The sequence below is a fragment of the Methanomassiliicoccales archaeon genome, from assembly GCA_029907465.1.
GTDB lineage: Archaea > Thermoplasmatota > Thermoplasmata > Methanomassiliicoccales > JACIVX01 > JACIVX01.
Map to the genome: position 1 here is coordinate 1 of JARYLV010000013.1, position 47,230 is coordinate 47,230.

Annotated in this window: 51 protein-coding genes; 31 read left to right on the forward strand and 20 right to left on the reverse strand. The window is 46.7% G+C overall.

Annotated elements, in window-relative coordinates:
* Positions 1-8 precede the first annotated feature (8 nt).
* The 4 genes from QHH00_05785 to QHH00_05800 are packed head-to-tail and all read left to right on the forward strand — an operon-like array spanning position 9 to position 5,025.
* Positions 9-110, forward strand: coding sequence for a hypothetical protein (locus tag QHH00_05785; protein ID MDH7508892.1), 102 nt, complete (start codon positions 9-11; stop codon positions 108-110).
* Positions 111-112: 2 nt separating this feature from the next.
* Complete coding sequence (gene nuoL / locus QHH00_05790) at positions 113-2,077, forward strand: NADH-quinone oxidoreductase subunit L (protein MDH7508893.1); 1,965 nt, start codon at positions 113-115, stop codon at positions 2,075-2,077.
* Positions 2,074-3,570 carry an NADH-quinone oxidoreductase subunit M gene (locus tag QHH00_05795; protein MDH7508894.1) on the forward strand — a complete coding sequence of 499 codons (1,497 nt, stop codon included), beginning with the start codon at positions 2,074-2,076 and terminating at the stop codon, positions 3,568-3,570. The genes nuoL and QHH00_05795 overlap by 4 nt, the downstream gene beginning before the upstream one ends.
* Positions 3,571-5,025: an NADH-quinone oxidoreductase subunit N gene (locus tag QHH00_05800; GenBank protein ID MDH7508895.1), complete on the forward strand. Its 1,455-nt coding sequence runs from the start codon at positions 3,571-3,573 to the stop codon at positions 5,023-5,025.
* 11 nt (positions 5,026-5,036) lie between these two features.
* Here the strand turns inward: QHH00_05800 and QHH00_05805 are convergent, their stop codons facing one another.
* Positions 5,037-5,462 (reverse strand): CBS domain-containing protein, encoded by a 426-nt coding sequence (locus tag QHH00_05805; protein MDH7508896.1) that lies wholly within the window; start codon positions 5,460-5,462, stop codon positions 5,037-5,039.
* Between the two features lie 270 nt (positions 5,463-5,732).
* Between QHH00_05805 and QHH00_05810 the strand changes: the two genes are divergently transcribed.
* Positions 5,733-6,692, forward strand: a complete 960-nt coding sequence (locus tag QHH00_05810) for a polyprenyl synthetase family protein (protein MDH7508897.1) — start codon at positions 5,733-5,735, stop codon at positions 6,690-6,692.
* 92 nt (positions 6,693-6,784) lie between these two features.
* Positions 6,785-7,873 carry a geranylgeranyl reductase family protein gene (locus tag QHH00_05815; protein ID MDH7508898.1) on the forward strand — a complete coding sequence of 363 codons (1,089 nt, stop codon included), beginning with the start codon at positions 6,785-6,787 and terminating at the stop codon, positions 7,871-7,873.
* Between the two features lie 170 nt (positions 7,874-8,043).
* Here QHH00_05815 and QHH00_05820 read toward each other — a convergent pair whose 3' ends face one another.
* The gene (locus QHH00_05820) at positions 8,044-8,517 is read right to left on the reverse strand and encodes a nucleic acid-binding protein (GenBank protein MDH7508899.1); all 474 of its coding nucleotides are present in this window, start codon (positions 8,515-8,517) and stop codon (positions 8,044-8,046) included.
* Positions 8,518-8,652: 135 nt separating this feature from the next.
* On the opposite strand from QHH00_05820, the gene QHH00_05825 reads away from it, so the two are divergent.
* Entirely contained in the window at positions 8,653-8,913 is a 261-nt protein-coding gene (locus QHH00_05825; protein MDH7508900.1) for a hypothetical protein, read from the forward strand.
* A 47-nt stretch (positions 8,914-8,960) separates the two neighbouring features.
* Here QHH00_05825 and QHH00_05830 read toward each other — a convergent pair whose 3' ends face one another.
* From QHH00_05830 to QHH00_05850, 5 genes are all read right to left on the reverse strand, one after another.
* Positions 8,961-9,605 (reverse strand): tRNA 4-thiouridine(8) synthase ThiI, encoded by a 645-nt coding sequence (locus tag QHH00_05830; GenBank protein MDH7508901.1) that lies wholly within the window; start codon positions 9,603-9,605, stop codon positions 8,961-8,963.
* 113 nt (positions 9,606-9,718) lie between these two features.
* Positions 9,719-9,901 (reverse strand): hypothetical protein, encoded by a 183-nt coding sequence (locus QHH00_05835; GenBank protein MDH7508902.1) that lies wholly within the window; start codon positions 9,899-9,901, stop codon positions 9,719-9,721.
* 123 nt (positions 9,902-10,024) lie between these two features.
* A complete protein-coding gene (locus QHH00_05840) occupies positions 10,025-10,585 on the reverse strand; it encodes an exosome complex RNA-binding protein Csl4 (protein ID MDH7508903.1) in 561 nt (186 codons plus the stop codon).
* On the reverse strand, positions 10,582-11,193 hold the full coding sequence (locus QHH00_05845; GenBank protein ID MDH7508904.1) for an METTL5 family protein: 612 nt from the start codon (positions 11,191-11,193) through the stop codon (positions 10,582-10,584). Before QHH00_05845 ends, QHH00_05840 begins: the two co-directional genes overlap by 4 nt.
* Positions 11,194-11,263: 70 nt before the next feature.
* Positions 11,264-11,911: a CBS domain-containing protein gene (locus QHH00_05850; GenBank protein MDH7508905.1), complete on the reverse strand. Its 648-nt coding sequence runs from the start codon at positions 11,909-11,911 to the stop codon at positions 11,264-11,266.
* 443 nt (positions 11,912-12,354) lie between these two features.
* Between QHH00_05850 and QHH00_05855 the strand changes: the two genes are divergently transcribed.
* Genes QHH00_05855 through QHH00_05865 form a run of 3 tightly spaced genes read left to right on the forward strand, consistent with a single transcriptional unit; the run spans position 12,355 to position 15,990 of the window.
* Positions 12,355-13,605 (forward strand): glutamine amidotransferase family protein, encoded by a 1,251-nt coding sequence (locus QHH00_05855; protein ID MDH7508906.1) that lies wholly within the window; start codon positions 12,355-12,357, stop codon positions 13,603-13,605.
* Positions 13,598-15,139, forward strand: a complete 1,542-nt coding sequence (locus tag QHH00_05860; GenBank protein MDH7508907.1) for a glutamate synthase-related protein — start codon at positions 13,598-13,600, stop codon at positions 15,137-15,139. The genes QHH00_05855 and QHH00_05860 overlap by 8 nt, the downstream gene beginning before the upstream one ends.
* Positions 15,140-15,141: 2 nt before the next feature.
* The gene (locus tag QHH00_05865) at positions 15,142-15,990 is read left to right on the forward strand and encodes a hypothetical protein (protein MDH7508908.1); all 849 of its coding nucleotides are present in this window, start codon (positions 15,142-15,144) and stop codon (positions 15,988-15,990) included.
* 11 nt (positions 15,991-16,001) lie between these two features.
* On the opposite strand, the gene QHH00_05870 is transcribed toward QHH00_05865, so the two are convergent.
* Positions 16,002-16,445 carry an Lrp/AsnC family transcriptional regulator gene (locus QHH00_05870; GenBank protein ID MDH7508909.1) on the reverse strand — a complete coding sequence of 148 codons (444 nt, stop codon included), beginning with the start codon at positions 16,443-16,445 and terminating at the stop codon, positions 16,002-16,004.
* A 365-nt stretch (positions 16,446-16,810) separates the two neighbouring features.
* On the reverse strand, positions 16,811-17,899 hold the full coding sequence (gene arsB, locus QHH00_05875; protein ID MDH7508910.1) for an ACR3 family arsenite efflux transporter: 1,089 nt from the start codon (positions 17,897-17,899) through the stop codon (positions 16,811-16,813).
* A 428-nt stretch (positions 17,900-18,327) separates the two neighbouring features.
* On the opposite strand from arsB, the gene QHH00_05880 reads away from it, so the two are divergent.
* The 5 genes from QHH00_05880 to QHH00_05900 all read left to right on the forward strand — a co-directional run bounded on the left by QHH00_05880 (position 18,328) and on the right by QHH00_05900 (position 22,528).
* On the forward strand, positions 18,328-19,395 hold the full coding sequence (locus tag QHH00_05880; protein ID MDH7508911.1) for a permease: 1,068 nt from the start codon (positions 18,328-18,330) through the stop codon (positions 19,393-19,395).
* A 1-nt stretch (position 19,396) separates the two neighbouring features.
* Positions 19,397-19,648 (forward strand): hypothetical protein, encoded by a 252-nt coding sequence (locus QHH00_05885; protein ID MDH7508912.1) that lies wholly within the window; start codon positions 19,397-19,399, stop codon positions 19,646-19,648.
* Positions 19,645-19,893, forward strand: coding sequence for a thioredoxin family protein (locus tag QHH00_05890; protein ID MDH7508913.1), 249 nt, complete (start codon positions 19,645-19,647; stop codon positions 19,891-19,893). The genes QHH00_05885 and QHH00_05890 overlap by 4 nt, the downstream gene beginning before the upstream one ends.
* Positions 19,893-20,300: a putative zinc-binding protein gene (locus QHH00_05895; protein ID MDH7508914.1), complete on the forward strand. Its 408-nt coding sequence runs from the start codon at positions 19,893-19,895 to the stop codon at positions 20,298-20,300. Before QHH00_05890 ends, QHH00_05895 begins: the two co-directional genes overlap by 1 nt.
* A gap of 581 nt (positions 20,301-20,881) precedes the next feature.
* Positions 20,882-22,528 (forward strand): thiamine-phosphate synthase family protein, encoded by a 1,647-nt coding sequence (locus tag QHH00_05900; GenBank protein ID MDH7508915.1) that lies wholly within the window; start codon positions 20,882-20,884, stop codon positions 22,526-22,528.
* A 94-nt stretch (positions 22,529-22,622) separates the two neighbouring features.
* Here the strand turns inward: QHH00_05900 and nifS are convergent, their stop codons facing one another.
* On the reverse strand, positions 22,623-23,783 hold the full coding sequence (nifS, locus tag QHH00_05905) for a cysteine desulfurase NifS (GenBank protein MDH7508916.1): 1,161 nt from the start codon (positions 23,781-23,783) through the stop codon (positions 22,623-22,625).
* Positions 23,784-24,360: 577 nt separating this feature from the next.
* Between nifS and QHH00_05910 the strand changes: the two genes are divergently transcribed.
* Both QHH00_05910 and QHH00_05915 read left to right on the forward strand, forming a co-directional pair.
* Entirely contained in the window at positions 24,361-24,762 is a 402-nt protein-coding gene (locus QHH00_05910; GenBank protein MDH7508917.1) for a putative zinc-binding protein, read from the forward strand.
* A 5-nt stretch (positions 24,763-24,767) separates the two neighbouring features.
* A complete protein-coding gene (locus QHH00_05915) occupies positions 24,768-25,700 on the forward strand; it encodes a DUF169 domain-containing protein (GenBank protein MDH7508918.1) in 933 nt (310 codons plus the stop codon).
* A 120-nt stretch (positions 25,701-25,820) separates the two neighbouring features.
* Here QHH00_05915 and QHH00_05920 read toward each other — a convergent pair whose 3' ends face one another.
* The gene (locus QHH00_05920) at positions 25,821-26,138 is read right to left on the reverse strand and encodes a hypothetical protein (protein MDH7508919.1); all 318 of its coding nucleotides are present in this window, start codon (positions 26,136-26,138) and stop codon (positions 25,821-25,823) included.
* A complete protein-coding gene (locus QHH00_05925; GenBank protein MDH7508920.1) occupies positions 26,135-26,683 on the reverse strand; it encodes a (Fe-S)-binding protein in 549 nt (182 codons plus the stop codon). The genes QHH00_05920 and QHH00_05925 overlap by 4 nt, the downstream gene beginning before the upstream one ends.
* 161 nt (positions 26,684-26,844) lie before the next feature.
* Between QHH00_05925 and QHH00_05930 the strand changes: the two genes are divergently transcribed.
* The 6 genes from QHH00_05930 (at position 26,845) to QHH00_05955 (ending at position 30,709) form a co-directional block, all read left to right on the forward strand.
* Entirely contained in the window at positions 26,845-27,174 is a 330-nt protein-coding gene (locus QHH00_05930) for a hypothetical protein (GenBank protein MDH7508921.1), read from the forward strand.
* Between the two features lie 155 nt (positions 27,175-27,329).
* Positions 27,330-28,115, forward strand: a complete 786-nt coding sequence (locus QHH00_05935; protein MDH7508922.1) for a hypothetical protein — start codon at positions 27,330-27,332, stop codon at positions 28,113-28,115.
* A gap of 187 nt (positions 28,116-28,302) precedes the next feature.
* Positions 28,303-28,965, forward strand: a complete 663-nt coding sequence (locus QHH00_05940) for a diphthine--ammonia ligase (GenBank protein ID MDH7508923.1) — start codon at positions 28,303-28,305, stop codon at positions 28,963-28,965.
* Between the two features lie 193 nt (positions 28,966-29,158).
* The gene (speD, locus tag QHH00_05945) at positions 29,159-29,563 is read left to right on the forward strand and encodes an adenosylmethionine decarboxylase (GenBank protein MDH7508924.1); all 405 of its coding nucleotides are present in this window, start codon (positions 29,159-29,161) and stop codon (positions 29,561-29,563) included.
* Entirely contained in the window at positions 29,493-30,551 is a 1,059-nt protein-coding gene (locus QHH00_05950) for a bis-aminopropyl spermidine synthase family protein (GenBank protein ID MDH7508925.1), read from the forward strand. Before speD ends, QHH00_05950 begins: the two co-directional genes overlap by 71 nt.
* Positions 30,548-30,709, forward strand: coding sequence for a hypothetical protein (locus tag QHH00_05955; protein ID MDH7508926.1), 162 nt, complete (start codon positions 30,548-30,550; stop codon positions 30,707-30,709). Before QHH00_05950 ends, QHH00_05955 begins: the two co-directional genes overlap by 4 nt.
* A 1-nt stretch (position 30,710) precedes the next feature.
* Here QHH00_05955 and QHH00_05960 read toward each other — a convergent pair whose 3' ends face one another.
* Positions 30,711-31,319 (reverse strand): DUF996 domain-containing protein, encoded by a 609-nt coding sequence (locus QHH00_05960; protein MDH7508927.1) that lies wholly within the window; start codon positions 31,317-31,319, stop codon positions 30,711-30,713.
* A 615-nt stretch (positions 31,320-31,934) separates the two neighbouring features.
* Between QHH00_05960 and QHH00_05965 the strand changes: the two genes are divergently transcribed.
* Both QHH00_05965 and QHH00_05970 read left to right on the forward strand, forming a co-directional pair.
* Positions 31,935-32,282: a hypothetical protein gene (locus QHH00_05965; protein ID MDH7508928.1), complete on the forward strand. Its 348-nt coding sequence runs from the start codon at positions 31,935-31,937 to the stop codon at positions 32,280-32,282.
* 131 nt (positions 32,283-32,413) lie between these two features.
* A complete protein-coding gene (locus QHH00_05970; GenBank protein MDH7508929.1) occupies positions 32,414-33,052 on the forward strand; it encodes a hypothetical protein in 639 nt (212 codons plus the stop codon).
* A gap of 262 nt (positions 33,053-33,314) precedes the next feature.
* Here the strand turns inward: QHH00_05970 and QHH00_05975 are convergent, their stop codons facing one another.
* The 3 genes from QHH00_05975 to QHH00_05985 form a co-directional block, all read right to left on the reverse strand.
* On the reverse strand, positions 33,315-34,454 hold the full coding sequence (locus QHH00_05975; GenBank protein MDH7508930.1) for a hypothetical protein: 1,140 nt from the start codon (positions 34,452-34,454) through the stop codon (positions 33,315-33,317).
* A gap of 271 nt (positions 34,455-34,725) precedes the next feature.
* Positions 34,726-35,571 (reverse strand): hypothetical protein, encoded by an 846-nt coding sequence (locus QHH00_05980; protein MDH7508931.1) that lies wholly within the window; start codon positions 35,569-35,571, stop codon positions 34,726-34,728.
* A 75-nt stretch (positions 35,572-35,646) separates the two neighbouring features.
* Entirely contained in the window at positions 35,647-37,029 is a 1,383-nt protein-coding gene (locus QHH00_05985) for a hypothetical protein (GenBank protein ID MDH7508932.1), read from the reverse strand.
* 947 nt (positions 37,030-37,976) lie between these two features.
* Between QHH00_05985 and QHH00_05990 the strand changes: the two genes are divergently transcribed.
* From QHH00_05990 to QHH00_06000, 3 genes are all read left to right on the forward strand, one after another.
* Entirely contained in the window at positions 37,977-38,165 is a 189-nt protein-coding gene (locus QHH00_05990; protein ID MDH7508933.1) for a hypothetical protein, read from the forward strand.
* 221 nt (positions 38,166-38,386) lie between these two features.
* Positions 38,387-39,511: an XRE family transcriptional regulator gene (locus QHH00_05995; protein MDH7508934.1), complete on the forward strand. Its 1,125-nt coding sequence runs from the start codon at positions 38,387-38,389 to the stop codon at positions 39,509-39,511.
* Between the two features lie 5 nt (positions 39,512-39,516).
* Positions 39,517-40,044: a DUF4411 family protein gene (locus QHH00_06000; GenBank protein ID MDH7508935.1), complete on the forward strand. Its 528-nt coding sequence runs from the start codon at positions 39,517-39,519 to the stop codon at positions 40,042-40,044.
* Positions 40,045-40,132: 88 nt separating this feature from the next.
* Here the strand turns inward: QHH00_06000 and QHH00_06005 are convergent, their stop codons facing one another.
* A complete protein-coding gene (locus tag QHH00_06005; GenBank protein MDH7508936.1) occupies positions 40,133-40,273 on the reverse strand; it encodes a hypothetical protein in 141 nt (46 codons plus the stop codon).
* A 322-nt stretch (positions 40,274-40,595) separates the two neighbouring features.
* On the opposite strand from QHH00_06005, the gene QHH00_06010 reads away from it, so the two are divergent.
* Both QHH00_06010 and QHH00_06015 read left to right on the forward strand, forming a co-directional pair.
* Positions 40,596-41,168 carry a UPF0175 family protein gene (locus QHH00_06010; protein MDH7508937.1) on the forward strand — a complete coding sequence of 191 codons (573 nt, stop codon included), beginning with the start codon at positions 40,596-40,598 and terminating at the stop codon, positions 41,166-41,168.
* Positions 41,149-41,700: a hypothetical protein gene (locus QHH00_06015; GenBank protein MDH7508938.1), complete on the forward strand. Its 552-nt coding sequence runs from the start codon at positions 41,149-41,151 to the stop codon at positions 41,698-41,700. Before QHH00_06010 ends, QHH00_06015 begins: the two co-directional genes overlap by 20 nt.
* 5 nt (positions 41,701-41,705) lie before the next feature.
* Here the strand turns inward: QHH00_06015 and QHH00_06020 are convergent, their stop codons facing one another.
* The 3 genes from QHH00_06020 to QHH00_06030 form a co-directional block, all read right to left on the reverse strand.
* Entirely contained in the window at positions 41,706-42,806 is a 1,101-nt protein-coding gene (locus tag QHH00_06020; protein ID MDH7508939.1) for a hypothetical protein, read from the reverse strand.
* Between the two features lie 24 nt (positions 42,807-42,830).
* Positions 42,831-43,325: a hypothetical protein gene (locus QHH00_06025; protein MDH7508940.1), complete on the reverse strand. Its 495-nt coding sequence runs from the start codon at positions 43,323-43,325 to the stop codon at positions 42,831-42,833.
* A 92-nt stretch (positions 43,326-43,417) separates the two neighbouring features.
* On the reverse strand, positions 43,418-43,900 hold the full coding sequence (locus QHH00_06030) for a zinc-ribbon domain-containing protein (GenBank protein MDH7508941.1): 483 nt from the start codon (positions 43,898-43,900) through the stop codon (positions 43,418-43,420).
* A gap of 933 nt (positions 43,901-44,833) precedes the next feature.
* Between QHH00_06030 and QHH00_06035 the strand changes: the two genes are divergently transcribed.
* Positions 44,834-47,230, forward strand: a 2,397-nt coding sequence (locus tag QHH00_06035; GenBank protein MDH7508942.1) for an SNF2-related protein, incomplete at its 3' end; no start/stop codon positions are given.

Genomic DNA, 47,230 nt, shown 5'->3' on the forward strand with positions numbered 1-47,230 from the left:
CGATCGCGATCGCGGCAGCTGAAGTTGCCGTCGGGCTTGCAATACTGTTGGCGCTTTCAAAGGCGAGGGACACAATCAATCTCGACGAAATCAATCTGCTGAGGTGGTGAGATTGCAGGCGGTCGAATTTGCATGGCTCATCCCGATCTTTCCCTTGATCGCTGGGCTGATAGTCGGTTTGATCGGTCATCGATTGAGAGAGGGCGGTGGTTACGTTGCGATCACTGGTTCTGCGATATCTCTCATCATCACAGCATTTGTTGTCGCCCAGGTTCTTGATGGGTCTTTCGACGCGGCCGACGGGGTCATCGACGGAGTCTTCGAACAATCGCGCAGTTGGCTTACTTTATCTGAGACCTATTCCTTCGAAATAGGTATCTATATCGATCAGCTGACGGCGCTTATGCTCGTCGTCGTTTCCCTCGTCTCGACACTCGTCATCATCTATTCGATTGCATACATGGGTGAAGAGGGCGGGAGGAAGAGGCGTTATTACACTGAGATATCGCTTTTCGTCGGGGTCATGCTCGGCCTCGTCCTCGCGAACAATTACCTCGAACTCTTCATCTTCTGGGAGCTCGTCGGGCTTTGTTCGTATCTTTTGATAGGGTTCTGGTATCACAAGCCATCAGCAGCTTCTGCGGCAAAGAAAGCGTTCATTGTGACGAGAGTAGGCGACATCATGTTCATGGTGGGGCTGATCATCCTCTTCACGACATTCAAGACCTTGAACTTCCGCGAGCTCTTTGAGATGGAGGTCTCAGGTAGCGACCTTGGCCTCCTAACGATAGGCACTTTTATGATTTTCGGCGGTGCGATCGGGAAGAGTGCGCAGTTCCCGCTACATGACTGGTTGCCGGACGCAATGGAAGGCCCTACGACAGTCTCAGCGCTCATTCATGCGGCAACGATGGTCAAGGCGGGTGTGTATCTCGTTGCGCGATCGTTCCCGCTGTTCGTCCAGACCCCAGATACGTTGATGGTCGTGGCGATCATCGGGGGAGTAACCGCGTTCATGGCGGCCACGATGGCACTCAATAATCCCAATATCAAACGTGTGCTTGCCTATTCGACAATCAGCCAGCTCGGCTACATGATGCTCGCGCTCGGTGCTGGTGGATATATCTTCTACTATCTGCACGGCGCGGAGGGCTATACCGCTTCCATGTTCCACTTGATGAACCATGCCTTCTTCAAGGCGCTCCTCTTCCTGTGCGCCGGTAGCGTTATTCACGCTGTCAATACAGAGGACATGCGGCTGATGGGAGGTCTTGGCAAGAAAATGAAAATCACATCATTCACGATGCTCATTGGAGCTCTCTCCATCTCGGGCATACCTCCGTTCAGCGGCTTTTGGAGCAAGGACGAGGTGCTTGCAACGGTTTTCGAAGCATGTGAGCTAAATTGGGTCTTCGCTTTACTTTACATCCTCGGTATCGCGACAGCCTTCATGACCGCCTTTTATATGTTCCGCCTCTGGTTCATGACGTTCGCAGGGGAAGAAGGCGAAGCGAGTAGTCATGCACATGAATCGCCGAAGATTATGACCATCCCATTAATCATCCTGGCGCTTCTCGCTGCCGGCTCATTCCTTGTTCTGTTCGTTGGCGGAGGATTTGGGTCCCAAATCTTCTTTGAAGAACCTCATGCCCTTACAGCCAGTGAAATTCTAGCGGTGACATTCACCGATCCTCTCACCTACCTATCGATTGCAGTCGCACTTTGCGGGGTCGGAATGGCTTACGCAACTTACTACAAAAGGACAATCTCTCCAGAGATTTTTGTTTCCACAAAAGCTCGAAGAACTTTATACAACATCCTCCTCAATCGTTACGGATTTGCTGTCGGCTATAACGCATTCGCTGAGAAAGTCGTGTATGGGTTTGCGATTGTTGTCGACGCGTTTGACAGATACGTCATCGATGGCATTGTTAACGGCGTTGCCTTCCTTCTAACGAGGGCAGGCCACTATATCAGGAAGATCCAGACAGGATACGTGCAACTCTACGCGACGATCATTATCGCGGCGATTTCGGTCATTATTGTTCTTCTTTATCTCATTGGAGGTCTGAGATGATGCTAGAGAATGTGCCGATACTTTCGCTCCTCATCCTTATTCCTCTGATTGGTTCGATTCTGGTATTTGCACTTGGCAATACGAGGAAGGCTGCTGCGAGTATCGCTTTAGTCTTTTCCGCGATCCCACTCGCCCTATCGATATTCCTCCTGCTTGATTTTCATATAGGGGCTATTGGCTATCAATTCATTGAAAAGTACACCTGGATTGAAAGCTACGGAATCGCTTATCACTTGGGTGTCGATGGCATCAGTGTTCCAATGGTTTTCCTGACAGCGCTCCTCTGTTTCCTCGCGATCCTGTTTTCCTGGGATGTCGAACACCGAACAAAGGAGTACATGGGGTTGATGCTCGTCCTCGAGGTCGGTGTCCTCGGGGTATTTACGGCCCTTGACTATTTCCTCTTTTATGTCTTCTGGGAAGTCGTCCTGATCCCGATGTATTTCCTTATAGCGATTTGGGGAGGACCTCGGCGCGCTTACGCTTCGATCAAATTCTTCATCTACACGCACGTTGCGAGCCTTGCGATGTTGATCACCATCATGGCCCTGTACTTCGAAGCGAAACCGATCCTCGGGTATGCGACGTTCAGCATCGTAGATATCGCAAGCGTCAGTGGGAATTTCAATTACCTCTTCCAGGTTGGTGCGTTCGCAGCGCTCTTCTTTGCATTCGGCGTCAAGATGCCAGTTGTACCATTTCATACGTGGCTTCCAGACGCCCACGTCGAAGCGCCGACAGCGGGAAGCGTTCTGCTTGCCGGACTCCTGCTCAAAATGGGGTCCTACGGTATTATCAGGATCGCATTGCCGACGCTTCCAGATGGCGCGAATGCGCTCATGCCCTTGATGCTTGCGATCGCGATCCTCTCGATCCTCTATGGGTCCCTGGTCTGTTTGGCTCAGAGGGACCTCAAGAAAATGGTGGCCTTTTCGTCGATCAGTCACATGGGCATTGTTCTCCTTGGCATTTCGACTGGATCTCAACTCGGTATCGCGGCAGCGGTGCTGCAGATGTTCGCACACGGACTCATCACAGCTGTTCTCTTCATGATGTGTGGCGTCGTCCAGCACAAGGTCGGAACAAGGGAAATACCGCTCCTCGGTGGCCTGGCGCCAAAAATGCCTCTTGCTGCAACATTCATGACGATAGGCTTCCTCGCGTCGCTCGGCTTGCCTGGGATGATCGGGTTTGTGGCGGAGTTCTCAGTGTTCATTGCCACATTTGACGCATACGCGTGGATACTGATGCTTCCGATTGCAAGTGTCGCGATCACGGCTGGTTATTACCTATGGGCATTGCAACGCACAATGTTCGGCCCGCTGACCGAGAAAATCGATACATCGCATGCCCACGATGTCAACTGGTACGAGGCGGTGCCACTGGCTATTCTGGCGATCTTAATCGTCTTCTTTGGCATGTTTCCGGGTGTTGTCATGGATTACATCACGCCATCGGCGAACATCATTTCTGCGATTCTGGGGGTGGGCTGATTGGTCGATCTCTCACCTGTTTATTCGGAAATCATCATACTTCTATTTGCGGTTGGGTTACCAGCAGTCTATTATCTCACGAAGTCTGAGAAAGCACTTAGTATCGTATCGCTGGTTGGCATCATTGCGGCGATGATCCCTCTATTGATTTTCTATATTGACGGTTCCCAACCAGTTGTTTTTGCGGGGGGATTGCTGAGGCTCGATGCGTTCGCTGTTGCGTTCAAACTGGTCTTCCTTGCTGTCGCGCTGTACGTGACCATTGCCTCGATCCGATACGTTAAGGGAGAAAGGCATCTGGCCGAGTATTATTCATTGATTTTGCTCGCCACCCTCGGTATGATGGTCGTCGCCTCATCTCTCGACCTTATCACCCTATTTGTAGGGCTGGAGCTTGCAAGCCTCTCCTCATATGCACTCGTTGGATTTAGAAAAGCTGATAAGAGGGGAATTGAAGCGGCGACAAAGTATCTTATCATCGGCGCACTTTCTTCGGCGATCTCCCTCTACGGTATCTCCCTCATCTACGGGATTACTGGTAGCACTGTGTTTGCGGACATCGGCACTGCAATCGCCACGGCTAGTGGTATGGATCCGATAATCCTGTTGGCCATTGGTCTCCTCATAGCGGGATTTGGATTCAAAGTTGCCATCGTTCCATTTCACATGTGGGCACCTGATGTTTACGAAGGCGCACCCACGACGATCACCTCGCTCCTCGCCTCGAGTTCAAAGAAAATGGGTTTCGTCGCACTCTTCAAAATATTCCTCATAGGTCTCATCGCGATCAAGGCTGATTGGGATGTTGTCGTCGCGGTCATCGCCGTCCTCACGATGACAATCGGCAATCTCGTTGCCATTTCGCAGACGAACATCAAGCGGATGCTCGCATACTCTAGCATTGCTCAAGCTGGTTACATCCTGATCGTCCTTCCGATCGGCACTGAGTACGCGCTGGCAGGTGGCATCTTCCACATCATTACACACGCTTTCATGAAGGGAGGCGCCTTTATCATTGTCGCTGCATTATCAACTGTCGCACTCGGAGAAAGCCTGGCAGACTATAAGGGGCTCGGTAAACGCTCACCGTTCCTCGCATTCTCAATGGGCGTCCTTCTCCTTTCGCTCGCAGGCATTCCACCGCTTTCCGGGTTCGCGAGTAAATTCTGGCTATTCTCAAGTGCAGTCGATGCGGCGATCGCCCCAGAGCAGAGCTGGGTCCTATGGCTTGCGGTCTTCGGTGTGATCAACAGCGCGATCTCGCTTTACTATTACGTTCGAGTAATCAAGTACATGTACGTCGAATCGGGTCCAGAAGAACCGATCAGAGTTCCAAACTCGATGATCCTCGCGATTGCGATAACGGTCGTCGCGACGATCGTCATCGGCCTGTTCCCGTCGCCAATCCTCGAACTTTGCAGAGAGGCGGCGCGCGCGTTCTTCTCAGGGATGTGAAACATCGACCCCTACTTCTTTCTTTTTGACATCTCATCTTCGTATGCTCTGAGTGCATCGAGGAACGAAATCGTGCCGACAAACTCGCCAGCTGAATCGACCACGAGAACCCTACTCACCCCACCTATTAACATGAGTCGCAACGCGTCGATGACATATCCATCCTCATGAATCTGGATGCAGGGATTTTGTCCGACGAGGGTGCAGGCGGTCATAAATTCCTTCACCTTGACGGTCGAGGGGTCACGACCTTGTACGATGACCCTCGTTACATCCGTCGAGGTAATGACGCCGAGGACGATATCTTCCTCTTTCACAACGACGCCCGTCTGGTGCCGCTGCACCATCAATTTCACGACATCTTCTAGCGTTGCCCCGTAGTCGACAACGGGAGGATCGCGGTCGACATAATCCTTTACTTTTGCCTTGACTTGCATGTGGTCGGAATGATTGGAAGTCGTCTCACTTAAACTTTTTCTTGTAGCAGATCTCTTGTCCCGACTCTGAATCTTCTATAAGATCTGAGACAGGCACCGTTTTCTTGCGACCTGTCGTCGCTTGATCGGTTCAACCCTAAACACTCAATAAAATCCTCAACTTCTTCACATGCAATCACTGCGAGAAATCGTCCAGCCTGGTGAGTGAGGGAATTTGAAGAATCGAGACAATTAATAAGTACATTATCATCATTAGGCATCTCGATATTGATGAGCTGGGACCTTCCAATCAGAAAGGAACTAAACATGGTGGAAGAGGAGATCAGGAGAAGTGTACACTCCCAGCAGCAGCTATTGACGGAGATCTCGATGCACGTGATCGGTGCAGGGGGGAAAAGAATTCGCCCTGGTGTTTCGATCCTTTGCTACAAGGCAGTGGGGGGCACAGAAGTCTCCAATGTCATTGGAATCGCCGCCGCGTTTGAACTCATCCACAGTGCGACCCTCATCCACGACGACATTAACGATGGAGGGACGATGAGGCGGGGCAAAGTCTCAGCATTCAAGAAATACGGTGTCCAGCTCGCGCTGGTGGCTGGTGACTTCCTCTTTGTCAAAGGTTTTCGTGCAGGCGGTTCTTTCAGCAAAGAAGTGGTCGAAATCATCGCGGACTCCTGCGCGTGCATGGCTGAAGGAGAGATCCTCCAGGTCGGACACATCAATGACGCGTCGACATCGATCGATACCTATCTCAAAATCATCGAGGGGAAGACGGCGAAACCGATCGAGGCGAGTGCAAAGGTCGGCGCGTTCCTCGGGGGCGGGTCGCCGGTGATGATCGAAACCCTCGGAAGCTATGGCCTCAACCTCGGTATGGCCTTCCAGATCATGGACGATATTCTTGATATTGTTGGAAAGGAAGACGTCCTCGGCAAACCGAAAGGGATGGATTTTTCGGACGGGACGCCGACGTTGCCGATTATCCTGGCGATGGAAGACGGTCACAAAGGAAAGAGGTTGTCCGAACTTTTTGAAAAGAAAAAGAAGCGCCGTTGGGAGGTCGAGGAAGCCTTGAAAATTTTGATGGAATCGGATGCCATTCGGCTTTCGAAAGAGAAGGCGCTTGAGTTCTCAAATAGGGCGATTGAGTCGTTATCGATTCTGAGGCCGTCGGTCTACGAAGAAGCACTGAGATCCCTTGCCAGGACTGTCGTTGAACGGGAATCGTGATAGAACTCATGGAGAATGGGTAATGTCTTCGATCTGCACATGGAAAACGATAAATCTGGCTATATCACACTAACAGCGCAGGGGAATCGCCGATGGCAGAGAGATTGTCGACTGATATCCTGGTCGTTGGTGCGGGACCAGCAGGATCAACAGCGGCGGAGCACGCAGCTCTTCACGGCGCAGACGTCCTGCTCATCGAACGCAAGAAAGAAATCGGCATCCCTTTCGCCTGCGGTGAATTTCTCCCGTCCATTGATGAGGTGAAAAGGATATTTCCTGGTGCCCGTGATATCGATACACTGTTCGACATCCCCAGAGAACTAATTTCTTTGGAGACTCACCGATTGAGGATCTATTCGCCAGAACTACGTGTCTACGAATTTGATTTCGACGGCTTCACGACATACCGTGATCGATTTGATCAGTATTTAGCCTCAAAAGCACTTAAGGCTGGAGCGAAGGTCCTGACAGGGTGTACCTTTATTTCTATTGACGGGGACAGAGTCGTGACGAATCAATGTGAGGTGAAAGCGAAACTCGTGATCGGGGCCGACGGACCGCGGTCCCGCGTTGCCAAGAGCCTCGGTCTTCCGAAGAACAGAGAATTATGTCCTGCTGTAACAGCCCAGGCGGTTGGTAACTTCGAGCCGGTTGCGGAGATGTATTTTGGCAATATCGCACCGGGGGGATATGCCTGGATCCTACCGAAGCGCGGCGGTGCCAACGTCGGGGTCGGTATATCGCCTCGATTTGCGAGCAAGACCGTCGGAGAGTACTTCAAGGAATTTATCGACTGGAAGCAGATTGATGTAGGAAAACCGGCTGGAAAGTATGTGCCTATGGGAGGTCCACTGCACCCCAATTACAACGATAAAGGCCTCATCGTCGGTGATGCGGCCGGTCATGTGATGGCCGTCAACGGTGGCGGAATCCCGATAGCATTGATCTGTGGAAAGATCGCTGGCGAAGTGGCGGCTGCTTGCGTCAGATCTGGTGAATCTATATCTCGATACGGTGAGGAGTGTCGCAGGCAAGTGGAAAAACCCCTCAGGATCGCGCTTCGGACAAAAGTTCTTGCAGATCTTTGCTGGGGGAGTCGGAGAAGGCTTGAACTTGCGATGAGGGTACTTGGTAAGAGGCGAATGGCCAATATCATCAGATGCAAGCGCCTATTTCCGTAGTCCTTGAGGTCGACGACCCCCCTTTAGCCGTCATTTTGTGTTTGCATCAAAATTTCCAACTAATGGAATTGTACAGTATTGTAAGAATGGCCTACGTGTCCGATTAGCTGTTCAAAAGGGATTTCTTCGATTTGGGAGACATCTTCGAGGTTCGGATGCATTGTCGGAAATTACTTTTTCTTTCTGGATCGCCTGCATTTAAGAGGACTTCCGCATACGGGGCATTCCTTAATCTCCTTATCAAAAGCTCTTCCGCAACCGAGGCATCTCATCTCCCATGAAAAGATCTCTTTGATACCCCTCGTGACGATATTGATATAATCGATGCCCATAGTCCTCGCCACATTTTGAATCGAATAGTCCTCTGTCAGGATTGTTGCTTTGAGGTCAAACGCAAGTGCTAGAACTTCTATGTCGGTATCTGACAACTTGTGTGTATCCCCAGTTTTTTGAGCAGCAAGTCTAACCGCTTCTAAAGACGTGGTGGATGGATGCGTTATTTTGATTTTGAATTCCCAATAATCTAGGCGTCTGTCCTTGTATTTCTTCAGCTCGGACAGTACGCCTGGAGGCACGAGGATCTCAGCGTCTTGCGGCAGATCTTCCATTGCGAAGAAGGCAGAGGTGTCGACGACGTACTTCATAGAGATTTAATTGCGCCTGCCCTAATAACTTCTTTTCTCTAGTCATGCTAGTGCACAAGTGTGTCATCCAGATATTCTTCATTGTAAAGGGAACAAGGTATTGTTAAATAGGATTACTGCAATCTCACCGCGGGAATGAAGGAAATCGAAGTTGAACAGGAAGTCATCGACTTCATCAAGAAGCACAAGAGGGATTACAGGGTTTCGACGACGTGCTATGGACCAGTGATCCTCCCGACCGATGTGAAGCCTCCAAAAGATACCGATCTTAGGATCAAGATCGGGAAGAACACGCTCTTCGTCTCGATCGTCCAGGCGAGATATATCACGAAGGTGACAAAATCGATGCTCTACGAAGTCGATGAGGTTGCACGCAAGAAGTGCCCGATCCTGTAGCCTGGCCTATCTGTCATCGCGAGCCTCAATGAATTCTTATCAATCTCTCAAAATTCAAGTTGCCTAATCTCAGAGATCGCTTGGCGCGCGATCTCCTCGAGGCCAGCTTTCTGTGCTTCCTGCAGTGCTTTATTGAGGCTCGCGCGTGTGGCCGGCCTCTTCGGTACGAAAGAGCACGGGAGGACCTTCTTTATTGATATCTCGTAGGTTCCGATACTCTTTGCGATGTTTTCGATTTCGAGCTTATCGAGTCCGATGAGAGGTCTCAGAACCGGAAGAGAAATGCCATGCTGCTCCACCCTAATATTGTGCAAGGTCTGCGATGCGACCTGTCCGAGTGACTCCCCGGTCACAATCGCGTCAGCGTTCAATCTTTGTCCTAAACCATCGGCAACTCGCAGCATAAGCATCTTGCACAGCACGCACCGATAGCCAGGATCACAACGGTCTGCAATAATCTCCTGATTCTTTCCGTGCGGTGCGATGTATACCCTCACATTCTTTTCTAGTAATTCAGCCAATTTTTGCGCGATATCGCGGATCTTTTCGGTCATTCTTTGATCACTGAATGGCTGGTGGTCGAGGTGCAAGAGGTTTATCTCAAATCCCCTCCTCCCGATGAGAAATGATGCGACGGGTGAATCAATTCCTCCAGAGATCAAGCAAATCGCTTTCATAGCCTCTTTCCCCATAACTCCCTCTTCTTACCAGTCTGCCTGTGTCAGCTTCGCTAATCGGTTTACAGCAGTGGAATCCTGCGATTAACGAAATGCTTTGTACGACCAAAAAAGGTTTTCAAAAAGGTTTAGTTATTCAATCTATTCTGGTCAATCCCCCCGAACATGGGGTAATCTAAGTACTCTTCGACGTCGTCGTCTTCTGACTCAACGACTATGCTAAAGAGTATGTTAACGATCTCTCTCATCTGCCTCAGTTCATTTCTGAGCTCGTTTATTTCACGGACCAAGTCTTCTGTGGTCTTCGTCATTCGTTCTCCCTGATTTTGTTTAACATCGATGGGGGATATATCCTTTTGCCTAACCCTTCAAATTCTTTTCGATGATCGAATTCTTCAATGAAATTTCACGACAGCGTATAGATATCATAAAAATCAGAATTTGACCTCTCCGTAGTCATCTGCAAGCTTTCTCATGTCTGTTCTCTCACAGCGTTCGCAGTACAGTGTTCTATTTCTCTTCTTGAGAGGGGCGCGGCATTTCTTGCAGAGCGCAAGAATGACGCCAAAGTGATGACCAACCGTTGATAGCTGGAGGGATGGCTTCACCTGAATGACTTTCGCCCTGATTATATCGCTTGGCCTCAATTCTTTCCCGACGTCCTGTGTATATCCTGAGGAAACCTTTGAGATATGAATCGTCGCACTCGTATCGCCACTGATATCACGCTCTTTTCCCTCGACAGCGATCACCTCACAGATGGCCATACTGTTCCTTACGTCCGTCACTTCGGCGTAAACCACGTCGCCGACTTTCAGCGTGACGGGAGGGTTCTTAGCGGAAACCTTGGCAATTTTCTCTTCATGATCAAGCTCGAGATCTCCGCAGTACGCGGAATAGATCTTACCATCTATCTCATATGTCCCCTCGCCCGGGATAAATTCCTCAACGACAGCTACTTCATCTCCTGGCAGAACACATCTTCTTTTTTTCATCTCTTTTCACCCGATCTTCGAATGCAAAGGAGCAGAACATCGAAGTCCTTTTTCATCTTTTTGTGGAATTCAAACATATGCGGAATTACGAATTTATATCTTTTTTGAAGGACGATCTCCCATCCGCTGTTCATTACAAAATTCAAGACAAATTCGACGGTCTCAGCATTATGCATCGTGTAAATAACACTCGCAACCGACATCGCTGTTTCGAGAAATGGACGATCCGCCCCGCGCCTCTGAGATCCAAACGGCGGATTCTGAATTGCGACGTCCGCCCTTGCGGAGAAATGTGGTATCCTCGCGAGGACAAATTCCACATCTGCTCCTATGGCAGAAGCATTCGCCTTCGCCTCTTTCAACGCGAGGGGATCCGCATCAACCCCGATCGACATTTTAGAATTAAGAAGCGAAGCACCAATCGCGAAAATTCCATTTCCACATCCCAAATCGATTACGATCTTGTCCTCGATATCATTATTCGCATAAGCCGTAAAGAGAACATCAGCGGCTATCGTGGCTGGAGTTGAATACTGTTCGAGAAAAGGCTTTGGCTGAGAAAGTGGAGGTATTTGCTGCAGCAGTATCTCCAGCGCTCTTTTTTTCATTTTGAATTCAAGAACGGGGTCAATAATATCAAAGTTTGCTGTCAACGGCCATTGAACAGCCTCGAAGAAATCATCTCTTTATCCCGATATTGAGAAAGTCTGCGCTCGTCAGGATCCCAATGACGACACCTTTCCTAGAAACGAGGACTGCCTCCTGCCTCTGTAGGTGGAGAGATGCCAGCTCTATCGGTGTATCCTCGCTGAGGATCGGGAAGGGCGCTTCCATGATTTCAGAAACTGGGGTCTTCATCACCTCGTCGTAGCTCTTTTCCTTATTCTTTGTCTGCTCAATCGTATAATTTCTGATGATGTCGTCTGTGATGCTCCCGACGACGCGATCTCCAACAACAACAGGAAGCTGTGTGAACCTCCCTTTCACCATCCTTTCAATGGCTTCGGCAATTGTATCATCAGGTGAGATTGAAACGACGCCACGAGTCGCGAGATCCCCCACCGTCAGGTGAATCCCCGTCTTTTCCGCGTCGATAATTCCTTCCTTCAGTACTTCTTCAAATGCCTGGAAAATTTTTCTCACGTTGCCATACGACGGATCGATGGTTCCTTTCTCGATTTTGGCAATAAGGGATTGGCTGACCCCTGCGCGAACAGCAAGCTCCCTTTGAGAAAGCCCTAGTTTTTGCCTGATCTGCCTGATCTTCTCAAGTTCTGGAAGCTGTGGCATGATGGCAAGCTCAATCGGATCTATTTTTGGACTCATATCGATCAACTACTGCAATCTCATCTACCCAATATTACGATTCTTAGTCCCTTTGACTTCTTTGCGAAGTATTTTCAGCTTAACGGCCGTATAGCTTTTTATGTTATTATAAAAATTCGTATCTCGATTGAAGCCTAGATTTTCGATATTGGAATAATCATATCGAATTCATGTCCTCATTATGAGATTTTATTCGAAATTCGCATAAATTAATTCTAATAAGATTCGAATGAATAACAAACAATAACTAGTCGGTCTCACGTGAGTTTAGCGAGGTCCAATTGATGTTCCCATTGGGTGTTGATAAATTTGACGAATTGACGAATACTTCCCCAATGCCTATACTCTGTTCTCTCTATAGTGGCTTCCCCGCTCCTCACAGACAATTGGACATATTCTGGCTTGTAAGTGACTGATAGGAATTGCTGGCAAGGTGATTTGATTTGGATGAAGAAAGGTCATTTCCGAAATCATCGTTTTTCCTTTCAAATGGTGCTTTTAGCTCTAATGAGAGCGGAGAAATGTCGCTCCGATCAGGATCAATGCGCAGAAGAGAGGGTTATCAGTTGGGAGGTTGTGGTATAGCTGGTTGCCTATCACTCGACGGAGAACCTATATCTGGGGAGAAAATCGCCACCATGCTGACAACGATGAGTGAGCGTGAAAACGGTCTCGGGGCAGGCTATGCCTGTTATGGGTTGTTCCCAGAACGTCGGGATGAATTCTGCCTCCAGTTTTTCTTTGACGACGAGGACGTCAAGAATTCTGTTGAGGAGTTTCTCAAAGATCACGGGAACATTACAAAGGATGAAAAGGTCTTTACGAAGAAGTCGACGACGCTGAAACCGCCTTTTCCTCTCGTCTGGAGGTTCTTTTTCAGACCGGTTGAACGGAGAGAATGGAGGGGAAACCAGAAGCTTTCAGAAGAGGACTATGTCGTTCGACTTGTCATGCATGTAAACCAACACGTAGATGGAGCGTTTTGCATCTCGAGTGGGAAGGACATGGCCGTTTTTAAAGGGAATGGATATTCCTTTGAAATTTCTGATTTCTACGATATCCAGAGATACAGGGGGAAGATGTGGATCTCCCATTCAAGATTTCCAACGAATTCTCCTGGCTGGTGGGGGGGTGCCCATCCGATAAGTATCCTCGACTGGGCCGTCTGCCACAACGGCGAGATCACTTCATACGGCGTCAACAGGAAGTTCGTAGAAATGGAAGGCTACAGCTGCACACTCTTGACCGATACGGAGGTGGTCGCGTATCTTTGGGACATTCTCGTGAGAAAACATGGTCTGCCGATCAACCTCGCAGCGTTTGCGATGGCGCCGTGGTACTATCACGATATTAAACACCTCGATCCGCAGAACCAGAAGCTAGCAACACTGATAAGGGTCACTTACAAGGAAGCATTTCTCAACGGCCCCTTCAGCATCTTGGTAGGAAGGAGAGAGCCAGAGATCACTATGATCGCCCTTGCGGATAGAAAGAAGCTCAGGCCTTTGATTGTCGGCCAATCATCAGATGAGGGGATGTTTTTCGCAGCGAGCGAGGAATGTGCGATCAGGGCAATCGAACCGAATGCGGAGACGTGGACCCCGAACGCTGGGAGTCCCGCCATCGCGCAGGTCCGCAATGGGATCATAAGAGATGGTCTAGAATCACCTTTCTGGGGGGAGTGGAATGAGTGATTCATTGAATTTATCACAGGAAAGGATCGCTCAAGAACTGCCAGATAGATACAGACCCGTTATCGATTATGAACTCTGTAAGGGTTGCAAAAGATGCGTCAGGGAGTGCAGTTACAGCGCCCTGGAGTTTCGTGATGGCAAGGTGCGACCGCTTCGGGGGTGCGTCGCATGCGGCCGTTGCACTGCAATATGCCCTACTGGCGCTATAGAAATTCGCCTCCTCCCATACCATTTCCCGCCTCATTCGACCTTTACCGAGAGAATCAGACGAAGTATTATCTCCCAGGCAAATACTGGCGGGGTCCTGCTATCGTCGTGTGGCACCGATCTTGAATACCCGATGATCTTTGACGAACTATTGCTCGATGCAGCACAGGTAACAAACCCATCGATCGACCCGCTGAGAGAACCGATCGAGACTATAACATTTCTCGGCAGGAGGGGTGGGAAGCTCACAAGCTCCGAAAAGAAAGGTCTGCTGGAGGACGAGGATATCGGCCCCGTTATCATGATGGATATGCCGATCATGATTGGCCACATCAGCTTGGGCGCAGTTAGCTATCCAGCGCAAAAGGCCCTTTTCAAAGCGGCATGCGACCTCAATATAATAGCCGGCTCAGGCGAGGGTGGCCTTCATTCAGACTTCTATGCTTATGCGGATCACATCAATAGCGAAGTGGCGAGCGGGAGGTTCGGCGTCACACCAGATTACTTGAAAAGGGTTGCCGCCGTTGAAATCAAAATAGGGCAGGGCGCAAAGCCTGGGCACGGTGGTCATCTCCCTGGTGAGAAGGTCACTGATCTCATCTCGCAGACGAGAATGATACCGACCGGTACCGATGCGCTCTCGCCATACCCACATCACGACATCTATAGTATCGAAGACTTGCAGCAGCTGATCTGCGCCTTGAAGGAGGCAACGGACTACAGGATCCCTGTCGGCGTCAAGATCGCAGCGGTGCACAACGTCGCCGCAATAGCATCTGGCATTGTGAGGGCAGGAGCTGACTTCATAACGATCGATGGTTTTCGAGGAGGGACTGGCTCGGCACCACGTGTCATAAGGGACCACGCTGGCCTTCCGATCGAGGTGGCTGTTGCTGTCGTTGACAAGCGTCTCGCAGAGGAGGGGTTAAGGAACAAGATCACACTCTGCGCTGGTGGGAGCATAAGGTCCTCTGCCGACATGATCAAGATTCTGGCACTTGGAGCGGACGTGGCGATGGTATGCACCGCCGCACTCGTCGCAATGGGGTGCAGGGTTTGCCAGCAGTGTCATCGAGGTCTGTGTGCTTGGGGAATTGCAACACAAAAACCAGAGCTCACTGCGAGGCTCGACCCAGAGATCGCATCTGCGAGAATTACGAGGCTTTTCACCGCATGGAATGAGGAGCTTAAGGAGGTGCTGGGGGCGATGGGCATCGACGCCGTTGAGAGCTTGATCGGTAATAGGGACAGACTGAGGTACATCGGGCCAAACCCGAAGATTGCCGAAATCATGGGAGTGAAGCATGTTGGCGAAGGGTGGGGTTGAGGATGAATTCAGACGGTAAATTCAGTATTAATGGATTCATTGACCACCATATTGAGTTCAGTTTCGAAGCAAGTGGTGTCGTCAAGACAGCTACGATTCGCGCAGACAAACGTGATCACCTAGGTCATCCTCTTGATTACAAAATTCTCAATCTCGCGATAAAGAAATGCATTAACGCTGGCTATAAACACATCGTGATCGAAGGTGCGCTTGGGCAGAGATATATCGGCGCTGCTCTATCAGATCCAGATGTTAAGATTGAGGTACATGGAACCCCTGGCAACAATCTCGGGGCGTTTCTCAACGGGGCGACAATCGAGGTCTTTGGTAACGCCCAGGATTTGACAGGAAATACGATGAACTCGGGCAAAATTATCGTGCACGGTAACGCAGGGGATGTAACTGGACTCGCTGCGAGGAGCGGTATTATCCTTATCAAGGGGAATTCTGGTTATCGAACGGGTATCCACATGAAGGAGTTTGCTGGTCTGAAGCCTGCAATCGTTGTCGGAGGAGGCGTCAAAGATTATCTCGGAGAATACATGGCTGGCGGTACGGTCTTGGTACTTGGTATTGGTATGGACGAGCGGGTGGTCTCTGGAGCTAACATAGGTGCGGGGATGCACGGTGGAACCATCTTCATTAGGGGCAGGCTTAACCCTAATCAGTTAGGATCAGGAGCGGTCATCAAAGAAAAAACGGAGAACGATCTGGTACAATTGGAAGCGCTCATAAGGGAGTACGAGGCTGCATTCGGGGTGGAAGTCCCGCGGGATTGGGAAGACTATACAAAGGTAGTACCGCACACACACCGACCGTTCCACGGACATTATGACCCTACGCTCATCTAGGAAATCCTTAGTCAAAGTCCAGGAAACCTCATCACAGATTCGAGGACGATTTGGACTTCCAGGTCGACCAGGCCGATCGGTATTATTTTCTTTGTGATAATATCTTCGAGGGCTCTATTATCTGGTGCGTGGACTCTGATCATGATACTTCTTTCGCCAGAAACATTGAGAACTTCCATCACACCTGGAACATCCCTCAATTTTTTCAAATCATCGGCGACGACATTCTTTGCGAGATTTGCGAAAATCACTGCGTCCGCTTTCATGCCAGTCTGCTCAGTATTGACAATCGCCACATAACCAAGAATGACACCGTCATCCTCCAATCTCCTTATCCTGTCTCGAATCGTCGACGGAGACCGGCGCAGTTTAGAGGCCACTTCGTTGTAAGTCATCTTGCCCTCAGTGGCAAGAAGCTTGATGATCTTTCGATTCATTTCGTCGATGACTACCAAGCTCGGTCCCCCCTAACGCCGTTTAGTTATTACGGATTCCTTGAATATATTCTTTTTTGAATTCTTGCGCTTATGACGGAAAAAACGCTTGATGTTCGCCGATCGAGCGTATTTTTTTGCGTTCGTGGCAGAGTCATTTCGTAATAACTCTTTTCGGAAGTACATATCTCTGCTCAATTTGTTTTCAACCGCTCTGTTTTGCGCTATCTCACGCGATTTCTTCGAGATGGAGTTATGCGCCCCTTCTCTGCCACCAAGGCCTATGCGAGCCAGGTATACAATATACGCAATTGCGTCAGTTAAGCGTACCGTATTTTTATCGCAGAAGAGACGCTTCCTTGATTGTATCTGGTCGAGCGAAATTATTAGGCAGGCGCAGCGCTTTTTACCCTTCCATTTGAGTCGTAGTATTTTCTCCTAAACCAAAATGCTACATTCACTAGACTGATCAGAACAGGCACTTCGACGAGCGGACCAATGACGGCGGCAAATGCAACTCCAGATCCAATGCCAAATATCGCAATTGCGACGGCGATAGCCAGTTCGAAGTTGTTGCTCGCAGCAGTGAAACTCTGAGCGGCGGCATGCGGGTAGTCGAACTTCAAGCGGATTGAAAGGCGGAAGGAAAGGAGGAACATGATGGTAAAGTAAAGCAGCAGTGGGATCGCGATTCTCAGCACATCAATCGGCAGCTGCAATATGTACTCTCCTTTCAAGGAGAACATGACGACGATCGTAAAAAGCAATGCGAGCAATGAAACCTTGCTGAGCCTAGGGATGAATTTGTTATCGTACCATTCCGCTCCCTTTCGTGGTAAGAGGGCGTATCTCGTAATGATACCGGCAAAGAAAGGAATCCCAAGATAAATGAGTACAGATTGGGCAACCTCCCATATCGATATGCTGACGGCGACACCAGATCCCGGTGCAATAAACTCCGAGAGCACGAAAATCATGAAGTAGGCGTAGAATGAGTATGTGAGAATCTGGAAGATGGAATTCAGTGCGACCAATATGGCAGCATATTCGGAATCGCCTTCCGCCAACTGATTCCATACGAGAACCATTGCGATGCATCTCGCGAGGCCTGTCAAAATAAGACCTATTCTGTACTCAGGGAGATCTGGCAAAAATATCCATGCGAGCGTGAACATTAGAAACGGTCCGAGAATGTAGTTTAATGTGAGGGAAGTGCCAAACATCATTTTAGACTCAGGCATTCGCGTGAGCTTTGAAAGTTCTTCATACTTGACCTTGGCCAGTGGCGGGTACATCATTAGAATGAGGCCGATCGCAATGGGTATTGAGGTAGTGCCAATGCTCATCGAATTAAGTATGTCAGCCACCGCAGGAAAAACAGCCCCAAGGCCAACACCAATGAACATCGCAAGGAAAATCCATAAAGTTAGATAACGGTTGAGAAATGAGAGTTTCTTTGATATCTGCTCTGCCATGCTATGCTCACCGCCTCGCACTTAGAGATATCTGCATCAATTGTTCATGAATGAAATGGCATTTCAACAAATTTAGAAATACGTCTAGTCGTATAAAAACAATAGGCTACTCTCATATCGAACATGAGAGCTTTTTGGATCAAAGTGAATGGTACGCATTTCAATCATGATTCTAATCCTTTTTCTAGCACTCATTCTTGAAGTTCCAAGTCTTCGGAAGTTCTTGTTTGGTTCAGGTCTCGATCGCGTTATTTTAGTCTAGAGGTCCAATGGAATTCAATTTTTCTATCATAAGTCCGAGCGCTCAGGTTTCCAGGTCTATTCCAATCACAATCGTCAATGCATCGGGGTTCATGATCAATTTTGGCAAAAGGTTTATTTATCGCATTTTGATAGTGATTCAAAAAATATTGAAATAGGCGACATCAATGGGAGACCCTCTAATTGATTCACTTATCAGCGGCTTCAACAGCATCATGGACTATCTGAGTCAGCATACGCTTACTTGTCTTATTCCAGCGTTCTTCATCGCTGGAGCTATCGCTGCATTCGTCAAGAAGGAAGCGGTTCTCAAATACTTTGGGCCAAGTGTTAAGAAGATCAAATCCTACACCATCGCCTCAGTCTCAGGGACAATACTCGCGGTCTGTAGTTGTACAATATTACCGCTCTTCGCGGGGATCTACAAAAAGGGGAGTGGTATCGGTCCGGCAACGACTTTCCTTTTTGCGGGACCAGCAATTAACATTCTGGCCATTGTTTATACAGCTCAAGTATTGGGTTATGATCTCGGGGCTGCACGGGCGATATCTGCAATCGCTTTGTCGATCGTCGTCGGGCTTATCATGGCTCTCGTTTTCAGCAAACATGACAAGGCACTTCTTAAGGAAGAGAAGATCTTCGTCGCTGCACAACCTTCCGATCCAAGGCCGAGATGGGTAGTTCCAATCTTCTTCATACTTCTCATCGCGATTCTTCTTATCGGGGCATCAAAGCTCGAATGGGTTCCAAAGCTTGCTGCTATCTACGTGCTTACAATTATCGTCGCAGTCTTGCTTATCTATTATTTTGAAAAGGACGAGGTCACTAACTGGGCCATGGAAACATGGGATCTGACCAAGAAGATATTTCCGATATTAATTGCTGGTACCTTTATCGTCGGCGTTATCGCATATTTTCTTCCCCCAGAAACTTTCCGCCCGTATCTCGGCGATAATTCAATCGGGTCAAACCTCCTCGCATCGGTCATCGGTGCGATCCTTTACATGCCGACGTTGCTTGAGGTTCCCATTATTGGGACGACTTTTGGCTATTCGACAGGTGTCATGGCTTCTGGACCGGCATTGAGCCTACTGCTAAGCGGTCCGACGACAAGCCTGCCCTCGTTGATCGTCCTCTATAGGATCATAGGTGCGAAGAAAACGTTTGTCTACTGGATCTCTGTTGTTCTCATATCTACAGCTGCTGGTTTGATATATGGCGCACTGGTGGGATAGTATGGGTCAGGAGAAACCGTGTTGCCCGGAATCTGCCGCGAGGAAGGTCAAAAAGCTGAATGTTGGGGGTTTTCAGGTTGGAATTGCCCATCTCGATGAGATCATCGAAGAAGTCAAAAATCTGGGACTGAGGGACAGCGGAGAAATCGGAAAGCAATTACTCAAACGCGCCAAGATCTATAATTACATCCCCCCTGGTGCGGAAGGGGAGTATGCTGAAGCGCTTTTGAAAGAATATCTGAAGAGGAGGTGAAGAATGTGAAGATTGAGGTACTCGGAACAGGATGTCTGAAGTGCAAGAGGCTGGAAAAGCTCGTGCACCAGGCAGTAGAGGAGCTCGGTATAACGGCGGAGGTCGTCAAAGTTGAGGACATCGAAGAGATCATGAACCGGGGAATTATGATAACCCCAGCTCTGTACATCGATGGCGAAGCGAAGGCCGTCGGAAGGGTTCCTACTCTTGACGAGATCAAATCGATGCTCAAAGGAGGGAATTAATGGGAGTTCCTAAGCAAGAGGAGTGCCTCTGCGGTGGCGGTCCGATTTTGGTCTATGCTTGTTCAGGCGGCTCGAATGTAGGACAGATCACGAACGAGGTCGCCAAGATGCTAGCTATGTCGGGAAGGGCGAGGATGTCATGCGCCGCTGGGATAGGCGGACACGTCAGTGGGATTGTCGAGTCTGCAAGGGCAGCAGAAACCTCGGTGGTCATTGACGGGTGTCACCTTGCTTGTGCGAAGAAATCATTCGAACACTTAGGACTTAAGCCAGCAATTCACGTCGTTGTCACGGACTTGGGCATAAAGAAATCATACGATCTGAATTCAATGCAAAAAGAAGAAGTCGATTTGGTCTTAAGTCACGTCGCGAATCTACTTCCGGCGCCGTTGAAAGTTAAAATTTAATTACAAGACTCAAATCTTTTTTCACATCAGCGATCTGTTCTCAAAGAGATGAGACGACTTTCTCTCTTTTCGGTGGGCCTACTCTTTCATATACTCGAGAGCGCGCATGATCCCTTTATTCCATTTAATTATCGAGGTTGATGAAACAAATCTCCTTAGATTTCCTCCCCTAAGCGAAAAACAATGCCAACAACATTAATGCATACCGTTACAAAATGATTGGAACCCTATTCTTCGGTCTTTAACTCTCTTCGAACGGTGAATCAAAGTGTTGATCTTGAACTCGCTCTCTCGGTGGCTATCTATCTAATTGTGTTTTTGACTTCCAACTTTGTTTTTACCGAACCGTCCTTGTTTTTATAGCTATGGAGGAATCCAAGGGATGATAGTTTTGTGCGCATAGAAAAGAGAACACTTTCGTGCATCTCCACCTCGTCAGAAGACGTTTACATGAGTTGGATCCCCTCCAAAAAATCGATTTTTGAGATTTGCTCCGGATTTACCAGGTTCACAATGGCGAATATTAACGATAGTTTAATGCATTTCATCTCTTATACCTCTGATGAAAGAGGGACAGGGTCATGGAGTTTGAAGATAGAGTCGAGATGTACGGAAAAATGGTACTCGCCCTCGAAATCATAGAGAATTCCAGAGATTTTGCATTCTTAATTCCAGAGGTCAGAACGAATCTCGTCTTTGCCTCGCCCAATGCGGCATCGCCTAAAGATGTCCTTGCCGTCGAGGGGAGAATTACAGTCGTTGATGGCTTCCCACGAGCTGCTGGCCCGATAAGATTCGGGGCATCGAATCATATGGCAAGGCTGATAATAGAAATCAACAAAAGGGATTCAAGTGTCCGCGCTGGCATCAATTTCGCGGGCACACCAGAATTGACAGAATGGCTCAAAGGTTTTTGTGAGGGAAAGGGCTGGACCTTCGGCGTCATCGACCGGTCAAAAGAACCTGTTGAACTCTCATTAATAGACGGCGAGTCAATGCCCTGGAAAGTTGATGAACTGGTTCGATCCTCAGGCGGTAAGGTACCAAAAGTCTTCTATGAAACTGGCGCCGTTGGAAAAGAGCCCGTTTCCGTTCTAGTGGGAAAGGATCCAGTTGAAGTAGCGAGGGAAGCGTGCGAGATCGCAAGCGCGTTTTCTAGGGAAACCAGGGGAATGATTCGAAAAGGAGCAAAAGTCGGGAAAATAGCACCAGAGGAGTTCGAATCGATCATCGTCGGCAGATTCGGTGCAGTCGATAACACGGTAATCATACCCCCGAAAGCGGGTGTTGATGCGGGCGTGATCGATTTGGGCAACAACCTGGTCCTCGTGGTTGCGGAAGACCCGATTTTTTCTATTCCATCCCTTCCATTGGAGATGTTTGGGTGGTATACAGTCCACATAGGCGCGAGTGATGTGGCAGTGATGGGCGTTAAACCGCGGTACATGTGCTATACATTACTTGTACCGCCCGGAACTGGAAAATCGGATCTCGAGATCATCGTCGATTCAATACATCGAGCTGCAATCGAACTCGATATAGCCATTGTCGGGGGCCACACGGGTTATTATCCCGGAATTACCACGCCTCTTATCGGTGGGATTACGGTCTTCGGGATTGCTGCGAAGGGGGAGTACGTCACTGCCGCTGGAGCAAAGCCTGGAAACGACATCATTTTGACTAAGGGGCCAGCGATCGAGGCTGTCGGAATCCTCGCATCTGTCTATGAAAAAGAACTGGTCAGGAGTTACGATGTTGACACGATTGAAAAAGCCAAGTCATTGATGCGGAAGATCTCTGTTGTAAAGGATGCGATGATTGCCATGAACACAAGCGGAGTAACAGCGATGCACGATGCGACGGAGGGCGGCGTGATCGGTGGTCTCTTTGAGATCGCGCAAGCAAGTAATGTCGGAATGGAGGTCGACGAGTCGCAATTTATAATTCCCGATGAGGTAGAGTTGATCTGCAAAGCGTTTAATATCGATCCTATCGAAGCGATTTCTGAGGGATCCCTCATTATTACTGCGGCAGCGGAAAAGTCCTCTCAAATCATCGGCAACCTCAAACGTTCCGGTATCGAGGCATCTGTGATAGGGAAAGTCGTTGCCTCCACTGAGAAAAGAATTCTGAGGCGTAGAAATGGTGAAATGGTCCCGTTGAGGATCCCGGAGCAGGACCCCTTCTGGCCCGTATTTTTCGAAGGCCTTCCCTCAACGCCGTCATGAACTCTTCCACGATCTTTTCAATACCAGTTAGTGCGGGGTTTGAAATCACGAAGGTTTGGATTGGTATCCACGGCAGTTGCTGATTATCATTTTTCTACCATGATCTAATTGGAGAGATCTCTCTCAACGTTCTGACAGCCTCCGGGATAACATCGAGGAAGTAGTTGACCTCTTCAAATGTGTTCATCCTGCTCAGGCTAACTCTCAACGACCCCCTCGCCTGTTCAGGCCTGAGCCCGCATGCGAGTAGGACGTGTGATGGCTCGAGATCCTTCGTAGAACACGCTGAGCCAGTTGACGTCGCAATTCCTCTCATATCGAGTTGAAGCACGAGGGCCTCTCCCTCTACAAAGTCGAATCTGAAATTAGCATTGTTGCAAAGACGCTTGTATCGATGGCCATTGAGATAGGAATCTGAGACTCTAGAAAGGACACCGTCAATGATGCGCTCTCTCATCGCCTTCATTTTTTCAACATCTTCTATCATGCTTCGCATACCGATCTCTACCGCCTTACCCAGACCGACGATTCCGCTGACATTTTCGGTCGACGAACGAAGCCCCCTTTCATGACCGCCACCGTACATGATCGGCCTTATCTTTACTCCGTTGCGGACGTAGAGGGCACCGACGCCTTTTGGGCCATGGATCTTATGCGCTGAGAGTGATAGCAGATCGATTGAGTCCTTTACGACATCAATTGGCATTTTCATGAATGCTTGAACCGCATCTGTGTGAAATAGCGTCTTGTGATCATGAGCAATTTCGCCGATCGCTCGGATCGGCTGAATCGTGCCGATTTCGTTATTGGCTGCCATGACTGATACAAGTATCGTTTGACGGGTCATTGCTTCTTTGACCGCTTCCTCAGAAACAATTCCTTCGCTACTCACCGGCAAATAGGTGACGCTAAATCCCTGACTTTCCAAAAATCGGCAGGTGTGAAGTACGGCATGATGCTCAATCGCGCTCGTGATAATATGATTTCCTCGATCCTTATTTGCGAATGCGATGCCTTGGATGGCAAGATTGTCTGACTCCGTCCCTCCCGAAGTAAAAATGATCTCCCTTGATGTTGCATTGAGCGCCTTAGCAACGATTCTCCTTGCCTCCTCCATTGCCTCCTGCGCCTCACGCCCAAAAGAATGGAGGCTTGAGGCGTTCCCGAATTTTTCATCGAAGAATGGCAGCATCGCCTCGACGACTTTCGGATCAACCCGCGTCGTTGCACTATTATCAAAGTAGACCTTCGGCATCGACAAACACCTAATTTGATTAACTATTGTTACAATCTATCTCTTTTATACATATTTCGTTTTTGGCGAAGGATGATGGTCGACCGGAGATAAATAAATGAAGATTCCATTCATTTTTTTGAATACTGATTGATTATTTTTCGATAGTTTTGATTAGAAAATGCCTGATTTTTTGGATCGATTTATGCAATCGATCAGAAAGGGTCATAGGCTGAAATAGATCACAAAGAAATAAATGTGATTGAAGGGCCACGGAGGGATCCGAGCAAGGAGGTTCGAAACATATAGATATCGTGAATTTTTACTAAATGGAGGAATCACTCATTATTCTTCATATTTGCTGGTCATTCCCAAAATGCGTCAGGATTCATTCGATTGTCTATAACTTGCCATGCTTGTTTTTACTATCATAATCCTGTCAGCAAAATGATTAATGAATTGATCTGTCGAGAACAGCTCATTTCGAGTAATCAGAATATTTTGTTTTTTTACCGATTGTTTGCATTTTTTAATTCATGATCTCGAAACCTTTCAATAAATTATATATAATATGGAAATAATTTCAAATTAATTTGAAATGGTGAGAAACGTGAATGAAAACTCTCAAAAAGAAAACGAAAAGGAAATCCTTCTGGTGAGCTGCAGCGGCGCTTCAAATACAGGGACACTGTCTGATTGTGTGGTGAGGGAACTTGTAAATGAAAATCCGAAAAAATACAAGTTGCTTTGCTTACCAGCACTTGCTCTTGGCCGCAAGAACGCGATGGAGAGTTTGAAAAACGCCAGTCATATCATTGTCCTCGATGGCTGCGCGATGAAGTGTGCAACCCAAATTCTGCAAGAAAAGGGACGGTTACCAGACGTTTCGATTGAATTGGCAAAAGATTGTGGGATAAAAAAGAACATGATTCCCACTTGTGAAAAGGAAGATGTCAAAAAAATCAAAGAATTGGTAAAAAGGGCGACGGAAAATTGGTGATTTGCATGGTCGAAAAGATCATTTTTGACTCTGACAAATGTACGATGTGCGGGAAATGTATCGAAATATGTCCGGGCAACGCCCTCGAAATGGGTGACAATGCTCCCCGTCTAATCAACAGCGAACTCTGCTCCCTCTGTGGAGTATGCGAAGATCAGTGTCCCGTTGGTGCGATTACTATCCCGTCAAAGCCTGCTGCGGTCTATCAAGCGACGATTATCACAGGTGATCCAGGTATTGTTGAAGTATCAGAAAAAATCGCTAGCTTACTCGACCTCAAGAAAATGCCTGTTGGGGTAAAATTACTGAACCAGCAAGAATCGCCTTCTCCAGGATTTAGAAAGGTCGATATTCCACTCCGACACTGCGTTTCCGTTCATATGGCGTCACTTGGTGCAAGCCTTTATCTCCCCGGTGAAATGCACGCTTGTTCTGCCGCCAAAGCCGCACTCGGGATTGCGGAATTACCTGAAAAAGTGAAATCTGGTAAGGTTCCATATATGCATGGTCTTGCCGCATCGGAGAAGATCGCTGCGCGGATTATGGAAGAAGTTCCAAAGCTTGAGCCGGGTAGTACGGGAGGGACTTTGGTTGCCCCCCTTAAGAGTTTTGTTGATGCCCCCGACGTTGTAATTATCACCTGCCTTCCAAAACAGGCGATGTGGATTGCTAACTCCCTTCTATATTCGACTGGTGGCCCACGGATTACAGCAAATTTCGCAGGTATGCAAGCTTCTTGCGGAGATGTGACGACAATACCGTTGAAAACAGGTAAAGTCAACTTCTCACTCGGCTGTTATGGCTGTCGGTCAGCCGGTAAGCTCCGAGATGAAGAGATGTACGTGGGCATTCCGTGGTCTATGATTCATTCAGTTGTCGGAGGGCTTATTGGTCTGAGAAAGGCGATGGGAAAGCTGGAAGCGCGTATCCAAAGCTAATTGTTACCTCCCTTTTTTTTCGATTTTCTTGCTTTTGGGAATTCTTGAGTTGTAGTTTGCTTACATTACATTCAATGTCGATAGATGTGGATTCTTTCAGCAATGCATTTTCTGGTGATTTCAATCGGATGAGGTGTTGCTCAGACTGCGAGGTTGCCCGTCGACTAACTCATAGATCAATTTGCAAACTTTTTCAGCATCGTCTTTCATATTCGCTTTGATTAGGATCTTACCATTTGGATAAATATGGCAAACAGTTCCAGTATCTTCAAATAGAACGAGCAAAAAACATCCGAGGCGCGTAATTTCCTGAACACCAACATTCTTGAGTTTCGATTCAAGGTTCTCGAGATTAATCTCTAGTCTCTCTTTTGGTGTTGCCTCAAATTCTTCAATTCCAGAACAGAGTTTTCTCATAACAAATTCAACAACTGTCATCTCTTATCCCTTTTCAGCCCTGCCTGGATTAGCAGAGAATCAATCTTCTCCCTCGTTGATCTGTAGTTTTCTTGGGATAACGGTTGACAGCTTTCTATTTGGGCTCGGCCTTCGAGAATCTCCACCGCAAACGCCATGCACGTCGGGAAACCGCATTTGCCGCAGTTACTCCTCGGCAGAAGTCTGAGAAGATCGATTATCCCGACCTTTTTCCGTTTCTTATATTCCTCTGGGTCGATTTCGTTTTTCCTCTCTTTCACATCCTCTATCCAGTCAACAACTTCTTTAATGACCCGTTCCGCTTCATCTAGATCAGTTAGCTGAGTTATCCCTACATTGCCCTCCCCATCGATTGAGATGATTCTTTCCTTTGATTTATATGATAAGACATTGGCCCCCTCATTATAACTAGAACCAAGTCGATCGCTTGCGAGGTATGGTAAAAGGGATTGGATATCGCCTTCGATTCTGTAGATCGCTCTGATTTTCCTGCTGTCCGCGATACATGGCAGCGTTTCGACAAGCGCCCATTTGAAACTACCCATTGGATCTAACCATCCTTATCAGGGATTCACAGAGATTCTTTTTTTCAGAATCGATTTGTCATCAGTATTAAATAGCCCTGAGCTATTTCAACTTTTTTGAAAATTCGTGTATGGGCGAAATATTAAGGAGCGATCAACTCGGTTTCGGATTGGTGAAATCAATGACGTCAAAAGTGAAGGTCAACATGAGTGTGTGCGGCAAAACGACGATTATCAAAGTCACGCAAAATGAAGACGGAGACTTTGAAATCGAGGCAGAGACAGATTGCGACAATGTGAAGGAATTCATTGGTCTGCTTGGAAAATTGACACTGACAGATATTTCAGATAAGCCAAACAGTCGAATCTGGGAGTGCTTCAAGAAAGCAAAGATGAGCTCGACTTGCTTGACACCGGCTGCAGTCGTCAATGCCGCATGGCTCGAGGCGGGAATGTTATCGAAGAATCTCGCACTTTCAAAAGGAAAAATCTGCGTGGAATATCTTGAATGAAGTCTTGAATCCTTGTCCAAACCAAATTCAGTTAGGATGGGTTGATCGACAGACTTTTAATGGGAATTCGTTAGAGAGTGATAACATTGTTTATAGAATTGTAATCCGCTCCGCATCCAAATCAATATTTCTAATGAGAAATGAATGGTTGATTCATGAAAGATTCTGAAAAGACTCTCGACAACGAGCTGATCGGCAAAAGATCAGATCCGCTTTTCATCCTGTGTGCAGGGGGCGGGCCGTTTGGATTAAGAGCTGCAGAGATCGGCAAATCTTATGGTACAGTATTGGTCGTCGATCGAGACCTTAAATGCCCTTGCGCGGGAAGAGCGGACTTCATCCTCGATCAAATTCATGATCTTGATCTTTATTCTCTTGGCAAAATTCAATTCCTTGTTGGAGATGCTTCAGGTATCCTTTTAGAGCTGATCCGTCTTAACAAGCCTCCAGATTTTGTCATTCCCGCAATTAGAGGACATTTTGCCGCGAAACTGGCTTTGGAATTCCTTGTCAGAAATGGATACGAGGTTTTGCCAAATCCGGGTCTAATGGCTAATGTGGTCAAGAGATTGCCTGACAATCTCTGCTCACAAGCGGACGAGAAAAGTGCAGTTCTCTCATTGAGTTACATGTCTTTTCATGAACAATGCGATGAGATGTGCGAATACCCATTGATATGTCCAAAAACTGGATTGAAAAGGGAAATCTCGATGTACGAGTTCATTTCGAGGTCTCTCTCAGAGGTGACCAGCAGTTTTATGGTTTTGGTAACACGGAATTTCGGTGGATTAGGTGCACTTACGATCTCTGATATTGAGAGTCTACTAAAACATCTATCGTCTCTCAAATCTGGTGATTCTTTTTGCGTGGCCACATCTTGTGAATGTCACGGAATAGTCAACTTTCTGATTGTTGGAGATCAAAGGGAAGAGATGCCATGATAATGGTCTATCGCCGTGCGAGAGCCTTTTCAATGGCATGTTTGAACAGACTCATAAGAACAAACGGAGGAATAGACTGGGACGCGTTTGTGTCTGTATTTATCTTAGATCTTTTTTCATTTCTCAACATGAGATCTGAGAAAACGTGAGAAAAAGAGTTTTATTCGATCAATTTCTAACACCGCATATGCTCGCCTGTTCTTGGAGCGGTGGGAAGGATGGTTGTTTCGCTTTTTGGAAAATGGCATGTGCCGGATACGAGATCAAATACTTATTGAACACTTATCGAAAGGAAAGTGGAAGAGTCGCTTTTCACGGCGTGAGGGCATCATTGATTGAAGAGCAGGCAAGATCGATTGGTGTCGAGCTTCTTCAGAAAGAAGTAGCTGGTAATGACTACGAGAAGCATTTCCTCGAAGCTCTTTTCGAACTCAAATCTTTAGGCGTTGATGGGATTGTTTTCGGCGATATTGATATAGAACAGAACAGGCAGTGGTGCGAAAGCGTATGCAAGAAAGCTGGTGTCCGATCATATTTCCCTCTTTGGAATCTCGATCAGGCGCGTATCCTCAAAGACTTTATAGCTGAGGGTTTCAAAGCGGTTGTCGTTGCCCTGAATTCAAAATTCCTCAATGAGGAATGGCTGGGAAAAATTATTGGTTTGGAATTTTTAAATCAAATTGAAGCGATCAATGTTTATAGATCAGCAACAAAGATAACGCCCTGTGGTGAGATGGGCGAGTATCATACATTTGTTTTTGACGGTCCTCTTTTCCGATTTCCTATTCGTTATAGACTTGGAGAGAAAGTTTTCAAAGAGGGGTATTGGCTGATTGATCTTCTACAGTGAAAACTCAAATTGAGCTCTCTGCCGTTAACCGACTAGCCCTTTGGTAAAAAAAGAAGTCGTAGAGTCCCGACTTGACAAAAATCTTATATATGATTCCTCTCTCTTTAAAAAATGCTCTATCTATTATTCAATCAATTACTTCTGGAACAGGGCATTTCCGAAAGAATTCGACGATGACGGGGGTGTTCGATATATGGGCATTCACGTTATCGCCGAATTGCTCGGCGTCGACGCTCGAAAGATCTCTCGCGTCGAGATTGTCCGCCCGATCTTGAATAGAGTTATTTCTAAATCTGGATTGAACTGCATTTCCTCCCATTATCATCAATTCGAAAAATATGGCGTCTCCGCTGTATATCTATTGAGTGAGTCTCATTTGAGCTTGCATACATGGCCCGAGTATGGGTATATCGCTCTTGACATTTTTACTTGCGGCCCTGATGAGCCAGCGTTGAAAGCATTTCGTTTGATCGTTGAAGAATTCAGACCAAGGTTTGTGAAGAAAAAGATCATCAGGAGGGTTCCCTATGCAAAAGGTGGATGCGCAGATTTTGAAGATTCTTTCGGAATCGAAGAAGTCCATTTGGGAACTGCTTGATGCTTTTGATTTCAATTTAAGAGAATTGATTTGCGGACTAAGGCGACTTCACGATGCTGGCTTAATTTTTGTGGATGAAGAAGGATTTGCTCTTACTGAAAGAGGGAAGAATACTCTCGATCCTAATATCGCAACATTAAAATCCGTCAAATGTGGGGAATGTTTTGGGAGGAGATTCTTACTGGCTGGTAGATTCAAAGAAATCTTCGAAGAATTCAAGGAGATCACTAAAACGAGGCCTCAACCGACTTTTGACTACTTCCAGGGATATATGGATGAGATTGATGTGATATCGAGGGTAGCTTTCATGCACTATTATAACGATCTCTATGACAAAGATATCCTCCTTGTTGGTGATGATGACCTTCTAAGCGTTGCCCTTTCTCTGACGTACATGCCCTCGAAGATCTGCGTACTTGATATCGACGAGCGGATCGGTAATTATCTTAGCCAGGTGAACAAAGAGCACGGATTTGATATCGAGTTCCGCAAGTACAATGTCGCGGAGCCTTTACCGGACGATCTTATTCACAAATTTGATGTCTTCTCTTCTGAGCCTCTCGAAACGATCAGTGGTTTGAAAGCATTCATTGGAAGGGGAGTGAGTTGTCTTAAAGCGAATGGTGTTGGCTATTTCGGTCTAACGGTTGCCGAGGCATCTCATGAAAAATGGCTCAAGATTGAAAAATTGCTTGCGAATGGAAATTGCGTGATTACCGATATATTAAGAGGTTTTTCACGGTATCCAATGAAATACGGTGATGTGAATTATGAAACATTTGTCGCAAAGTTAAAATTCCCCGTGAAGGAGAACCCGGGAATCCATTGGTATAAGTCAGCTCTCATCAGATTTGAAATTTTAGGAGAACCAAAACATATCATCGACCCGAAAAGAAGGCTTAAGGTAGAATTTGTTGACAAAGCGGATGATATCACTCATATCAGCGTCAATCAATGTGGGGAAAATGGAGGTGAAATTAAGGAGTGAGCTTCGAATCTTCAGGTGGAGAAGCGGTGGCGAGAATAAGGAAGGCAAACGGAGGGGAAATAGAAATCGCAAGAAGAATATCATTTTATAATGTGAAGAGGGGGAAGGCCATTGACATCAGCTTTTCACTTAGGTTGGTATCGCAGCTGATGTCATAAGTTATACCTGTTGGGGTCTTATCTTGAAGAAAGCGATGGCAAGCAATAGTGCTGAAATCCAGATTAGAATTAATCCTATGCCAAACAGAATGATTAACACTGCGCCTATTAGAAGTAGTAACCCAGCGGTTGAGAATAAGCCGACGCCTGATTTTATTGAAAGTGTTCTAAGCGAGCGCCTGACAAAGAATGCTGAAATTATTGAAAACACCCAGATGACAATGAACACTGCGAAAATTCCCGCAAGGAAAGGCATGATTTGATCCAAAGATAAATTCGATGGATCAGGGGTTAAACCTGAAAGAGTTGTCCAGTCACCATTCCAGTCTGGAAAGAGTGCATATAGGAAATCAGTTAGCGAATTTAGAACCACGATAATAATAAGCACTATTGAAATTACAACGCCAACTATCCCCGTTATCAATCCGTAGAGTGCATTGTTAAAAATGCCCTCTTCTTTGTAATGGCTAGCCAAATTATATAGGGCAACCATGACAAGTACTAGACCGACAAACTCGATTATGCCAAAGTAATTGATGTATGGAAAAACCCCAATAAACATCAGTAATGCGCCCACCCCGCCCAATATTTTACCAATTTCTAATGACATTTTTTTTTACTCCATCCATCATCTAGGTGAATTAAGAATAAAAAGGTTATCAAGGTGTTGAGTTCTTCATATTAAACTGAAGACAAGAAATAACAGAACTCAATAAGTGAGTCGAAACAATGTCGGTTTTTAATGTTGGCTTTGCTGTTTGCGTTTGAAGTTTACACCTAAGTGGTTTAACTCCACCAATTATGCCAAAAATGAAACGCTTATGAATCCTCTTCCCGTGATTATAATGAGTTGGAGAATGATATTATCAATATGCGACACGCTTTCGTGTCTCCTGGTTTAATACGTAGCATTATGCTACAAATATTATTGAGGCACAGAATTTCAGCCTTACATTGCCATTCACAACAAATATGACCGACCTCTATGGATTCAAATCACTAGCGCATGGCTTGGCGTACGAACTCTTCTTTGCGCCAATCTTTTCTCTTTTTCGTCTTTTGCATGCTTACTCTACTTTAGCTAGTTACCCCCTTCCGCGCGTATCCGTCTGACTATTTCCCGTATTTTCTGAATCGTTGTGGGGAATCGGATGCGGCGCCGTGACAGAAACCGTACGCACCTGACTCGATCGGCTATTTCGCACACATAAAAGAAAGGGAATTGGTGAGACACAAGGACAGGGGGCTATTCACGAGGCAGCCCGTCGTGAGGAGCCCTGAGGGGAAAGTGAAGATCGAGGACAACCCGCATCTCATGGAAAAGGCCCTGAAGGGGAGGAGGGCACTGAAGTCCGTCGACGAGAACTTCGCGAAGAGCCGCATAGCACACCTGAAAATTACTGAGGGACCAATGGAAGCGATCGACCAGTACTACACGATCATGAAAAAGGGACAGCCAGTCATGAACGTGCACGTGTACTCGCCAGAGGGGAAAAAGGCGGTGCCGGAGGTGGGAAAAGGCGAGGAGCTCTATGAGTGGAGGGATGGGAAGAAAGTGAAGGTCAAGACATAGTCTCTGGCGATCTCTTGACATGAGACATCAGGCATGTTACCCACTCCGACTTTGTCTTATGCCCCCCATCTTCCCTTCTTTTTCTAAAGCTGTGTGATAAGGCAATTTATAAATAGAATATTGGCTCTCAATTGTACCGTGGTGGGAAGATTACGGAGGAAGCAGGCCCAGGAGTTGATAAACAATCGAAGAAGAGGAAGTTCAAGATTGCTGTGATGGTCTTGGCCTTTTTTACAGCCATAACCATCGTAGTATACTTTGTGATCTTCGACCCAGCGACATCACTTTTACCCTCAATTCACGACAATGACGGAGACGGGATCGCCGATAGCCAGGATTTTTATGATTACGGGAATGGCAAGATCAAGGTAAGCATTACCTCGTATCAGGGAGACGAGAGCGCTGACCTGTTCTCAGCTTCTGACCCCTATTTCGCAATTTACGTCTATTACCCAGCCGACTCATACTACTACTATGATTACGACCAGAGTGCGGTCTTCCAAGACGCCGAGTACCTCGACAACCCCTTCTATGCGGTCTTTGACATACCCGACAACGCGACGTCGATTAGTTTTGTGATAAAGGTGTACGAATCGGATGTCGGTGAACCCCAGATGATGGACTACAACCCTTCCGCGTCGGTGGAATTCTGGGTTGTACAAACTGTCGACGCGCCCTTTTCAGGGGACTGGTCGAACGATGGCAGTGAGGACGGGATATCAAGTGAGGTCGATTGTGAGTTGAGTTACAGTATCCAGGTGGTAGGCTAGCTTCGAATTTTTTTGGAGTCCTCCTCCTTCCTTTTTTTATATTGGCTATTAGAACACTTGGTGCCAGCAGGGAGTACTGAAATAGATTTGTCGGTAAGAAGAAACGGAATTACGGATGATAATCATCGAGATAAAAAAAGGGAAAAATCGCTGATGACGTTTTAATCAATGCTTTGTGTATCTTGATGATTGTATATGCTCATTAGTGATATCGAAAGTAAAAATAATCTAAACTGAAGCTACGTTTGACGTGATATGTTAGTTAATAGAGAAATGACACGTCAAAATCATTTTTTTCAAGCCCTCGAGCTGCTAGTTTGGCTGCCCTTTGCCCGAGTCTGATCGTTGATGGTAATTTTATTCTCGGGAGATCTATTGTATAGTAGTGCATCCTGGTCAAGCAATAAATGTGCCAGAGGTCGTCTTTCGTCAGCTCTGAGCCTTCGCTTCCTTTTACAAAATTCACTTGGAGGGGAGAGAGATCGCGGGCCCCGATCACGTATGGTTTTTTTCCACTTTGGAATGAGTACCTCCATGTACCGATGGTATAGAGAAACGCTATCTTTCCTTTTTCCAAGTACCAATAGCTTCCTTCTTGTGGCCAGGCATAGTTTGGCTTCTCATTCGGATCATATAGCCTTAAACCGCCATATTCCTGGATGTGAATAATCTTAAATCTCTTGAAACCGCGAGAGGCTATAGTCTCTGCTATCTCTTCATAGACTTTTTTCGCATACCTATCTTTTACATGAACTATCACAAAATCATTTTCTTTCGTATATCTGAAGTCTCCAACCGATTTCTCGATCGTATGCAGAGCGCTCTCGAACATTGAGCTAACTTCGCTGGGGTCTATGGCTATAGCCCTCTCTTCTTTTTCCTTTTCAACTCTTGCCTCACGGTTCAAGAGCCTGGTTATTGGTTCACCCCAATTATTGATGATTTCGAGGGCTACAACTCCCTTTCTCTCGACGACGCTCGAGCAGGAAGATGAGACTGTGTTTAATCCGATAAAGGCCGATACACCGCTGAGTAGGTTTTTTAATTTCCAGGGAATGCCTCCGAGTTTTGAGAATATGCCAAGAGACAAGTTCCAAAGGAATTCGCCCTTCCAATTGTTGTCATTTTTTGGGTAATTGAAAATGGTATTCTCTCGAATCATTTGTGTTTGGACGCGTTTTGAAATAGAATGAATCTTGATATCATAATAATTAAAACTATCCAGATCTAAATCATCATAATCTGATTCATCGGAAAACGCATCTTCCTTAAGATCACTGCTGGATACTATCAAGAGGACATGAGATTCCTTGTGTCTCGACTGAGATACTTCATCTATTTTCTTACGTACATCATTCAAATCGATGTATTCAGTATAACTGCCTGGTTCTTCTATTTCCAAATTGAGTCTGCAAAAATTTGCGAATCCAGGATATTTCGATCGATCAAAAATAACTCCTGGCACCCCCTCATTTATATCAGTCAAAATCTTGGCAATTCCTTTGCGTCCTTTACAGCCTTTGGGAATCAGAACACTGATCTTTGGGGGCTCGCAGAGATTCGGTCTCTTGAAAGGCGAACAATTGTGCACGGCGAAAGATAGAACTGGATCGGTGCCAGTCTTTTCAGCATCGAATAGCAGCAAAGGCGGATCTAAACGTGCGAGAAACTCCTCATCGGGTATTATAGTCAACCCCCCTGCTGGCAAAATTAACCCTTCGAAACGATAGCAGTTTTTTGCCCCCACCATCCAGTGTGATGCTGAAGGAGTCATTATTCAATATACGGTGGAAATTCCTCTCGAGAAATTTGAACGAACTGTCTATATCCTCCTCGTTATCTCTAAACTGAGCAAAACGCAGCATGTCCTCGTAAACACCGCGCTTCTTCAGAGTAGCAGGCCTCGCCGGGACGTAAAGTTCTTTCAAGGGAATCTTGTCCCTAAATTTCCCATCGGGGCTTTCGATGATTCCGTATTCCTCGCTAACGCTTTTCAAAATTGTCAACCCCCGATAGGACTTGTTTTTTCTATTTACTACGACAGGATGGTTGATCCACTTTGACCAAGCATGCAGAGGTACATATATCTTAAACTTTGATCGTGTTTCAAACAGTATTTTGACAACCCCAGGAGCTGGTGCAGCATAGACCTTCGGCCCAATTCCTCGATAAGCTACATATGTCCCCTCGCCACCTCCTTGTTTTTTCATAGCATATGCGGGATCATCGGAAATGATGTAGATACTCTCATAAGCCCTCCCACCAATGTTCTCGAAATTCCTGCTAGATAGGTACGCATCAATGGCCTGGTAAAGCATCCTCCCAATGATCCTTGCACCATTTTCTGTTGTATTTGAAATTTCAGCAAGTTTGACCTCCCCCGTCGTCATTTCCCTGAAGAACTCCGCCTGCGAAAGATAGCTATCTGTAAAGTATATCTCATTCCCAATGACGAAATACGGAGAACCCGTTCTATATCCCTCTAGGGCTTTCCATGCCTCCTTCTCAGAGACACGCAACGTCTTCTTAAAGCAAGAAAACCGAGAATAATCAGTTTCCGTAGACTGGAAAAGATTACTCCAATACATCCTCCACTATTCCCCCAGACCCAATGAGCTTTCAAGATTTTTACGTATTTTCTTCTTAATATCTTTTTTCTTGCACAACAAGCCAATCAAATTAATCAGTGAGTATTCTGGCGTTTTCTTAATAAGATAAATGATTTCTATAATAATAGAATAAGCTATAATCCAAACTGGAGAATAGGCTATTAACCCCGTTATCCAAGATAGCGCAATAATTATGACAGGAACGACAAAAAATAATAAGAGACTTCTTGCGACCAATACTAAGTACTCGCAATTTGATGCCCTCTCAAGAACATCTTCCAGGCCTTCTTTTTTCACGCTGCGATATTTGTCTTCTTTCCGGCTTGCTTTGAATTGATAGTACTCGTCTCTTTCGTGGCCTGGAATGGTGTATACATAACAGAATCCAGCGCTACACAGGGCTAACGTGATCTTGCAAACAAATGAAACCTGTGGCACTTGCCTTAGAAGAGTGTGGAGTTTATCACCAGAAAGTCTCATTGATATTTCATATACATCATCTTCGATTTGTTCAATGGAGAGATGGAGTCCATTTTTATTAATATTATCAAGCCCGCCAAAAGTGGAATAACGAGTGAGTGATTCACGGATGTCGCGTTCCATAACACCTATTGGATTTTCTCGGAAGTATCTTTTCAGGTCGGAGATGATTGTCCTATAACATTGGATCCCGAGCAGCGTATAAGGTTTCACGAGGAGGGCGCTTTGATCCATATTATTGACCCTTTTTCTGAGGCCTTCCACGTCCTCCTTAAACCCCTCATGGATCTTTTTCAGTTGCTCTTTAGTTTTCGAGAATGATGCGAGAATGTACAGTAGTTTGGTCTTGGTCTCATCATCAATGATTTCCCTGTTGTAGAGCTTCGAGAGCTTCTCTGCAAGGTCTTGGGCTTTTCCTATAGTTTCCTTGAACTCGGTTCGGACATCATCTCCAATTAGGCTGAAAAAGTACGACATGCTGAATAAGTATTCGGTTGAAAACTGCCAACGCTTTGATTGCATTTCTTCTTCGGCGCGTTGCAGAACTTCATGGAGCACCTTACTTATGGCTTTCTTCTGTCGGAAGTAATGTTTGTATCTGACGAACTGCCCTAAAATGAAAGGGAGGAGATATTCCCTATCTGAGACAAATCGTTTTTCCGCCTCATGCAAAAAGTCATCAAGGTGTACAAGGTAGTTCTCATCTAGGGAGTCGTTAAGGAAAGTTAATAACGCCAAACCATAAAGATTATTCTTTGCTTTCTCTCCATCATCCTCACCGCCCCAAGAATAATCGCCCTGTTTCATATAAAGAACGCGCTCTTCAAGTTCTCGGATAAACCCGTAAACCTCCCTCTCGCTACAAGCCTCTTGAACCATTGTATTCATTTCTTTCCCCTTTGTTGTCAATCAATAGGTTAGATGAGTCAGCATATTTCTTATTTATTGTGGCTTAGAAGTTTAAGTATGAAAATAGGTGGAGGTTCTCATCGTCACGCCAAAAGACGCTATTTGATTTCTTGATCAGAGAAAACATAAGGAATGAGATAATCGGCTATTGGTAAGCAACAAACCCGCAATTTCAACAGGTCTGTTCCACGTGCATTCCAGAGGTTAGACTAAGTAAAGTGTCGTTCAAATCTGGAAAATCAATTATCGTAGTCTTAGAAGAATTGTTTACGCTGAAAAATGTTGAAGACTCTGACGTCATCTGAAAGCCCGCCGCGGGAGTTTGCTTCATCGATTTCTTTAAAGTCGTCAAACATCTGCAAATATGTCTGATGGCGAGTGGATGAATTCCAATGAGTCCTGAGCTGGAAAAGCGCATTAGAAACTGACGATAGTTTCTTTTCAATTATAATTCAAATATGCAGAATACAATCGTAGCCACAATCAAAAATAGTTGTTATTAGTATCCAAGAGATTTATGATAAGTTGTGAATTATATGCCTAGATGTCCTAACTGTAACGATGAAATAAGAGAACCGAATAAGATGTGGAAATACGATCAATTCATGGTTCAACCCTTTGCGTGCAACAAGTGAAATATCCAATTCCGGGAGTACCTCAATAAAAACGGAAAACACAGCTTCACACTAAAATTTTAAAACAGAAAAAGCTATAGAAAGGCGTAGAATCCTTTGGGCATGCCCTTTTCTTTAGGATCTTGAAGAAGTCATAAACCAGTTTTTTCAATTTCCCTTAATATCTTTGATGCCTTCCTCTCTGCGCGGTAGAACCAATGTGTGCGGATCACCACCACTTTCGCCCCCTCTCCCGCCGCTTAATTTTTAATTCATGGGCGTGTTCCACAAGACCCAACGGAGGAGGTCAAAGTGAAGTTCGAAAGGAATATACGACTGGAGAAGTTCTTGGAAGCGCTTGTAGAGCAGTACACGTTCGATTTAGGAGAGAAGATTGCGAAGGATGCCCCGTGCTGCGGAGCATGTCGGAGTGCCTCGGGGCCGTTAAGGCCAGCAATAACGCGGAGATACGCGTGGAAATTGGGATCGTCAGGAGCATGAAGAAATGCCCATGCTGGAGGCGTCAATAGATGATATCATTGTCGTTTCTCTTTCTAATTTGAAATGCCAACAAACGCGACTCTTAATATATTCTAGAATTTCCGATGGCGACTACCCAACATGCGATGTCTGAAACAAGGTTTTATTACCGCCGCTGTCAATAGAATTCTTCGATCAGAAATGAAAAAACGATAAAGATTGGGGGCTGGAGGAGAGGCAAGATGGGCGAGGTCAAGAAGTCGCTGAGATCTTCGATCGAAGAAGTTATTGTGTCCCCCTCAGTCTTAAGGGCGCTCCGGGAGTCATCCGGATATTCTGAGGAGGAAGTCGCGAGAAAACTCAATACTTCCCTAGAGAGGGTCAGGGCCGTAGAGGATGGGAAAGGGCATTTTACCCTGAGGCAGATAAAGAAGCTCGCGGACATATACAAGCGTCCGCTCGCTGCTTTTTTCTCCGAAACCATCAATCCTCTACCAGAACTCTCAGACTTCAGGACCAAGAGGGACGGCAAGCTCCCCCCCGAAGTCTACCTCGCAAAGAGGAGGGCGGTTTACCTCGCGGAAAAGCTGATGGAGCTTACTGGGAAGAAGAGTAGCATCCCGGAAATCCCCCTGAATTACGAGCCGGAGGACCTTGCTGGTTGGTTGAGGAAAGAACTGGATATAAGGCCGCCCTCATCTTTGGGCCAAGCCGGACGACTCACGCCGGTGAAGATACTCGATTACTATAAGAAGTCCTTCGAAGAGAAGATGGGACTTTTGATCATCGAGTTCCCGATGAACAATGGGGATGTCAGGGCTTTCTGCGTGGCTTCGGACATCTCCGTTATTGTGCTCAACGAGAACGAGGCACCGCAGGCAAAACTCTTTTCAATCGCCCACGAAGTTTGCCATATCCTCAGGAAGACCCCCAGTATCTGTTCCATAGACATCGAGGAAAAAGATAAGCAGGAAGTGTTCTGCAACAGGTTCGCTGCTGAGCTCCTCGTGCCGGCTCACGAGCTGAGGCAATTGCGAGAGGAGGTAAACGAAGAGTCCGTCAGAAGGCTGGCCAGGGAATACGGCGTGAGCAGGCAGGTGATCGCAATCCGCCTTAAGCGTCTCGGTTTGATCGGCAGGGCTAAGTACGAAGAGCTTACGAAAAAGATGGAGGATGAAGGTGAAGTAGAGAGGAAGACAAGAGGAAAGGGTGGCCGAGACTGGACAAGGACATTCTTCAACAGGGCAGGAGGGCTCGCGGTCTCCGAGATGAGGAGGGCGATTGTAGAGGACAAGGTCAGTCTCTACGAGGCCGCACGCATTCTAGACCTGAAAATGAAGTACGCTGAACAGCTTCTTGCCGAGTGATGGGGATGGGGAAGCCGCATATACAGAAGACCATTGAGAAAATCTACATTATTGACTCATGCGCCCTGATAAACCTCTTCAGACACAGCGGTTTGCCTTATGAGCCCTACCCAGAAGACCTCTTTCCGAACCTCTGGAAGAAGATCAAGGGCATGACAAACAGCGGTATACTCATTTCACACACGAGCGTGTACAAAGAGATTTCACGGAAGGACGACCAGGCAAAGGATTGGTGTGAGAAGAATAAGAGGATGTTTAAGGACGTAGACGAATGCCAGCTAGAAGTCTTCCAACAGGTCCGGCAGTCCTATGACCCGCATTATTGGAAGCGCGAATTGAACAAAAACAGCGAATGGGCGGACCCGTGGATAATAGCACTCAGCGTGTGTCATGGAAATGCGACCATTGTAACTGACGAAAAGATGACGGATCACAACAACCCTAACGTCGGGAATAGAATACCTGATATCGCTCGAAAGCTAAACATTCCGTGCATGAATCTGATGGATTTCCTAAGGGAGGTCGGAATATGAAAAGAAGGGACCGAACTCCCGAAGTGAACGTGTGAAAAAAGCGTGACTCAAAGAAAAAAAGCGGGCCCGAGGGAGCGCTGAAGGGACTCTATTTCTTTGACTTGGACTTCACCGGCTCCATCGGGATCCCGCAGCAGATCAGGTCGCACGCGGTGCACCCGCACTCCTCGTCCACGACCACGACGATCCCGCACTCCTTGCACTTGTACTTGTCGCCTTTCTTCGCCAAGAAGGATCACCCCTAAATCGAGATCCTCCGCGGAAATTCTACATTCCTAGGTGTATAAAAATTTTTCAACGTCGACTAATAGAATGAGGTGCCAGGCTTACCTACCTTGGAACTGCGGTATAAGAATCATGCGGAAGGACGTCCGATACCAACGCCTCAGTTATCTCGAGGTTGTCATTGGTGACTTTATCCTTTCCTATTTAGATTGCCACTCAACTGACTTCATATCGAAATGATACGACGACGCGCGAAATTAAAAAAGGACGGAAAACCTGAAGTCTTTGGATCCCGATAAAGAATTGAAAGATGAGGGGTCGGTGAAATGCGAGGGGAGGAGCTGGAACTGGAGGAGCAGGTGGTACTTTATTGCATCGGTGCACTTAACAGACCTCTCCGCAGCGAGCTGTATCTCCAGAAGTTGTTGTTTCTTGTCTCGAATGTGTTCCCTGAGTTAAAAGATGAGCTGCGGTTTGAACCGCACCTGATGGGGCCGTATTCTTTTAAGGTCAGTCAGATACTGGAAGACCTCATCACCGATGAACTGGTGGAAAAGCGCAAAGGCGGGTACAAGCTCACGCAGACGGGGGGGAGGACGTTTTCTTCATTGACGCTGCCCAGAGAGCTCAGAAACGTGATTGAGGAGTTCAAAGACATCCTCCCCGATCTTACTGAAGATGAACTTCTCGTCTTTGTCTATGCGCTCTACCCAGATTATATTTCGGAATCGACGCGGTGGGACCGGCTAAGGCCAAAGAGAAAAGAGCTAGCGGCGTCTATTTTAAGGAAGTCCAAGGTCTCCTTCTCTCAAGCTGCGAGAATAGCTGGAATGAACAGCGTTTCATTCGCGGACTATTTGAAAAAGCGGGGCATCAGGATTGACTGTCAAGGTCCTTGATACATCAGGAATGATCCTCGGCCTGAAGGAAATCCGTTGCGTCGATATCTTCGACCTCTGCTCGTCCCGATATAGGCTCGCCATTTCTTCTGCAGTCCGCGATGAAATATTGCCTCCTTTCGACAAGTTGCCATCATGTGTCAAAGTGCTGGCTCCTTCAGACTTCCGTTTCAAGCCCATGCTCAATCACGTCATCGCCAGGTATCCCAATATCGGCATAGGAGAGCTGTCGACATACCTTGTCACTCTTTTGGAATTGGTATCAAAAGGCAGGAAGGCGTTCATCGTAACAGACGACAAAAGATTCAGAAAGACGCTTCCCACATTCAGAAAAGACCAAGAATTGGAAAGACTCTACGGGGGGCCGATACCCAATGTGCCGTACATTTGGACACTCTCGCTGGTAAAACAAGTTGTGAAGAAAGAGGGCATAGACTCAGAGATCCTCAGCAAAATAGCGGGGGACGTCAGGACTTCTACGTTCAGGTACTCGGAGGACTGGCTGAGGAAATTCGAAGATACGCCAGACTAGGCACTTCAGGTCAGTTTCTTCTTGAAACTTCTTAGAGATCTGATTAGTTGCTGGCCTAACATGGTTTTTCTGCTCAGGTACGGTCTGAGGGTTTTGCTCTCGGAAAGCTCCTTCCTCAGGACGGATGTTTCAGCAATCTGTTCCCCGATGTTGTAATTTTTTATCGATTCAAAGACATTGTCCGTGCTAACGCCAATCATTTTCGCTGCATCGTCCACGCCTATGCGGTGGTATCCGTATGTGTCCCGAGAGAACTTTTGCACCTTCCTTTTTGTCCGTTCCGAGACCTCGTCTTCTCCCCTGGTCTTACCGCCTTTCTCAGATCGCCAGACTGAGATATGGTTACACCCCAGGACATCGATTCCGAAGCCAAAAGACACAAAATCCTTCGCAGGGACGGCATCGACTTTTTTTGCAAAAGTGCCGGCACGGGCATTGACCGCATAAATAAACGTGCTCTCGAGCATATCTTCCTGCTTCAGCTTCCTGAGGACGGCCCTCAACTTGGTCTCGTTGTTGTCCGGGAAACTGTTCCTGAAGTCCACCGCAAAGAACTCTACACCGCACTCAATGAATGAATCGATAATCCTGCCAAGCATCTGCCTCGTTGCCTTGTGCGGTATGAGGCCCACGAGCGTCTTGTGGTTCCGCATTTCGACGGCTTCGACCCACCGCTGATTTAGGTCAACGAGGGCTTCTGCGAGTCTGCTTCCAGTCAGAGATTTCACAGGTCCGCCCCATATGGGCGATACTAGTACATCGGCTGCGCAGTATTGAATGTCGGCAAGTGCTTCCATTTCCAGATCAGGAATATTCTTGTAATCTCCCGCGCACTCGACGACCGAAAAATTGATCATGTCGGCTTCTGAGCGCCTCTGGGACTTCATATCTAGTAGGCACTTTCTTTCCCAGCTCGAGTCATTCGTTATTCTTTTCAGCGTATCGAGTTTAAATCGCCGGTACATCTCATTTATCAGCCCGCGACCAGCTCCCGGCAGTGTTGCCTTGATAGGTGTTGTAATCGGGCTGTCCCATCCTGAAATCCTGACCATGCGGTAGGCGAGCTCCTCGTCCGGTTTGATCTCCTCGGCCTTGAGCTTAACCATCTGCGTCTCCCCACTGAGACCTCTTCATTTTCCGCACCGCTGGTCTGCTATTGGTCTTGTCTCACTTATTTCTTCCGTCTCCGGACCTTTGATATTATCTTTCTTATTTTTCCATTTTTTTTTCTCCAGGTCTTGCAACAACTTACTCGCTTTATCGAGTATTGGCCCCGCTGTTTCAGGACTAATCATACCGCTTTGCTCGAATGTGCCCTTGAGCAGCCCGATGAATTCCTCACGTTGTTTTTCCGACAAGAGACCGAGCGAGTCGCCGCAGCTCTGCATGGCATGGTCCGCCCACCAGGGTAGCTTGTCCGTGAGCAAATTGGCGTCTAATTTTTTGCTCTCCACCTCATCAAGATAAAACTCGAGCCACCTGAGCCAGCCCAAAATCTTCAACCTTCTTTGCTGCTTGTCCCTCCGGAGTTCCAAAAGATGAATCGCCACAGCCGTTAGCACCGACGCAAGTACAGCTGAGAGAATGGCCGCAACCACTCCATCGAAGCCGGCAAATTCGCTCATTTAACTACTCCTCCCTCAGTATCTCCTCTATCTCCGCAATTTTCCACATAGTCAGAACGACCCAGCGATGTTGCCTTTAGCCAGCGCATCAATCAGGTGAATTCCCCCTTCGATATGGCGATCAGGATCAGGGCTATGATCGACAATATGATCAAGGGCATTGCAAAAAACACGAAGAACATGATCGTATAGATCCTGAGGGCAGGTGCGAGGATCGAGAGAAAGCCTTCAACTAGAACCAGCAGGCTCCCGATTACCGCGAGTTTGTAGTGCCTTCGTCTGATCGATGATATCCCGCCGATGATCCCGACAGCGAACCCGACCCAGCCCAAAATGATGACGCTCAATTTGACGACCAGTGACGCATCTCCTCCCTGGAATCCCTCAGCAGGGGGCAAGAAAAATCCGACAAGACCAGCGAACAGACATACGCACGATGCAATTATACAGACGATCCCACCCGCCGCAGGCAGGCACGATTTTTTCGCTCCTGTCCCTGCGAGCGGCGAACCGCAGCTGGAACAATAGAGCGAGTTCTCTCCCACTTCCTTCCCACACTTCGGACAATACGGCATGGTTATTAAATCGAATTTGCGAGATATTTAGATTATTCTCGATCCTGCGTCTGAATGCGAAGGATCACTAATTCTCGAATCCTTCCCTCAATATCACCTCTATCTCCGCGACCTTCTCGGCGACGCGGCGGCCCTTCTTAGGGGAGGGGGAATGTCTTAGTGAATGGTGAAAATTCTATACGATTTCTTTCAAGTCTTTTAGATGTAATAAAAAACAGAAATCACAAAAAAAATGAATCCATCTCTTTACGCGCTATTTGAAAACGTTCGACAACACTGCTTCTGTCGGCTCCACGATTAGCTTATTGCCGCTTTGAATGGTTGGTTCAATGAGGTCTTCAGCGGGCAAAGAGGTTGTTTATATCGTGGTTGCGCGGCAAATGTTAATTAAATTTCTCATTTGTCGATTCAAAATCTGAAGATGGAATGAATTGTAACAAGGCGCAGGAATAAGGATTTGAGACCTCAGGGTATATCGCCAATACACATTCGATGCTAAAGGTCGTAGACGAACAAAAATTGATAAAAGGATATTGAAGATTGCTGTGACAGCTTAGAATCCAATTTGAAAAAAATCAAACCTTGACCACTTTCTTTCTGTTATGAAAGAATTTTGAAAAAAGTGATCAAGAATAAATAAGATTGGCAATTAATCTGTTTCTCATTTTCCGATGAAATTCACGTCATTTGTTACAACTGTTGGGTATGTAAGTTTGTGTTGGATGGTCGTTGGCTACTATCGCTTATGAACTGGAATTATTTTACTTATTTATCTGGCGGACTATATTGTAATCCCTTAAGGCATCGTACTTTTATTCTGGGTAATTGTTTGTATGGTTTCAATTTTTATATTTGATGTAGAAGTTAAAAATTTGGATAAACTTAAAGTGGAATGGTCGTCTTATTTCCATTCATACTTCAGAAGTGGTATATATGTCGCTAAAGAAAATTGGGATTACTGGTTTAAGTTTTGAAGGACGTGGCGAAAGGATAGCTCGAAGTTTTTACATTCCTGTTTTAAAGGAATCGGTTGCTTATGATCGTGCTACTGGTTACTTTTCGGTTGAATCTCTCGTGCATGCAGCGAGCGGTGTTGCCGGTCTAATAAATAATGGCGGGAGGATGCGTTTGATTTTGGGGGCACACGATGTTCCCAAGGAACTTTGGGAAGCTTATCAAATGGGTTTGCGTTCTGGGAAGGAGATTGTTGAGGAGATTGCGCGGAAGATTGCTGAGGGGTTAGAGAAGATTGAGGACGTCCTCATTAAGAGGCGTTTGGAAGCTCTTGCTTGGATGTTTACAAGAGGTATTTTGGAAGTCAAGGTTGTTCTGCCTCGTCATCTTTATTTAGGGCAAACTGGAATTTTTCATTATAAGATTCTTATTTTCAAGGACAGGGAGGGAAACATTATTGCTGCAGAGGGAAGTGCAAATGAGACGGAGCCTGCTTATACCGTAAATGGTGAGCGAATTGTTGTTTTCTATTCGTGGCGTGAGGGCGATAAAGAGCGAGTTGCTGATTTGGTGCAGTCTTTTGAGCGCATTTGGAATGCCGAGCATCCCGATTTTGAGGTTTTCAGTCTTCCTGAAGCTGTTTACAGGGCCATTGTAAAGTTTGAGCCTAAGTCTGTCGCGCTATTGGAAATGCATGAGTCTGGGTCGCGAGTTGTTGCTCACGGTTTGTTACCTGCTTGCCGTTTTGTGAGAATTTTGCCTAGGGTTCGTTGTTTGGCGCACATGGGTTTGGGTCCTGTCAGATTGTATCCCCATCAAGCACGCGCGGTTAGTTTGGCCCGTGAACGCTATCCGTTTCGTGTTTTGTTTGCTGACGAGGTTGGACTTGGTAAGACCATCGAGGCAGGTGCGTGCATCAAGTTGTTATGGATGACTGGTTATGTGCGACGGGTTTTGGTTTTGGCGCCTAAGAATGTGACTAGACAATGGTGGGACGAGCTTCGCGGTAAATTTGGGTTGCCTGCGTATTTATTCAGCCCGCCCAATGGTTTTTTGGCACCAGACGGGAAGACTTTTACTGTTGATGGTAATCCTTTTGATGTTATCGATTTGATTGTGGCTTCATGGCATTATGTTCGGGGTAGACGTGGTTCCGAGCCTGAGTTGTTGAAGGCAAAACCTTTTGATTTGGTTTTGATCGATGAAGCTCATGCGGCTCGTGTAACGCGTTCAGAATATGGTTCACCAAGGCCGACGAGGCTTAATGAGTTGGCGACAGCTTTGTCGGCGTTGACGCCGCATGTCTTCTTGTTAACTGCGACTCCTTTGCAGCTAAATGAGTTGGAAATGTTAGATTTGTTACGAATTTTGGGATTGGGTGGTCCATGGGTGCATGAAGATGCTTTTCAAAGGTGTTACGACGCGCTAAATCGAAGCCCTAGTGATAGAACAGAGCGTGACTGGCTGCACTTGTTCAGTTTGGTTTCATGGTTTGCTCGAACTTATTTAGAGGATAGACATAGGCGGGCAGTTGTAGAGTGGTGTTTCAGTAAGGCTGGGGGGAAGGAACTCTTGGATTTGTTGGTTTCTGGCGACGAGGCTCTGTTTAAAAATTTCTTGAGACGATTGGATGATGTCGGTTATGAAAGTCTAGATCGGGTTTTGAGAGGATTGATGCCGACTTCGTGGTTTATGGTTCGCAATACGCGGGATCGGTTGAAGAAAGAGGGTTATAAATTCCCTGAGCGGAAAATTGAGAACGTCGATGTGGCTTTAGATGAGAAGCATGCTGGTTTGTTGGCGGAGTTGAATGATTATTTGGAAAACTACTATGATGAGTATAAAGCGTTTTTGAAGGAAGTGGAGCATGGCGGTTTTGGGTTGATTAGATCCGTATATTATCAGCGTTTTGTGAGCAGTTTCGCATCTGCTTATCAGACTATTCGGCGCAGACGTGAGGCTCTCGAAGCCTTGTTAGAGGGTGATGAAGAACGGTTGTTGAAGTTGGCATCTGACATGGTTGAGGATGCTGGTGAGGATGTGGATGAGCAGGAGCTTTTGAATGCTATGATGGCTGCCGTTGAGCATGCTCGTAGTTTGGTTGAGAAGGAGTTGGGTAAGCTACGCGAGTTAGAGAAGAGATTGACTCCCTATAGTATGGCGGCGACAGCTGCTGATGATCCGAAGTTGCGCGAGATTCGGCGTGTTGTTCAGGATTTGCGGAGCGAAGGGCGAAAGGTGCTCGTCTTTTCAAAGTTTACGGATACTGTTGATGTTGTTCGTGATTTTCTTGGTCAGTGGCTTGGTGCGGATAGGGTTGGCACTTATACTGGTCGTGGTGGTGAGGTTTGGGATTCGCAGTTGAAGGCTTGGCGG

Bases quoted from the DNA above. Each gene is read 5' to 3' on its own strand.
- QHH00_05865 (MDH7508908.1), top strand. From the start codon at position 15,142: ATGAATTCAGACGGTAAATTCAGTATTAATGGATTCATTGACCACCAT.
- QHH00_05810 (MDH7508897.1), top strand. From the start codon at position 5,733: ATGAGCTGGGACCTTCCAATCAGAAAGGAACTAAACATGGTGGAAGAG.
- QHH00_05935 (MDH7508922.1), top strand. From the start codon at position 27,330: ATGAAAGATTCTGAAAAGACTCTCGACAACGAGCTGATCGGCAAAAGA.
- QHH00_05880 (MDH7508911.1), top strand. From the start codon at position 18,328: ATGGGAGACCCTCTAATTGATTCACTTATCAGCGGCTTCAACAGCATC.
- QHH00_05910 (MDH7508917.1), top strand. From the start codon at position 24,361: ATGGTGAGAAACGTGAATGAAAACTCTCAAAAAGAAAACGAAAAGGAA.
- QHH00_05950 (MDH7508925.1), top strand. From the start codon at position 29,493: ATGCAAAAGGTGGATGCGCAGATTTTGAAGATTCTTTCGGAATCGAAG.
- QHH00_05930 (MDH7508921.1), top strand. From the start codon at position 26,845: ATGACGTCAAAAGTGAAGGTCAACATGAGTGTGTGCGGCAAAACGACG.
- QHH00_05915 (MDH7508918.1), top strand. From the start codon at position 24,768: ATGGTCGAAAAGATCATTTTTGACTCTGACAAATGTACGATGTGCGGG.
- QHH00_05850 (MDH7508905.1), bottom strand. From the start codon at position 11,911: ATGAGTCCAAAAATAGATCCGATTGAGCTTGCCATCATGCCACAGCTT.
- QHH00_06030 (MDH7508941.1), bottom strand. From the start codon at position 43,900: ATGCCGTATTGTCCGAAGTGTGGGAAGGAAGTGGGAGAGAACTCGCTC.
- QHH00_05860 (MDH7508907.1), top strand. From the start codon at position 13,598: ATGAGTGATTCATTGAATTTATCACAGGAAAGGATCGCTCAAGAACTG.
- QHH00_06010 (MDH7508937.1), top strand. From the start codon at position 40,596: ATGCGAGGGGAGGAGCTGGAACTGGAGGAGCAGGTGGTACTTTATTGC.
- QHH00_05840 (MDH7508903.1), bottom strand. From the start codon at position 10,585: ATGAAAAAAAGAAGATGTGTTCTGCCAGGAGATGAAGTAGCTGTCGTT.
- QHH00_06000 (MDH7508935.1), top strand. From the start codon at position 39,517: ATGGGGAAGCCGCATATACAGAAGACCATTGAGAAAATCTACATTATT.
- QHH00_05885 (MDH7508912.1), top strand. From the start codon at position 19,397: ATGGGTCAGGAGAAACCGTGTTGCCCGGAATCTGCCGCGAGGAAGGTC.
- QHH00_05960 (MDH7508927.1), bottom strand. From the start codon at position 31,319: ATGTCATTAGAAATTGGTAAAATATTGGGCGGGGTGGGCGCATTACTG.
- QHH00_05815 (MDH7508898.1), top strand. From the start codon at position 6,785: ATGGCAGAGAGATTGTCGACTGATATCCTGGTCGTTGGTGCGGGACCA.
- QHH00_05940 (MDH7508923.1), top strand. From the start codon at position 28,303: ATGCTCGCCTGTTCTTGGAGCGGTGGGAAGGATGGTTGTTTCGCTTTT.
- QHH00_05820 (MDH7508899.1), bottom strand. From the start codon at position 8,517: ATGAAGTACGTCGTCGACACCTCTGCCTTCTTCGCAATGGAAGATCTG.
- QHH00_05845 (MDH7508904.1), bottom strand. From the start codon at position 11,193: ATGAAAAAAAGAGCGCTGGAGATACTGCTGCAGCAAATACCTCCACTT.
- QHH00_05900 (MDH7508915.1), top strand. From the start codon at position 20,882: ATGGAGTTTGAAGATAGAGTCGAGATGTACGGAAAAATGGTACTCGCC.
- speD (MDH7508924.1), top strand. From the start codon at position 29,159: ATGGGCATTCACGTTATCGCCGAATTGCTCGGCGTCGACGCTCGAAAG.
- QHH00_05835 (MDH7508902.1), bottom strand. From the start codon at position 9,901: ATGACGAAGACCACAGAAGACTTGGTCCGTGAAATAAACGAGCTCAGA.
- QHH00_05795 (MDH7508894.1), top strand. From the start codon at position 2,074: ATGATGCTAGAGAATGTGCCGATACTTTCGCTCCTCATCCTTATTCCT.
- QHH00_05920 (MDH7508919.1), bottom strand. From the start codon at position 26,138: ATGACAGTTGTTGAATTTGTTATGAGAAAACTCTGTTCTGGAATTGAA.
- QHH00_05925 (MDH7508920.1), bottom strand. From the start codon at position 26,683: ATGGGTAGTTTCAAATGGGCGCTTGTCGAAACGCTGCCATGTATCGCG.
- QHH00_05830 (MDH7508901.1), bottom strand. From the start codon at position 9,605: ATGGGGAAAGAGGCTATGAAAGCGATTTGCTTGATCTCTGGAGGAATT.
- arsB (MDH7508910.1), bottom strand. From the start codon at position 17,899: ATGGCAGAGCAGATATCAAAGAAACTCTCATTTCTCAACCGTTATCTA.
- QHH00_05985 (MDH7508932.1), bottom strand. From the start codon at position 37,029: ATGAATACAATGGTTCAAGAGGCTTGTAGCGAGAGGGAGGTTTACGGG.
- QHH00_06025 (MDH7508940.1), bottom strand. From the start codon at position 43,325: ATGAGCGAATTTGCCGGCTTCGATGGAGTGGTTGCGGCCATTCTCTCA.
- QHH00_05895 (MDH7508914.1), top strand. From the start codon at position 19,893: ATGGGAGTTCCTAAGCAAGAGGAGTGCCTCTGCGGTGGCGGTCCGATT.
- nifS (MDH7508916.1), bottom strand. From the start codon at position 23,783: ATGCCGAAGGTCTACTTTGATAATAGTGCAACGACGCGGGTTGATCCG.
- QHH00_05995 (MDH7508934.1), top strand. From the start codon at position 38,387: ATGGGCGAGGTCAAGAAGTCGCTGAGATCTTCGATCGAAGAAGTTATT.
- QHH00_05825 (MDH7508900.1), top strand. From the start codon at position 8,653: ATGAAGGAAATCGAAGTTGAACAGGAAGTCATCGACTTCATCAAGAAG.
- QHH00_06020 (MDH7508939.1), bottom strand. From the start codon at position 42,806: ATGGTTAAGCTCAAGGCCGAGGAGATCAAACCGGACGAGGAGCTCGCC.
- QHH00_05805 (MDH7508896.1), bottom strand. From the start codon at position 5,462: ATGCAAGTCAAGGCAAAAGTAAAGGATTATGTCGACCGCGATCCTCCC.